Source organism: Nocardia jinanensis, from assembly GCF_014645735.1.
GTDB lineage: Bacteria > Actinomycetota > Actinomycetes > Mycobacteriales > Mycobacteriaceae > Nocardia > Nocardia jinanensis.
The window spans coordinates 807,403-863,778 of the sequence record NZ_BMMH01000002.1 but is presented as its reverse complement, the minus strand read 5'-3'; the positions used below and the strand labels follow the sequence as shown (position 1 = coordinate 863,778).

Here is a 56,376-nt window from a genome sequence, read left to right as displayed (position 1 = left end):
TCCATTACCGCGCGCAGCAGGGACTGACCGTCGGAGACGGTTTCGATCGTCTCGGCGCCCTGGTTCCCGCTCTGGTCGAACGCGGCCATGCGGCCGTGCCGAATACGCCTGACCCGGCGCGCGCCCCCCACCGGCGACCCGCACGTTCTGTAGAAACCGACCCCGAGGGCAGAGATACGTATCCCGGATCCCACATCGCGACCACTCCCGACAAACCGGCTGTGATCATGGGCGATACCGGGCTGACGAGCTCGCGGAAGTCGCCGCGACGCCCGGTGTCGCGCACCGATTCGGCTCCGGCAGCGACCTCGGACAGGCCGCCCACTCCTCGCGCAATGGCGGCATCGTGGGAATCCACGCAGCGGTCGAGCCGGCGTTGTCGCTGGTATTCCTCGATGACCACACCGTGCCGGTCGGCTGGTCCCGGAGGTTGTCACCACTCGCTCCGCGCGGTGTCGGTGGGTCTCGGTAGCGTCTGGTGTCGTGGAAGCTGGGGAACGTATCCAAGAGCTCGCGGACCGCATTGTGGCGCTACGCGATGCCTATTACCGGGGCTCGCCGCTGGTCGCCGACGCCGAATACGACGCGATCGAGGACGAGCTACGGGGTCTGACAGCGGCGCACCCGGACCTGACGCCCGACCCGAATCCGTTGGATCAGGTCGGTGCGCCCGCGGTATTGCACGCCCCGATCCGGCATTCGCGTCCGATGTTGTCGCTCGAGAAGGCGACCACCCCTGAACAGGTCGCGGCGTTCTTCGATCGTTTTCCCGGCCAGTCGGTGGTGGTGATGCCGAAACTCGACGGCCTGTCCCTGGCACTGGTCTTCGAGGACGGGCGGCTGATGCGCGCGGTGACCCGCGGTGACGGCACCACCGGCGACGATGTGACCGTACTGGTCCGGGCGTTGGTCGACGGTGTTCCCGACCGGATCGATGTCCCGGGGCGGGTGGAGGTGCGCGGTGAGGCGGTGATGCTGCGGTCGACCTTCCTCGTCTACAACACCGCGCATCCGGACAAGCCGCTGATCAACCCACGCAATGCCGCGGCGGGCACGCTGCGGGCGAAGGACCCGGCCACGGTCTCGGAGCGGCGCCTGCAGTTCTTCGGCTTCGACCTCGACACCTCCGCGGGCGGTGCCACGGCCGATCTGGAGGAGGCGCTGCGGGCCCTGGGGATCGCGGGAGCGCGGATGCGGGTCTGCGCCGGCGCCGAACAGGCGCAGGCGGCGATCACCGCGATCGAGCAGGGCCGCAACGAACTGGACTACGATATCGACGGCGCGGTGCTGCGGCTGGCCGACCGCGACGCCTACGCCGCCGCCGGGACCCGGTCCAACAGTCCCCGCGGTGCACTGGCGTTCAAGTTCGCCGCCGAGGAGAAGACCACGCTGCTCAACGATGTGGTCTGGGATGTCGGAAAGACGGGCAAGATCGTCCCCGTCGCCTGGCTGGAGCCGGTGTTCGTGGGCGGCACCACGGTGACGAAGGCGACGCTGGCCAACCAGCAGGTGATCCGCGCCCGCGATATCAAGGTCGGCGACACCGTGCTGGTGCGCCGCGCGGGCGATGTGATCCCCTTCGTGGCAGGCGTGCTAGACGCCTCGAAACGCACCGGCGAGGAGCGTGAGATCGTCCCGCCCACCACCTGCCCCTCGTGCGAGCAGCCGGTGACCGAGCAGGGCAACAGCCGGGAACTGTTCTGCACCAACGTCTCATGTCCCGCACAGACGGTGCGCAGGCTCATCCACTGGGCGTCGCGGGCGGCGGCCGATATCGATGCCTTCGGGCAGGTGTGGATCGAACGCCTGGCCGAGGCGGGCATTCTGGAGCACCCATCGGACTTCTACACGCTGACCACCGAGCGCCTGCTCGAATTCGACCGCATCGGTGAGGTCTCGGCCGCGCGCATGATCGACTCGATCGAGGCGGGCCGCCGAGTGGGCCTGCGCCGCGCGTTGATCGGACTGGCGATCCCGATGGCTTCCGACGGCACCGCCGCTCGCCTGGCCCGAGCGGGTTTCCGCTCTCTGGAGGAGGTGGCCGACGCGGGCGAAGAACGACTCGTGGCGGTGGAGGATATCGGCCCGAAGGTCGCTGCCTCCCTGGTCGAACACCTCACCCGCTTGCGTCCGGAACTCCAGCGATTGCGAGCCGCGGGCGTCTGCCTGGATGTGCGTGAAGAGGATTTACCGCCGGTCGTCGCCGCCGGTGCACCCTTGGCAGGCAAGACGGTCGTGATCACCGGCGCTATCAGCGACCCACGCTCCGGAGAGAAGGTCGCCCGTCCGACGTTCCAGCGCCTGTGCGAAAAGGCGGGAGCCACGGCGGCGTCCTCGGTCTCGGCGAACACCGACCTGCTCGTCACCGGTGCGGGGGTCGGTGACAGCAAGCTGGCCAAGGCGGAGAAACTCGGTGTCGAGGTCATCGATCAGGGGAAGATCTGGAAGCTGCTGATCGAGGCCGAGGTCATCTAGACACGAGTCCGGACGGAGCGGTTCTTCCGGCAGGAGTCCGGTCCGCCGGGCGGGCAGCGGATACGGAATCAGCCCGCGGTCTCGGTCATGGCGAGCAGCTGCGCGCGCGCCGATACGAGTTGTTCGGCGGTGAGGTACGGGCCGGTCACCGCGGTGGCCAGCCCCTCGGCCGCGAAGCGGATCACCAGCGTGGTCGCGGGCGCGAGACCGTCGGCCGCGAACGCTTCGTCCAGTCGGCTCGCGTCGCGCGTGAAGAGTTCTTCCAGTTCAGGGGTCGTACCGAGGGTCACGATCAGGTTGGTCGGGCTGAACGCGCGCAGGACCGACTCGTTGCCGCTGGTCAGGGCTCGTACATACCCCCGGGTGAACTTTCCGGGATGGTTCTCGGACAGGTCGATCTGCTCGTGCACCTCGGCCCACACTCTCGCGATCAAATGTTCGGTGACCCCGGTGAGCAGCGCGTCCCGGTTCGGGAAATGGTGCATGAGACCGCCTTTCGTCACTCCGGCGGCCGCGGCGATATCGGTCAGGCTCACGCGGCTGCCGCGTTCGGCGAACATCCGTTCCGCGGCTTCCAGCACGGCCAGCCGGGTACGTTCCTTGTCACGGGTGGGGCCCTTGTCGGACCGGTTCATGGTGCTCCTTGTCCGCGGTGGGTCGGTGCGACGGGATGACACGCCAGGCCAGCACGCCCGCGACCACGAGCAGGGCCGCCGCGAGATACGACGTGGACTGCAGGGCGGTGGTGAAGGCATGCGCCGCACCGGTGAAGATATCGGAATCGGCGGCCGCGCCCGCCGCACGTGCCAGCGAGTCCTCGACCGCGGCGGCCACCTCCGGATCGGTGCGGGGGCCGAGATCCAGGTTCGCGCGGTATTGCGCCAGTTGGATCGAGCCCAGCACCGCGATACCGAGTGCGCCGCCCATTTCGTAGGCGGTCTCGGCGATGGACGACGCCGCGCCCGCGCGCTCCTTCGGGACCGCGGTGACCACGGCATCGGTCGATACCGTCATGGCTACGCCGACGCCGAGACCGAGCACGGTCAGCGCGATACCGAGCCCCCAGTATCCGGACGAGTCGGTGGTCCACCCGATCCCGGCGAGTCCGACGGCGGCCACGAGCAAGGCGCCCCCGATCGTCCGCCCGGCCCCGAGCCGGGCCACGAGCACACCGACCACCGCGATGACTGCCATCGCGGCCAGTGTCGTCGGCAGTTCGGCCGCCCCGGCCTTCAGCGGACCGTACCCGCGCACGAGTTGCAGATACTGCGAGAAGAAGAACAGCAGACCCAGGAACGCGAAGATCGACAGGGTGGTGGCGGCGACGGCCCCGCTGAACGCGGGCATCCGGAACAGCGAGATGTCCACCAGCGGGAGCGCCAGGCGCGACTGTCTGCGCAGGAACAACCAGCCGCCGACCGCTGCGAGCAGTGCCGTCCCCGGAACCGTCCAGTCGAATCCTGTTCCGGCCCAGTGCTTCACGGCGTATACCAGCGGCACGATGGCGAGGATCGACAGCAGGGAGGACAGCCAGTCCACCGGATACGTACTACTGCCCCGGGATTCCGGCAGAAGCACGGCCCCCGCCACCAGTACGACGGCCATGACCGGCACGTTGATGAGGAATACCGAGCCCCACCAGAAGTGCTCCAGCAGTACACCGCCGACCAGCGGCCCGGCGGCCGCTCCCGCGGTGGCACCGGCCGACCATACGGCGATGGCCGTTGTGCGCTGCCGCGGATCAGCGAACATCGCGCGCACGATGGACAGCGTCGACGGCATCAACGTCGCGCCGGCCACACCGAGCAGCGCCCGCGCGGCGATGAGCGTTTCGGCGTTCGGCGCCAGCGCGGCGAGGACCGAGGCGGTACCGAACGCACCGGCACCGATCAGCAGCAGCCGTTTGCGCCCGATCCGGTCGGCGAGATTGCCCATCGTGATCAGCAGACCGGCCAGCACGAACCCGTAGATATCCCCGATCCACAGCAGCTGCGTCGCGCTCGGCCGGATATCGGCGGTCAGCGACGGTACCGCGAGATAGAGCACGGTCCCGTCGATGGCGAGCAACAACACGACGCTGACCAGCGCGGCCAGCGCCGCCCATTCCCGGCGCCCCGCCCGGCTCGGCGCGCTTTCCACAGTTTCGGTCATCACCCGACTTTAACAGTCCATATGGAATGTTGAAGAAACCGGTTGGAATGCAACTCGCCGTGCCGTCCGGGCGGATCGGATATTTGACTTGTAGGTACAGAATCTCTACCGTCGATCGCGTGGCGCGCGCGAAGAACTTCGACCCCGACGAAGCGGTCGGCAAGGCGATGGAAGTGTTCTGGCGCAAGGGGTACGCCCGGACCACTCCGCAGGATCTGGTGGACGCGATCGGTATCGGCCGCGGCAGTCTGTACAACGCCTTCGCGGGCAAGCGCGACCTCTTCGAGCGGTCGCTGCGCCGCTACCAGGCGCAGGAGACGGTGCGGTTGATCGATCTGCTCGACGGGCCCGGCTCACCGCGCGAGCGGGTGCGGGCCGCGTTGACCATGGTGCTCGACGCCGCCTGCTCCGATACCGAACGTCGCGGTTGCCTCGCCACGAACACTGCCGTCGAACTGGGTGCGGACGAAGCGGTCGGTCTTCTGGTCCGGCGCATCTTCGACCGGCAGCACGACGCTTTCCGCGGTGCCATCGAAGAAGGGCAGCGCGCCGGCGAGTTCGGCGACGATATCGATGCGGTGACCGCGGCGAACTTCCTGCTCACCACCATCAACGGCATGCGGGTGCTCGCCCGGGCGGACCCCCGGCCCGCCCGGCTCGCCGGGCTCGTCGACACCGCCATGCGCGCGCTGTAACCCACGTCCGGAGGCTACGAGCCGCCGATGGGCGAGAGTATGCCCTGCGTTTATTTTGTAACTACAGTTCAAGAAAAGAGTGCCTTATGGATCTGCAACTCACCGGCAAGACGGCGGTCGTCACCGGAGCGAGCAAAGGAATCGGCCTGGAAATCGTCCGGGCTCTCACCGCCGAAGGCGTGCGGGTCGTCGCCGGTGCGCGCACCGTCACCCGGGAACTCCGTGCGCTCGACGGCCTGTCCACCGCGGTGACCGCCGATCTGGCCACTCCGGCCGGAGCCGCCGTCCTGATCGAACGGGCCCGCGAGCAACTCGGCGAGATAGACATCCTGGTCAACAATGTCGGCGGCGTCGTCGCCGGCAGCGCCGATGCCGCCGGTTTCCTCGATATCGCCGACGATGCCTGGCAGCGCACCTTCGAACTCAACCTGTTCGGCACCGTCCGGGTCACCCGGCACGCCCTGCCCAGCCTGCTCCGGCAGCGCGGCGTGATCATCAATATCTCCTCGATCGGCGCTCGCGCCGCATATCACCCCGTCGACTACGGCACCGCGAAAGCCGCGCTGAACAATCTCACCAAAGCGCTTGCCGAAGAGTTCGGGGCACAGGGTCTGCGTGCTCTCACCGTCTCGCCCGGACCCACCCGCACGCGCAACTGGTCTGCCTCCGACGGCTACGCCGCCGATGTTGCCGCCCAGCACGGTACGACCCTCGCCGAATTCCTCGACCAGGTCCCCACCCGGATGGGAATCACCACCGGGCGGCTCACCGAACCGGGCGAAACCGCGGCGCTGGTCACCTTCCTGGCCTCCGCGCGATCCGGAAATCTGACCGGCGCCGACTATCTGGCCGACGGCGGCGTGATCAAGACGGTGTAGCGTCCGGTGGGGTGATCCCGATGGCTTCGAGGTTCCGCGTCTCCTGACTGTCCGGATCGAAGGGCTTCGCCGCGGTGAAAACGATCCGTGCGTTCTCGGGGGTGATCACCTCCACGTCGCGGGTGCTGCCGGTCGAACCGGCCCGCGCTACTGCTCGCGGACGAACAAGGGCGCGGCGACGAGAGCTATCTGGGCGACGGCGCGGTCGATGCTCCCGGCGGGCTGGAACAGATGGCTCAGTACGAGTCGGACCACTGCTTCGACCCGGGTGTCGAGTTCGGGCGCGCTGAACGATTCGAGACCGTACCGGGTGCGCAGAATGGCGGTGAACGCGGCCGTGGCCCGGCCCAGGACAGGTTCGGGTTCGGTCATCAAGGTGGGCAGCAGTGTGGTGTCGGCGCCGGAGCGGCCCGCCAGGACGGCTTTGAGAAGAGTGTTGTCGGCCGCAGTGCGCAGGGTGAACTCGGCGGCGGCGGTGATACCGGCGAGCAGGTCGCCGGGCTCGGCGGTGACGGTTTCGGTGACGCCCACGAGGAAGGTCTCTAGTTCGCTCGCGATGACGACCCCGGCCAGATCCTGTTTGGTGCCGATCTCCTTGTAGAGCACGGGACGGCTCACCCCGACTTCCTTGGCCACCCGCGACATATTGACCGCGCCCCAGCCCTCGGTGCAGACCAGTCGGCGTGCGGTGTCGATCACGCGCTCGCGCAGGAGGCGGCGCATCTCGTTCTGGAAGTTCGGCGCTTCAGCCACGACAACCACCATACAGCAGGTGCTCACATGCTCCATCATTGACAATCTCCGCATATGTGTCTGTAATGAATACACATATTGGAAAAGTGTAAACGGCCGCGTTCGGGGTGTGGACCGGGGTACCGGCTGACGCGATCGCCCGTACCGGCCGTCGCGGTGGGAAAGACGAGGAGGGCGACGATGACGACGTCCGAAATGGGTTCGCGCGATGCGGTGACGCCGCAGTGGCGTGACCGCAAGCGATACCTGTGGTTGTTCGGGCTGGTGGCGCCGACCGCGCTCGGTCTGGCCGCGGCACTGGTGTGGATCTGCCACCGGCTCGGCTGGCATCAGCTGGCGCCGGTGTGGTGGTGGATCGGCCCGCTACTGGTCTATGTGCTGCTTCCGCTCCTGGACCGATTCTTCGGCCCGGACGGGCAGAACCCGCCGGAGGAGGTGATGCGGCAGCTCGAACACGACCGGTACTACCGCTACTGCGTGTACGCCTTCATTCCGTTCCAGCTGGTCAGTCTGGGGTTTGCCGCCTATCTGTGGACCGCGACCGATCTGTCCTGGCTGGGGATCGACGGGGGGCTCGGCTTGTGGTCGAAGATCGGGGTCGCGCTGAGTATCGGCGTCATGGGCGGTGTCGGAATCAACACCGCCCACGAACTCGGCCACAAGAAGGACGAACTCGAGCGGTGGCTGTCGAAGATCACACTGGCCCAGACCGGTTACGGGCACTTCTACATCGAGCACAATCGCGGCCATCACGTGCGGGTCGCCACGCCGGAGGATCCGGCCAGCGCCCGGTTCGCGGAGTCCTTCTGGAGTTTTCTGCCGCGCAGCGTTTTCGGGAGCCTCCGTTCGGCCTGGACGCTCGAACGAACACGGCTGGGGCGGATGAACTCCGGTCCGTGGACTCCGCGCAACGATGTGCTCAACGCCTGGGCCATGACCGTGGTGCTGTGGAGTGCGCTGGCAGTGGTGTTCGGCCCGGGTGTACTGCCGTTCCTGCTGATCCAGGCGGTGTACGGATTCTCGCTGCTGGAAACGGTGAACTACCTCGAGCACTACGGCCTGCTGCGGCGGCGCACGGAATCGGGCCGGTACGAACGCTGCACTCCGGAGCACAGCTGGAATTCCGACCATATCGTCACCAATATCTTCCTGTACCACCTGCAGCGACACAGTGATCATCACGCCAATCCGACCCGGCGCTACCAGACCCTGCGCAGTATGGACGGCGCACCCGAACTACCCGGCGGCTACGCCTCCATGATCACCCTGGCCTACTTTCCGCCGCTGTGGCGCCGGGTGATGGATCATCGCGTGCTGGCCCACTACCGCGGCGATATCACCCGCGTGAACATCCAGCCCGGCAAGCGGGAACGTGTGCTGGCCCGATACGGGGTCGCGAGCTGATGGCCGCCTACCTCTGCCCGGTCTGCGACTACCGCTACGACGAAACCATCGGCGCGCCACGCGAAGGCTTTCCCGCCGGTACCGCGTGGTCGGCGATTCCCGACGACTGGTGCTGCCCCGACTGCGGGGTACGCGAAAAACTCGACTTCGAACCGATCACGGCGAGGAAAGGATAGTGATATGACCACCGATTACAAGCTGTTCCAGTGCGTGCAATGCGGTTTCGAATACGACGAAGAGCGGGGCTGGCCGGAGGACGGTATCGCGCCCGGCACCCGATGGGACGATATTCCCGACGACTGGTCGTGCCCGGATTGCGGTGCGGCGAAAGCGGATTTCTCTATGGTCGAGATCAGCCGTACCTGAGCGTCGAGGAGCCGACCGCGCCGGTGGGCCGCCCGCATGCCCGGCTGGCTCGCCGCCGGGCCGATTCACCGCGGTGGTCACGGTTCACCGCGGTGGTCACGCCGAATCCGCTGCGGCAGTGCGAAGCCGAGTCGGGAGTGCCAGCGCGCAGGCGTTCGTGTGATGGCCACTCGTGCCGACGCCGGGCCGACGCCGGGATATGCTGCCGTGGCCGCGAGTTCACCAGTTCTCTGGAACGAGCGGTAGATATCGCGGAGTCGCTACGAGCGGCCCCGCCATGCGATCAACCGAGAGGATGTGGCCGGTAGCGTGAGTAGCTATCTGGTGGTCCAGCTGTACTGCACACCCGCGCAAGCCGAATCCGTCCGTGCGGCCGCGGTCGGCGAACTGGCGAAATCTCCCGAGCTCGCCGAGGCGAGAACAGAACTGGCGCCCAAGGCCGGGGGCGATCACCGGATGCACCTGGACTGGGCCGAGGAGCACCCCGGACAGGCTCCGGGCGATCGCACCTATTTCTCCCTCGAGATGCTCTCCCCGGTCGATGTACCGGAGTCCGTGCTGCGGAAAGTGGAGGACGAGATCATCGAGTGGATCGATACGACCTTCAACGACGAGGCGAACGATATCGCCGAAGTCCAGTGGGCGAGCTTCGCGGAGATCAGACAGGACGCCTGACGGCTCCACAAGGGCTGCCACTCACTGGTGGCGGCCTTTCCTCTGTACCCGGGCCCGTCCGGCGCAGGTGTGGAGATCGTCCTCGCGTGACGAGGCCGGGCAGCGCGGAACCACACGAAGGTGTCCCTATCGACACCGCTCGATCGTACGCGGCTGTCACGATCTACCGCGGCGCGATGACAGGTGGGCCGGAAATCCCACTGTTCGACCAGGTCAGCCGACACAATATGCCGATGCGATCCTATGTCCGTGTACTGCTGGCGGTTGTCGCCGGAATACTCGTCATATTCGCTCCCACCGCCGCGGCCGCCCCGTTCCCGGGCGTCTCGCAGGCTCAGCTCCCATTTCCGCTGAGTCTCCAACCGGACGGAGTGCGGGCGCCGGCAGCGGCGCTGGCGGAGGCCAATACCGGGATCTTCGTATGGTCCCGGCAGCCGGATACCCGCCTCCCGATCGCCAGTATCACCAAGGTCATGACAGCAGTGGTCGTGCTCGAATCGGGTGATCTCGACCGCCCGATCACGGTGCCCCGGCGGGCTGTCGACTATGCCGCGGCCTACGGGGGAAGTACCGCCGGGCTGGCCCCCGGTGAGGTGCTCACCGCGCGTCAATTGCTGTACGCGATGATGCTTCCCTCGGGCTGTGATGCCGCCTACGCCCTCGCTGAGGCCTACGGCCCCGGCCAAGACGGTTTCCTCGCCCGGATGAACGCCACCGCGCGGCGACTGGGGATGCCGAACACCCATTTCAGCGACCCCAGCGGCCTCCCGGCCCCCGACGATTTCTCCACGTACTCCACACCCGCGGAACTGGTGCGGCTGGGCCGGCACGCGATGGCCGACCCGGTTTTCCGGGAGATCGCCGGGTCGCAGATCTATCACCAGCCGGCCGGCCCGGCGAACCGGGCACACGTCTGGGAAACCACCAACGGGCTACTGCGCGAGTATCCGGGCGCCACGGGAATCAAGACCGGATCCACGGACGCTGCCGGGACCTGCCTGCTGTTCGAGGCCTCCAGGGGTGGACAGCGGCTGATCGGCGTGGTCCTGAACAGCTCACCCGACGACTTGGCCGCAGCGGCAGGCGACGCCGAACGCATCATGGACTGGGGTTTCCTGCCGATCCTCAGCTCGCTGCCGATCGGCTGACCGGGCGCTCGATCCTCCGGTGGCCGCGCCGATCCGCGTGAGCCCTCGTTCGGGTTCGTTCGGTGAGGTCGTGCCGAATTGTTCTGCCGCGAGTACCGGTCGGCGGATCGCCGGCCGGTACTCGTGGCATGTTCATCGCCGAACTCGCCGAACCCGGATTCGGCGAGTATCGGCTGTCCACGCTGCGTACCGGGATCATGGCGGGGTCGCCGTGTCCGGTGGAAGTGATGAAGCAGGTCATCGAACGGATGGGGATGAGCGGGGTGACCATCTGCTACGGCATGACCGAGACGTCCCCCGTCTCGATCCAGACCAGAGCCGACGACAGCATCGTCGCGCGCACCGCGACGGTCGGAAGGGTCGGCCCACATCTGGAGATCAAGATCGTCGATCCGGAAACCGGCCGTACGAGCCCGGCGAGGTGTGTACGCGGGGATATTCGATCATGCTCGGTTACTGGGAAGACCCGGTGAAAACCGCGGAGGCGGTAGACGAGGCCCGCTGGATGCACACCGGCGATCTCGGGGTCATGGACGGGGACGGCTACATCGCCCTCACCGGACGGATCAAGGATATGGTGATCCGCGGCGGCGAGAACATCTACCCGAGGGAGATCGAGGAATTCCTCTACACCCACCCCGATATCGTCGATGCCCAGCTACGCCGGTGCCCGCTTCACCCGGTTCATCCGGACGGCGAGAGTGCCGCTGATGAAGCATCCCTCTGCACGACCGAAGGGCTCGATTCCGCCGGAACGTTCTCCGGGTCCTTCCGCCAGGCCTGGGCCAGCGTCATCAGGAGGTGTTTCTTCAACTGATACATCCTGGGGTCGTCGGTCCTCCGTGGACTCAGCGCCTCAGCTGTTATCCGCAGGAACTGATTGCGGGTGACCCCGAAATTCAAGAACACTTCCTCGGCGGACGCGCCGCCGAACGGGGCCCATCGGATCGCGAAGACGATCAGCGCCTTCGTCCCCGGGACCAACGACCTCGCGGTCTCCAGGACAGCGCACTGCTGCAACGCGGTACGAACCCAGGAGGTGGCGGGTGCATCGGCATTCGTCTGTTCAGGCGCGGGCATGTTCGTCCTTCGAGCGGCCGAGGATGTCACCGGCCGGGCTATCGGGATCGGCGGTGACCGCGAAAACCGGAAACCTCTCGTCACGGGGCTGTGGCTGGAAGTGCACACGCACCGGGCCACTCGCGAACAACGGGACCGTTCCCTCGATCGAGGTGTAGACCCACGGACCTTCGTCCAGTTCGACAACGGCGACGGTCAACGGCATCGTCTCGTCGTGACCACCGATCACGGCACGATCGGCCACCCGCCAGGAGCGGATCGAACCGGTGCCGCTGGACGGCACCTGCTCGAGGCTGTCGGATGCGCACGACGAGCAGACGATGGTGAGCGGTGCGAACAGTCTGTCGCAACGCGCGCATCTGTTGATCATCAATATGGCTTCGAGAGGCTGAGCGCTCGCCTCACCGCTGTTGCCGGTGCTGTCTGGGTCAAGGGGGTACATGGGGACCTCCGCGTATGGTGCCGTCGGGTTTCTCCAGCGTGCTCGGCGCGGGGACGTTCGGGCCACGGTCGAACAACCTGGGGCATACCTGTTTCGGACGGGAAACCCGTCACATCCGGCGCTGGAACGCAGCAGTTCGTCCGGCTGTCGTGGTGTGTCGCGCCTCCGGCCGCCTCCAGGTCCGCGCCGTCGAGCGCTCCCGGCGGGAGCGCCGTCCCCGGATGCGGAGCCGGTCGGCGCAGCGGGGCTCTGTCGTTCCGGCGGGCTGTGGCGTGGCGGACTAGGCTACGACGAGCCAGGCCGAGATCGCGTTGCCCAGGTTGAAGGCGCCGATATCGACGGCCGAGGCCAGCGTGGGCGCCCCGGCGGCGTGATCGAGAACTTCTGTAGTGGCGGTACGGTCGCGAAACCGAGCGCGCCGATCAGCACCACCGTGACCGCGGCGGCGATACGCTGGTGGTGCTGGGCCGTCAGCACGACGGGCCGGGCGGGCATCTACGGATGAATCAGGTCGCGGACGCGGTCGTGCTGAGTCAGAGCGCCACCACCCGCCTCGTCACCCGGTTGGAGGATCGCGGCTTGCTGGAGCGGTATCTGTGTCCGGATGATCGCCGGGGGATCTACACCGATGTCACACCCGCCGGTATGGACTTGCTGTCGAAGGCCCGGCCCACCCACGACGCGGCATTATCGGGCGCGCTGGGGCCGGCGGCCGCCGATCCGGAACTCGCGCCGCTCGTCGCGGCGGTCGAGGCTTTGAACACCTCGTTCGCGCGCGGTGCGGGGAGCCGGGCGTATCGCCTGGTGTGAGCATTGAGTCGGCCTCCCCGGCAGCTCTACTCCATTGCCCGGAGAGGGGTAGCGGGCCGCAGCCCGCTACCCCTCGTCTCATCCCGCGGCCGAGACCCGGTCCTTGCCGCTGTTGTCTTCGGGGCGGTCCAGCCGCGCGGTGAGCGCTTCGCCTTCGATATCGAGGGTCGGTACCAGCGGCGCAAGCCATTTGGGCATCCACCAGATCCGCTCGCCCACGATCAGCATGAACGCGGGGACGATGAGCATGCGGACCAGGAAGGCGTCGGCCAGTACACCGATCGCGAGGGCGAAGCCGATGGTTTTCAGGATGACGTCGTCGGTGAGCGCGAAACCGGCGAATACGCCGATCATGATGATCGCGGCGGCCACCACCACGCGGGCACTATGGGTGAACCCGTCGATCACGGCGCGGCGGGCAGGGGTGCCGTGGACGTAGGCCTCGCGCATCCGGCTGACGAGGAACACCTCGTAATCCATCGCGAGACCGAACAGGATGCCGGTCAACAGGATCGGCAGGATGAACAGCACCGGGCCGGTCGTGTCCACGCCGACGAGCTGGTTCAGCCAGCCCCATTGGAAGACCGCGACGGTGGCGCCCAGGGAGACACCGACCGAGAGCAGGAATCCGAGCGCCGCCTTGATCGGCACCCACACAGAGCGGAATACCGCGATCAGCAGGAAGATCGCCAGGCCCGCCACCACGGCGAGATAGATCGGGAACACCTCGGACAATTTGTCGGCGATATCGACGCCCACCGCGGTCTGGCCGGTGACCAGGGCGCGGGCGCCGGTCTCGGCGGGCAGATCGGCGACGGTGGCGCGGATCTCGGCGACCAGGTCCTTGGTGGCCTGATCCGAGGGGCCGGAGCCGGGGATCACGGTGACGGTGGCGAACCGGACCGTCTCGAGTTGCTGCGCGAAGATCTGCTGGGCCTGCGGGGCCGGGCTGGTGACCGCCGGAACGACCGCGGCGATATCCGAACCGGCCCGCCCGGCCAGCGCCTGGAGATGATCGGTGGCCGTGTGCACGGCCCCGGCCGGATCGGTGCGTTCGCGGTGTCGATGACCACGACGAGGGGGCCGTTCGCGCCCGGCCCGAAGTTGTCGGTGATCAGGTCGTAGGCGATGCGACCATCGCTACCGGCGGGTTTGCTGGAATCGTCGGGCAGGGCGAGTTGCATGGACATGATCGGGATGGCGGCCACGGCGGCGAGGACGATACCGCCGGCCAGGGCGCTCCACTTCCGCCGGGAAATGGCCTCCACCCAGCGGCGGCCGTGGGTGCGGAATCCCGCGCCACCGGTCTCCCCGGTCATATAGCGCGGGCGCCCCTTCATGACCTTGTCGCCGGCGAAGCCGAGGATGGCCGGGAGCAGGGTGAGCGAGATGAGTACGGCGACGCGACGGTGAACGCGCCGCCGAGGCCCATCTGGGTGAGGAACCCGATATTGCACACCGCCAAACCGACCAGGGCGATGATCACGGTCAATCCAGCGAAGACCACCGCGGAACCGGCGGTGCCGACCGCGCGCCCGGCTGCCTCTTCGAGCGAACGGCCGGCGCGGACCTCGTTCTGGTACCGGGACATGGTGAACAGCGCGTAGTCGATGCCGACCGCCAGCCCGAGCATGGTGCCCAGCGCCGGGGTCACCGAGCTGAGTTCGACGAAACCGGTGAGCGTGGTGATCGCCAGCATCCCGATCCCGACGCCGATGATCGCGGTCAGCAGCGGCATCCCGGCCGCCACCAGTGACCCGAACGTGATCGCCAATACCACCAGCGCGACGGCGATACCGATCACCTCGGCGAGGGGCATTTCCACCTCGCTCATCGCATCGCCACCGATGGCGACGTTCAGTCCCGCCTCCTCCGCGGTGTGTGCCGCGTTCTCGAGCGCGGAGCGGTCCGATTCGGCGAGTTCGGTCGATGTCTTGCTGTAGCTCACCGAGGTGTAGCCGACCCGGCCGTCCTCGGATACGGTTCCCCCGGTGAAGGGATCGCTCACCGATTGCACGTTCTCGGTCGCGAGTTCGCGCAGCGCCGCGGCGACCGCCGCGTTGTAGCCGGGTTCGGTCAGGGACCGGCCGGCGGGCGCCTCGAACACCACCCGCGCCGTCGCGCCGTCGGGCGCGGCCTGCGGGCTGCGCTCCTCGATCAGATCGAACTCACCCGGGACCCGGTATGAGACCTGCGTCGCAGACCGGACGGTTCTGCACCGATACCGCGGATACGGCACCATGACCCGCATGGCGGCAGCGAAGCCGGAGACGGCACGTACCGACCCCGGGGACTGGACGGGCCGTCGGGCCGACGCCCGGGAAAACCACGAAAGAGTGCTGGCCGCGGCGATCGAGGTGTTCACCGAGCACGGTATCGGCGCCACCATCCCGCAGGTCGCGGCCCGCGCCGGCGTCGGCAAGGCGACCGTCTACCGCAGTTACCCGACGAAGGCCGACCTGGTGCAGGCGCTGGCACGCCTGCACATCGATTGGTTCCATCGGCTCGCCGCCGCCGTCGAGGCCGCGCGGGCCGACGCCTACCGCGCGCTGGAGGCGCTGCTGGAGCAGGTCGCCGCTCGGCTGGCCGAGGATCGGCTGATGATCGAGGTCCTCAGCGGGGTGGAAGGACTCGGTGACGAACACCTCGAACAGCAACTGGAACGGGGTTCTGGCACTGGGGCGTGCGCAGGGCAGTCTGCGCGCGGACGCCACCGGGATGGATATCCAGGTCTTGGTCTCAGGTGCGGCGCGCGCCCTGATCGAACTCGATATCCGGGACCCCGCCGTCTGGCGCCGCTATGCCCAGCTCATATCGGCCGCGCTACGTGCCGAGCCCGCCTCGCGCGAACCCGGGCCGTGACCTCTCGGCTCCAGCCGGGCTGTTACAGCACTGCCTTGAAGATCAGAGTCGTCACCGCGGCCACGACGGCGAGGGCTACGGAGATCACACCCCAGGCAAGGCCGGTGCGCGCCCAGGGGCGGTCCGAATCCAGGGACAGCCGGCCGGGCCCGGTGAACGCGATCGCCGACGCGGCTACCGCGAAGAGCAGACCCATTTCGTAGCCGCCGAGAAGTCCTTTACCGAATCCGGTGTCGACGATGACGATCGCGGTACCCAGTACTATCGCCGCTCCCAGCGGAGTGAATGCGCCGAAAGCCAGAAGCAGTCCACCCACGAGTTCGCTGAGCCCGGCCGCGGTGCCGAACAAGCTGCCGGGTTCGAATCCCATCTTCTCGAACCCGGCGTTGTTGGCTTCGAGGCCTTCACCGCCGAACCAGCCGAACAGCTTCTGGGTGCCGTGGGCGGCGAACAGCAGCCCGAATGCCAGCCGCAGGATCAGCAAGCCGATATCGGTAGCGGAGGCCCGCTCCCGGATCGAAGTGCTGTCGGTGCGGGTGAGCGTCGAATCGATGGTCATCGGATCCCCTGGGTCTCGGCAGACGGCCGGCCGCGGCGCGCGGCGGACCAAGATCATTCCGTGATATAGGTTACCCTATCCTTATTCGACTGTGGGATCTTCCGTCGCGCGCATCAGCTCTCGACGGCCTCGAAGGGTTCGCCTTCCAATGCCACCGACTCCTGCCCGTCCGGGCCCCGCGGCACATCACCGACGAGAGTGACCCGGTAGAGCCGCCGGTCGTGGTCCAGAGTCAGATCCTGGGGCGCGAGGTGCACGGCGGAGCGGTTGTCCCAGAAAGCGATACTGCCGGGCTCCCATCTGAAGCGGACGGTGTATTCGGGGCGGGAGAGCTCGTCGTAGAACAGGGCGAGCAGGCGTCGGCTCTCGTGCGGCGACACACCGACGAGGTGGGTGGTGAAGCCGGGGTTCACATACAGCGCCTTCTCACCGGTTTCCGGATGCCCCCGCACCACGGGATGTTCGCTCACCAGGGGGCGCTTGCGCACGCGACGCAGATAGTCCTCGCTCGCGTCGGCGCCGGCCGGCGGGGTGAAACGGTGCACGGCGCGCAGCGTGTCCGCGAACTTCCGCAACGGTTCGGACAGTCCGTCGTAGGCGGCGACAGTGTTGGCCCACTGGGTGTCCCCGCCGTAGGGCGGAATGGTCTCGGCCCTGAGAATGGACGCGGCCGGTGGGTTCACCGCGGCGGTCACGTCGGCATGCCAGCCGGGTTTGTCGTAGCCGCGGGTCTCGGTGAACCGGGCTTTGAAGCGGTCCTTGAAGATCGGGTAGATGGTGGGATAGGCGGGGTCGGGAATCGAGTCGAAGAGTGGGTGCGCGGGGGTGGGTGAACCGAAATACCGCGCGAACCGCAGGTGCGCGTCGTGGTCGATGAACTGCTCGCGGAAGAAGACCACCTTCCACTTCAGCAGTGCCGCCCGGATCGCGGCCACCTCGGGCTCGTCGAGTGGTCCGGTCAGATCGACGCCGTGTATTTCGGCGCCCGTCCAACCCGACTGGGGTCGTACCTCGACAGCGCTGACCGTCTGTGTCATTGCCGTGTTCCCTTCACAATCGGTGATCAGTTCTCGATCTGTTTCGGGGTGACCCCGTCCAACGTGTTCTGTTTCGCGACGATGTCGTTGTAGCGGCCGTCGACGTAGCCGGAGATATCGACCGGTTTGCCGATGGTGCCGGTGTCGAGCAACCCGTCCGCGACCTGCTGGAAGAGGCGGGTCGACGCGGGGTCGATCGGGTAGAAGGCCCCCGTTCCGACAGTGTCGAGGAGTTCCTTACCGTCGTCGTACTCGAGACCCTGGGTATCGACGTAGTAGCCGTTGATCCACTCTTCGGGGTGGGCGTCGCACCAGTTGCCCGCGGCCACGGTCCGGCCGATGTAATCACCGATGGCCGCGACCTTGGCCGGATCGTCGAGAGTGTCGCGGCGCACGATCAGGCTCTCGATTCCGGTGTTGATACCGGTGCCGTCGCCGATGATCGGCGGTTTCCCCAGTTTGTAGTACTGATTGCCCAGCACAATGGCCGCGTCGACAGCACCGGCCGCGAAGGTGGGCACCACCTCGGCCCCGGCGAGTTCGACGGGCCGCGTGTCCTTCTGGAGGTCGAGCCCGGCGCGCTTCAGCAGCGCCGCGGTGATCATATGCCGTCCCGACCCCGGCGGATACGCGACCCGTTTGCCCCGCAGATCGTCGACGCCGTCGATACCGCTGCCCGGCTGCGCCACCAGGTAGTAGCCCCCGCTGCTGCCGGGATTGGCTTCGATGGCGACGGTGACGATATCGGTGACACCGCTGTTGACCGCGATCGGTACCGGTGCTTCGCCGATCGCGCCGATATCGGCCGCGCCGGAGCGCAATGCCTCGATCACCGCGGCACCGCCGCTGAAATCGGCGAACTCGACCTTGTAGGGCACGTTCTCGCCCGCACCGGACAGGTTCCACGGCAGCGATTCGCTCGCGTTCTGTTCGGCGATCACCAGATCAGTGCCTTCGGGAACGTCCACCTGGGTCGCGAGGGACACCTCACCGACGGACGCGCCCGATTCGCTGGCATCCCCGAGCCCGCAACTCGTGGCCGCAGCCGCGATCGCGACGAGTGAGAGCATACGTGTGGACAAGATCTTCATCGAAGGTTCTTTCGTGCATGCGGCGCTCACGGCGCCGCGGGGGACTCTTCGCTCACTCCCAGTTCCCGGAGCAGGCGTTTGCGGACGGTGACGAACTCGGTGGTGTCGCGCGATCGCGGCCGCGGCAGGTCCACCGCGGCATCGAGGGAAATGGTGCCGTCGGTCAGCACGATCACCCGGTCCGCCAGCAGAATCGCCTCGTCGACGTCATGGGTCACCAGCAGCACCGCCGGAAGGTGACGTCCGTGCAGCTCCTGCAGCAGACCGTGCATCTTGATGCGAGTGAGCGCGTCCAGGGCACCGAACGGCTCGTCCAGCAGCAGCAGTTCCGGTTCTCGTACAAGTGCCCGCGCCAGTGCGACCCGCTGCGCCTCACCGCCGGACAGCGTGCGCGGCCACACCTTCGCCTTGCTCGCCACATTCACTTCGCCGAGTGCCGCTATCGCTTTCGCCTTCGTTTCGGCATTGGCCGGCAAACCGATCGTGACATTGGTCAGGACCTTCTGCCAGGGCAGCAGCCGCGGGTCCTGGAATACGATGGCCTGCTTCGCCGGGACGCGGATATAACCGTCCACCTCGGAATCGAGGGCACCCAGCGCCCGCAGGAAGGTCGATTTGCCCGAGCCGCTGCGGCCGAGCAAGGCCACGAACTCGCCCGCCGCGATCTCCAGATTCACGCCCGACAGAACCTGATCGTCGCCGAACGATTTCCGGACGTCGTGGGCGATCACGGCCCGGGGCGCGGGGTCAGTTGCCATCGTAGGACCGCCGCCAGGTGAGCAGCCGCGCCTCGAGCCAGCGCACGATGAAGATGGAGAGCAGGCCGAGCACGGCGTAGACGGCGATCAGCACGAAGACCACGTCGATCTGGAAGTACTCACGGGCGTCGGTCATCATCCGGCCCAGGCCCTTCTTCGCGTTGATGGTCTCGGCGAAGATCAGCGACAGCCAGGACGCGGTGAGTGCCAGCCGGAGACCGACCAGGAATCCGGGTAGCGAACCCGGCAGGATCACCTTCCGGATCAGTTCACCCCGGCCCACCCCGAACGAGCGCGCCGCCTCGACCAGTCCCGCGTCGACGCTGCGGATCGCGCTGAAGGTGTTGATGTAGATGGAAACCGCCACAGCGAGGGTGATGAGCAGGATCTTCGGGACCTCGCTGATACCGAACCAGACGATCAACAGGGGCACCAGCGCGAAGTTGGGGACGGCTCGCAGCACCTCCATATTGGCGTCGACGAAATTTTCGCCGATCCGGGAGAGCCCGGAAACGACCGCCAGCGCCAGCCCGAGCGCGATACCGAAAACCAGTCCGTACCCGACCCGCAGCAGGCTGATGGTGAGGTGTTCCTGGAGTGATCCGGCGAGGACCAGCTCCCACGCCGCCCGCACCACCGAGAGCGGAGCCGGTACGGTGCGTTCGTCGAAAATGCCGGTGCCGGAGAGGATCTGCCAGAGTGCGACCAGCAGCACCGGACCGAGCATGCGCTGGACGGGGCGGGGTATCCACGGCTTGCGGGTGGACGCGCGACGTACCGTCGTCGGGTCTATCAGGACCGCCTCGGCCGGGACCACCCCCGGCCCCGGCCGGGCGAGTGTGCCCGTCATCTCAGGCCGCTCCGAAGCGCGCACCGGAGATCGACTCCGATTCGCGCCCGTCCACGCCCACCGGCACATCACCGGCAAGGGTGATGCGGTGCAGTACACGGTCGTGCCCGAGATGCTCGACATCGCGGGGCGCCAGATGCAGCACAGCCCGGTTGTCCCAGAACGCGACACTGCCCGGCTCCCATTTGAACCGGACCGTGTATTCCGGGCGTGCCAGTTCCTCGAACAGCAGATCGAGCAGATGACGGCTCTCCCGTGGGGAGAGGTCGACGATCTGGCGAGTGAACGACGGATTCACGTAGAGCACCCGCTCACCGCTCTCGGGGTGGACGCGCACCACCGGATGGATCGAGGCCAGCGGATTGGTGCGCACGTGTTCGCCGATTTTCTCCGAGCTGCGTTCGGCGGCGAAATTCGCACCGAAGCGGTGTTCGGCGCGCAGACCATCGATCAGCGCGCGCAGCGGTGCGGACAGGCCCTGGTAGGCGGCGGCGACATTGGAGAACTGGGTATCGCCACCGAACGGCGGAACCACCTCGGCCCGCAGGATCGAATGCGACGGCGGATTGATCAGCGGTGTGACATCCGCGTGCCAGCCCGGACCGTTGGCGCCCTGCTTCTTCCGATAGCCGGCACCGTAACGCTGGTCGTAGGCGGCGGGTGAGACGGTGTGGATCTCGGGGAAACCCGCGGGCGCGGTATCGCCCTCGTACGGATGACCGGGTGTGACCTCACCGAACTGCTCACCGAACGCGATCTGCTGGGCGTGATCGAGCGTCTGCCCCCGGAAGAACACCACTTTCCACTGCAGCAACGCCCGGCGGATCGCCTCGATCTCGTTGCCGGCCAGCGGCGCGGACAGATTCACCCCGCTGATCAGGGCGCCCGTCCATCCGGACAGTGGTTCGATATGCACTCCGGCGTCAACGGCGGCGGTCATCGGAATCGGTACTCCTCGGTAGCGAGTCGATCGGCGCCACGGTGTACCGGCGGCGAACTGACGCACCGACTGTAAGCGGGTGCGATACCGATTCCACGGGTTTGATTCAGCGTGATGGGATCGCCGTCACAGCGACGGAATGCGTTCGAATCACTACGTATTCCCGGCTCTTCGGCGCTGCTGGACGGATGCGAACCAGCCGGGTACCGCGCTGGCTGGGGCACTATGACCTCATGGTGCGATCACTACGGGACACCGAAATCGCCGAGTTGCTGGACTCCGCCGTCATCGCTCGGCTGGCGACAATCGACGCGGACGGCTATCCGCATATCACGCCGATCTGGTTCCTCTGGACCGGTGGCGCGTTTCACCTCACCAGCTACAGCGGCCGGCCTCACCTCGCACGGATCCGGGCCGAACCGCGCGTCGGGCTCGTCGTGGATGTGGAGCACGAGCTGCGTGCCGACGGAGAACGGCCGAACCGTCAAGTGCGTGTCATCGGCGATGCCGGCCTCAGTGTCGACGCGGACAGGGCCTGGACCGAACGCATCCGGGACAAATACATCGATCGCACCGTCGCACCCCGTGCTACCGAACGGCATCCTGTCCGTGAGCGAATTCTGATCACGGTGACCCCACGCGCCCTCACCGCTGTCGCGAGTATCTGAACCGCCCGTCCGGCGGCATGCCACCGCATTCGGTGCGGGATCGGCCGGCAGCGATCCGGTACGGCAGCGAACGAGTGTCCCGCGTGCCGTCGCTCGGGAAGCCTCGACCACTTCTGACGACTGCGGGAACTTCCCCGCACGAGAGGATTTCGCGATGATCGCCAGTCCGCTGCAGAGTCCCGGCCTCGACCGGCCGGTAGCCGAATTGCAGCACCGCAGCGCCGACCAGATTTCGGCGATCACCACGTATTTCGCCGACCGGGCGGAACGGGGCGACGCCGCGGACCTCACCGACCTCGACACCGCGGCGGATACCTTCCTGGCCGATAAGCTCGTGGCACTCGAACACGGCAAGGCGATGCTGTGCCACCGGCTGTGCCTGGCCCTGCGCGCTCGCCGGATCGTCGAGGTCGGAACCTCCTACGGTGTGTCGACGCTCTACCTCGCCCAAGCGGTCCGGCTGGTCGCCGAGGCGGACGGCGGTACCGGCACGGTGATCGCCACCGAACAGGAACCCGCCAAGATCGCGGCGGCCCGGGAGAATTTCCGTGCCGCCGGACTCGCATCCTGTATCGACCTTCGCGAAGGCGACCTCCGTACCACCCTGCGCGATCTGGAGGCGCCGGTCGACCTCGCGCTCATCGATATCTGACCGGCCGTGGCACGGTCGGCCCTGGAGCTGATCACACCGAAGCTCCGCCGCGGTGGTGTGCTCCTCATCGACAACACCGAGTATCGGCCGGATATCTATCGCGACGCATTCGAATACATCGATGATCCGGCCAACGGCCTGCTCACCCGGACCCTGCCTTTCCGCGGCGGACTGGAGATGATCGTCAAAGCATGACACCGGAGCTCCCGGCTGCGACGTTGTCTCAGCGCGCGGCCGGATCGCGGAGCTCGGTGACGATATCGACCACGAGGTTGCACAGGACGAATACCGCGGCCGCGAAGATCGTGGTGCCGATGACCACCGGGAAATCGCCTTCCAGGGCGGAATTGATCGTTAGGCGGCCCACTCCGTCGAGCCCGAAGATCGTTTCGGTGACGATCGCGCCTCCCATGATCACCGCGAGTTCGAGCCCGCCGAGCGTGATCACCGGATTCAACGCCGACTTCAGTGCGTGGCGGTAGTACACCGCGTTCTCGGACACTCCCTTCGCCCGGGCCGTGCGGATGTAGTCGGCACCCAGCGTTTCCAGCATCGAACCTCGTACGACACGTTGGAACAGCCCGATTTCGGCGATGGCAAGGGTGAGCCACGGCAGCAGAAGATGCCGGGCCCACTCGAAAGGGTTGTCGGCGAACGGAACGTAACCACTGCTGGGGAACCAGTACAGCCCATAGGTGGACAGCTTGAAGAACAGGAAGTAGGACAGCAGCATTCCGGTCAGGAACGTCGGCAGCGACAGGGCGATATAGGCGGCGGTGGAGATCCCGCGGTCTGCTGCCGTACCAGGGCGGCGAGCCGCCGCGACCCCGAACACTATGGAGAGACTCGTCCAGATCACCAGCGCGCCGAGCGCGAGTGACACGGTGACGGGCACCTTGGACAGGATCAGCTCGGTGACCGGGGTCTGGCGACGGAACGAGTACCCGAGCCCCGGCGGCCACTGCGCGAGGCCCATGGGCGCGCCTTGGATATCGGGTCCGCGATACAGGTAATTCCCCAGTTGGACATACCAGGGCTCGTCGAGGCGGAGCGCACGGGAGACGGCGTCGACACTCTCCTGGGTCGCGTTGCGCGGCGCGAGCATGTTCGCCGGATCGCGGTAGGCCACGCGGGTGATGAAGAACGCCGCGACGAGGACGAGGATCAGGGTGGTGGCGGCACGCGCGGTGGCCGCCCCGATATTGCGGATCATGCTCACCGCCGCTTCGGATCGAGGATATTACGCAATCCGTCGGCGAAAGCGTTGCAGCCGAGCACGGTGACGAGCAGAGCGATCGCGGGCCCCAGCAGGAACCAGGGCTGGACCTGGTACAGCGAGGTCCGCTGCGCGTCGGCGATCATATTGCCCCAGCTCGGCGTCGGTGCCGCCACCCCGACCCCGAGGAAGGACAGGGTGGCCTCGGCGATGATGTTGACGGGAAGCTGCACCGCCCAATAGACCGCGATGACGGGGAACACGTTGGGCAGGATCTCCTTGAACACGATGTAACCGCGTGTGGCGCCCGCGGTGACCGCCGCGTCCACGAACGGACTGGACCGCAGTGTCAGTGTCATCCCGCGCACCAGCCGCGCGAAATAGGTCCACGAGAACGCGGAGATGATCAGGACGACGACGATGACGGGACTCACCACCGGCCGGCCGGACGCGTCTCGATTCAATACGAGCAGGCTCAGCGCGGTGACGACGAACGGGAAGGACAGCACCACGTTGACGATCTGACCGACGATCCGGTCGATAGTGCCGCCCGCGAATCCCGCGACGAGCCCGACAGCGGTACCGACGATCATCGACAGCGTCGTCGCGGGAATCCCGACGAAAAGCGAAGCCTGCGCGCCGTACAGCGTGCGAACCAGCACATCGCGTCCTTCGCCGTCGGCGCCGAGCCAGAACGTGGTGGAGGGGCCGATCGGGATACCGGCCTCGTCCAGTCCTTCGGCGCGGAACTGTGCGGTCGGGCCGTGCCCGACGAGGACAGCCACGAGGGGCGCCAGCACTGCGGTGAGGACCACCAGCGCTATCAGGGCGCCGCCGAACCGGACGGCGGGTTCACCTGACAGTGTGCGGAGCAGGGCATCCCGGGTCGGCCGGCCGGCGGGCGCCGTCCCCGCTCGGTCGGGAAACACTTCAGACATCGACGGCCTCCCGGCGCCGGCGGCCGGGTACCGATTCGAGCAGCAGGCGTGTGTAGTCGTGTCGCGGTGCGGCGAAGACCGTGCCGGTGGGGCCCTGCTCCACGATCACACCCTCCCGCAGGACCAGCACCCGATCGCATATCGCCGCGACCACACCGAGATCGTGGGATATGAACAGCAGCGAGGTGCCCGACTCGTCCCGCAGATTCCGTAGCAGCGCGAGGATATGGTCCTGGGTGGTGACATCGAGGGCGGAGGCAGGCTCGTCCGCGACCACCAACGCGGGCCCGAGCGCGACCGCTCTGGCTATAGCGACACGCTGCCGTTGCCCGCCCGACAGCTGCCCCGGATATCGGTGCAGGAAGTCCGCGGGCAGGCCCACCCGCGTGATCAGCGCCTCGGCTTCGTGCCGGGACTGCTCGCGCGGGTGACCGGCGAGTCGATAGGGCGCAGCCAGTATCTCGCTGATCCGCCGGCGCGGGTTGAGGCTGCCGTAGGGGTCCTGGAACACCACCTGGACCGAACGGCGCACCTCGGCATCGAGCTCGGCCCGGCCGGAGCCGGGCGTGATATAGGTCTTCGCGCCCAGCGATACCGTTCCGGCATCGGGTCTGTCGAGCCCCGCGACGATCCGGCCGATGGTGGATTTACCGGAGCCCGATTCGCCCACCAGCCCGACTATCTCCCCGGCGCCGATTTCGAAGTCGATACCGTTCAGGACCGGTGCGATGCCCAGTGATGCGCTGCGACGGAAAACTCCGCCGAGTAGCGGTGCCGCACGTGTGCGAAAGGACTTCGTGACTCCGGTGACGCGCAACAGCGCGGACCGCTCCTGGTTCGATCGTTCGGCGGACGGGCGCCCGAGGGTGCGGTGCGCGGCGAGAAGTGAGCGGGTGTAGGCGGACTTCGGTGCGGTGTAGACCGAACGCGCGGAATCTGCTTCGACGATCGCGCCGTCCCGCATGACGAGCACATCGTCGGCGATATCCGACACCACCGCGAGATCGTGGCTGACGAAGACGAGGGCGGTGCCGTGATCTCGTCGCAGACGCTCGAGTAGCGACAGGATCGAAGCCTGCACAGTCACGTCCAGGGCGGTCGTCGGTTCGTCGGCGATGACCAGACCCGGGTTGCACGCGATGGCGATCGCGATCATCACCCGCTGGCGCATACCGCCCGACAGGTGGACCGGATGATCATCGATACGGTCCGCGGCCCGGGGAATCTCGACTTCGTCCAGGAGTTCGAGGACGCGGGCCCGAAGCTGCGCTCGCTGGACGCGGCCGTGCGCGGTGATCGCTTCGCCGATCTGTCGTCCGATGGGTATCAGGGGGTGCAGATTGCTCTGCGGATCCTGGAAGACGAACCCGATCTCCTTCCCGCGGATCGACCGCAGATAAGCGCGATCGGCAGCGATCAGGTCGATACCCTGGTGCACGGCTCGCCCCCGGACCAGGGCATCCGGTCCGAGCAGACCGGTGGCGGCGAGCAGCGAGACGCTCTTACCGGAGCCCGATTCGCCGACGATCCCCAGCGTCCGGCCCGGCTCGACCGAGAACGACACCCCGCGTACCGCTTCGGCCTGTTCTCCTCGCTGCGAAAAGGAGACGGCCAGGTTCTCGACTGTCAGGACGGCCACCGCTATCGCCCGTCCCGCAGGGCGATATTGGTGTAGTCGGCCTGCGCGGGCAGCGACGCCCAGGTCCAGTTCGTGACGCGATCCGACGACAGTAGATTCTTACGCTTCTCGAAAAGCGGTATCCACGGCAGATCGCTCGATACGATCCGGTCGGCCGCGGCCCAGAGGGGGCCCGGGTCGTCGGACGGGAAAGCCCGCCGGGCCAGGTCGTTGAGTTGAGTGTTGCTGTAGCAGATCGCGTTGACGTTGCCCTTTCCGCACGGCGCCGCCTCGGAATTCAGCCAGCCGCCCAGCAGCATCCGCGTCGATCTGCCCTGCCAGTCCGGGGTGAACGAGCCGCTGAGCGAGACGTCGTAACGGCCGGTGGGATCTTGCAGGTACGACTGATATTCGGTACCCGGCAGCGAGATGAGGTTGAGCGTGATCCCGGCCGCGGCAAGGTCTTCCTTCAGGGTCACCGCGATACTCTCGAACTGTGCGGTGGATCGATACACCGCGTCGAGCGTGATGCCGTTCGGATATCCGGCTTCGGCCAGCAGCCGCCGCGCTCGGTCCGGATCCCCGGCGCCGTCCGGCGTCGAATACGGGTCGAACGGTTCGTGCCCGAGCAGAGTCGAGGTGACGATCTGCCCGTTCGGCTTCGCCGCGATCGGCCCACCCTGGCCCTGAACGAGATTCTTCTTGTTCACACCGTAGGCGAGGGCCTGGCGCACCCTGGGATCACGCAGGGCGGTCGCACCCGGCGATATCGCCTCCGGTTTGGCGTTGAGCACGATGAAGTTCGCCGCACCGCTGTCGGAGGTGTGCAGGTGGGGATTGTTCGTCGAACTGTACTGCTGCAGTGTCGCGCGCGGCGGTACGTCCAGGTAGAGGGTGAGGTCGGCCTCCCCGGCCTGCACCTTCTGCACGACGGCATTTTCGCTGTTGGCGGTGAAGTCGATCGCGATCTCGTCGACGTAGGCCTTCCGGGCGGGGTCGAGATCGTGGTTGTATCCGTCGACCTTCTTCAGCACCAACTGCCGACCCGGCTGGTAGGTACCGACCCGATACGGACCGGAGGAGGCGAAATTCTGCCGGAACTCGAGCGAGTCACCGTAGTAGCGGGAGGCGACTTCCTCGGGGAGCGGTGTCACGAAGTTCATCGCGAGGATATCGAGGAAGTCGTAGGTCTTCGCGGGCGTGCGGATGACGAGGGTTTTGTCGTCCGGCGCGGTGATACCGGAGATCTCGTGGTTGTCGATGAAGGCTTTGGACGCGGCGAGGTCCCCGGGTGGCACCTTCGCGAATTCGTCGCAGTATTCGGTGAATCCCACGAACACCGAATGGAAATAGTTGACCGCGGCCACCTGCTTGTTCGGATCGCAGAAGCGTTCTATCGCGTAGACGAAATCCCGGGCGACGATTTCACGGGTGGCGGCGCCGGAGTAGGTGATGCCGTCCCGCAGATGAAAGGTGTAGGTGGTGCCGTCGGCACTCACATCCCAGGATTCGGCCAGGTCGGGAGTCAGCTGGGTATCGTCGCGGAGCTCGCCGGTGGAGCCGGGGAAGGTGACGAGCTGCCGGGTGATGGCACGCTGGACCGCCCAGGCGTTCGTGTCGTATCCGGTGAGGGGGTCCAGCGAATCCATATCGGCGGCCAGCGAAGCCACCCGCAGGGTCCCGCCCGCGGTGATGTCGCCGGTATCGGATGCCCGGTTCACCGGCGCGCCGCCGGAGCAACCGGCGACGAGGGTAGTGGCCGCGACCAGGGCGGCCGCCACGAGACCGTATCGCCCGGCGCGGGACGTTTGAGCAGTCGTCACTGTTTTCCCCTGTTGCTCTCGGGTGCGGTGGATGAGCCGTCGACGCCGTAGTCGAATCGGCGTATCGGCTCATCGCCCGCCGCCCCGCCCGCGTAGCTCACGGGCCAACTCTGATCCCCATTCGGCCGCGGCTGAAGGATTACTTTGTCGCAGAATTTAAAGAGGGCGTTCGTGACTCGTCCGGGTTGTTTCGTCAGCGGCCTCCGGCAAGTATCGGGACCAGGCGAGCGAGTCCGTCGGCCCCGTAGCCCGCCTCCAGTGCCCGTCGGAAGACATCGCCCGAGGCATCGAGCACGCCGGTGTCTATTCCGTGGCGCGCGATCACCGCACGGAGGGTGGTGAACGCTTCGTAGGCCGACGAGATGGAGGTGTCGTCGGCGGGGTAGTGGCCGGCTTCGACCTGTGCGGCGGTTTGCGCCATCATCGCGGGCAGCAGCGCGAGCACAGCGGGTGTGAACGGGACGAGTTCGCTGCCCTGGATCCCCTCGGCCCCGGCGAGTGCGAGGCCGAGGGACACACCGAAGAGCGACAGCCAGAACACCGATACCAGCGCGGCGTCGAACGCGGCGGCCCGCCCGTAATCCGCGCCCAGGTGGATTCCCTGCGCGGAGAGCGCCTGCAAGGCCGGTTCGGCAGTGCGATAACCGGTTTCGGAGCCCGAGTACAGCAGGAGCGCGTCCGGTGTGCCGATACCCTGCGGAACGGCCATGACGGCGCCGTCCACGTATTCGGCGCCACGGCGCGTGGCCCATTCGGCGCGCATTCTCGACTGCTCCGGGCTCGAGGAGGTGAGGTTCACCAGCACCCGTCCGCGCAGCGCCGGGCCCGCGGCATCCAACGCCGCTTCCACCGCCGCGTCGTCGAGCAACGAGACGACGACCAGGGGAGCGGCCGCGATCGCCGCGGCCACCGAGGGCGCGTTTTCCGCGCCGAGTCCGACCAGCGCATCGGCCTTCGCCGCCGTGCGGTTCCACACCGTCGTCGGATGCCCCGCTGCCAGGAACGCTTTCGCGATCGCCGAACCCATGAGTCCCAGCCCCAGGACCGTAACGGGCGTATGTGATCGACCGGACATGCTGTGCCTCCTGATTGTTTGAAGCTTATCCAACAATGATTGTTGTATGATCATCAAACTGTCAAGGGTGAACAGGAGGTCCGATCGTGCCCGCCGAGTTGTCGCACCCGGATACCGCCGACCTCGAGCTGGCGGCGGTGATGCACGCGCTGTCCGATCCGATCCGTTTGCAGCTGGTGGCCTGCCTGGCTTGCGACGCGGAGGAGAACTGCGGCGATCTCAGCCAGAACATCGACCTGCACAAGTCCACGCTCTCCCATCACTACCGGGTGCTGCGCGACGCGGGGATCACCCGGACGACGGTCGTCGGCCGCACCCGGGTGATGAGCCTGCGTTACGCGGATCTACAGGCCCGGTTCCCGGGGCTGTTGGACGTGGTTTTCCGCGCCCTGGCCGAGATGGTCGAGGACGACGCGAAGTGGAGGGGTTCGCCCGGCGACCGGGCGAAATTGCTCGTGGCGCTGAAGCGGTCCGTGGGCTCGCGCTGACCGGGCGGAACGCGGTCACGAGCTATCGATATCGGCATAGATCGCGGTATGGTCCGAGGCCGGGCCGTCGTCCACACGCGAGCGGATATCGCGTATCTCGGCTGCCGCATATTTCGGGTTTTCGACCGCCTTCTTCGGGTTCGGGGCACAGTCGGACCGCGTGATCGTCGGCCGGAGGGTCGCAGCGCGATACTCCTCGGGCGAGCGTCCGGTGACCTCCGGACCAGTCGAAAGGAATGTTCGTGTCGATCACCCTTCCCGCTTTCCCCGCTGTCAACGAGAATCCACTCGATACGTGCGTCCGGCTGCGTGATATCGCACCCGTGGTCGAGGTGGAATTTCCCGGCGGAGTGCCCGGTTACCTCGCCCTGACCTATGAGGCCGTTCGCGAGATCCTCGCCGGTGACAACACCACATTCGCCCGGGACCCCCGGCACTGGCCCGCCCTGCACAACGGAGCCATCCCCCAGGACTGGCCGTTGCGCGCCGTGGTCCAGGGTGACCACCTGTCGACCAAGGACGGTAGCGACCACCGGCGGCTGCGCGGTCTGATCGGGAAGGCGTTCACGCCGGGCCGGGTGCTGGCGCTGGAGTCGCGTATCCAGGCGATCATCGATGAACTGCTCGACGAGGTGGTGGCCGCCGGTGACGGGGTCGATCTCGTGCCCACGTTCACCGAAGCCTTGCCGATGGCGGTGATCTGTGAACTGTTCGGTATACCCGATCAGGACCGGAGCCGATTGCGCGGTTGGACGGCAACCCTGCTGGCGCACAACACGTCTCCGGAGCAGGCGTTCGCGACACAGAACGGACTCCAGACCTATCTGTACGAACTGGTCGAGCGGAAGGGACGTACGCCGGGTGACGACCTCACCTCCGGTCTGGTGCAGGCGCGGGACGTGGATGACAAGCTCACCACCGAGGAATTGGTGGCGGTTCTGTGGATCATGCTCGTCGCCGGTCACGAGACCACCGTCCATATGCTGGGTTACGCGATACTCGCGCTGGCCCAACATCCCGACCAGCTGCGCTCGGCGAAAGCGGACGACCTCTGGGCCGGTGTCGTCGAGGAGACCGTGCGCTACCGCCATTCGGTGATGATGACCAGTTGGCGGTTCACGCTGACAGATGTGAACATTGCGGGTGTGGCGATTCCGAAGGGCAACGCGGTAGGCGTGGTCTACCAGGCATGCGGCATCGACCCGGCGGAATACGGTGATACCGCCGATCGGTTCGATATCACCCGCGAACAGCGGTCCGGGCATCTGGGTTTCGGGCACGGACCGCGATACTGCATCGGGGCCGGGCTCGCGCGGCTCGAAGGCCGGTTGGCGCTGGCGTCGCTGTATCGGCGGCTGCCGGATCTGCGACTCGCCATCGACCCGGATGCGGTCCCCTACACACCGTCGTTCTTCACGATCGGGCCGCTGTCCATTCCGATCTCGCTCGGCGAGGCCCGATAACAGCCGACCGGCCGGCCGGTACCGCCGGAGCCATCTTGTAGGACGGGCACTGTGGAGTTCTATAGCGTGACCGCGCGGAGTTCGGCGTCGTGGACCACGATCGCCGACGGTCTGATGCCGATGGATCACGACTACCACGAGTCCGACCGGTGGAGCGCGACGATGTCGGTGCAGGAGAGCGCCGACTACCGGCTGCTGCGCTGGGATCAACGAGGAGCACGGACCTCACGCCGGACCCGGCCGCATATCCGCCGGGTCGCGGGCGACGATTTCTACTGGGTGGTGGTCCCCGAACAGGGGACCTATACGGTCCGGTACCGCGACGGCGGTGTGACCAGCGCAGACCCCGGCCGAGGTGCCGTCACTGTGCTCGATACGGTGTGCCACCTTCACATTCCGCGTTCATCTGCCTACGCCTTCCAGGTCCCTCGCGATGAAATAGAGGGGCGGACGGGGTCTTTCGGTACCCATGCCGCGGAGCTGAATCTGTCGTCCGGCCTCGGCCGGATCACCCGGACGCTCATCCGCAGCACGCATGCGGAGCAGGCGGCATTGTCGGGGCGCGAGTTCGACGCGGTATGTCATCGCATCGGAGAGCTGCTGTGCATGCTTTCGGTCGGCGAGGTGAGTCCGCAGCTGGGCCAGCACGGCGAGGTGATCGAACAGGTCCGGCGATATCTGCGTACCCATATCGGCCACCGGGATATCCGGTTGCCCGCTGTCGCCGCCGCGCTGGGCTGGTCCCCCCGGCAGGTGCGTGCCATCTTGCACCGCGGTGGGACCACTTTCCGCGATCTGCGGCGTGCCGAAGCCCTGCGAGCCGCGTGCGCGTTCCTCGAGGATCCCGCCTACGCCGCCGTGCCGATCGGTGATCTGGCCGCCCGGTGCGGTTTGAACGCGGCGTGGTTCTCCACCGCGTTCAAGGAAGCCATGGGGGAGACGCCCCGGGAGTTCCGGCAGCGCCGGCGCGGCGAACTCGCCGCCCGGACGATCGGTGACGGGGCTCGACGATCGGCGATCGACCCGGCCGCTGTTTGCCTTCCGGTATCGGTTGCCGCCGGTGAAAACCGCGATCACCTCGCCGACCCGAACCGGCCCGACCTCGGCGTTTAGCGGTGCCCCGACCGGGGGTACACCGCGGGGATGACACGAACGCTCTCGTCGACCAAACTTGAAGGGTTTGGATCATGCGGGAGGAGAGTCGTCGTGGCTTCTCGATACACATCGGCGCTCGAGCGGAACATCGCGGATATGCGCGTACAACACGAGATCTGGGTACGTACGGAAAAACCCTGGTCGCTACGGGAACTGTTCAGTACGCCCGACTGCGATATCGCAGACTACAGCAAAGAGTTCAGACCGAGCGAATTCGGCGAGCAGGTCTGTGCGGACGTGGAGGAATATTGTCGCGCCCAGGGGATCTGGCTGGAGCCGGGCGGCGCGCACTACAACAGCATGACGCCGTATCTGCACCCGGGCCCGGTCAGCGTGGAACGGTTGACCGCAATCGGCTTGTTCAACGCGATCCTGTTCTGGCTCAACGACACTGTGGGCCGGGAGAAGTTCGGACACCTGCCGGAAGACGAACAGCGCCGGGCACGCACCGAACTCGACCGCCTCTGCGGCCTGCTCGAATCGCGCACCGCACCGGAGAATCCCTCTCCGATAGAAAAGGCGACGGTCGATTTCCTGTCCCGGCTGCACGCGCAGGACGCGGATCCGGAGTGGCTCGACCGGTTCCTGGAGTCGACCGTCGAGCATCTGCGCACCGCGATCCGGGATCAGAACGCCCGGTCTCGCCGTGACCTCCTGACCACGGCCGAATACATCGATCTCCGGGCGCAGGTGTCGGGTATGTACCCGGCTATCGCCCTGTGCGAATTCGGCCGGGACAGCTATCTCGGCCGGGAGTGGTCCGCCGCCGCGGGGCTCGTGGACGATCTGCGCCGATTACGGGTGGTCACCGCCGAGATCGGGGCGTTGATGAACGATATGTTCTCCTTCGAGAAGGAGTGCATCGCGGACCGCTCCGATTTCAACCTGATATCGGTGTGCTTTCTGAACAGCCCGGGCGCAACACTCGCCGACGCCGTGCGTGTCGCGGCCGGACTGATCCGTGACAGGCTCACCGAATTCCGCGGGCTGCACGCCGCGCTCGCCGCGCGCTGCGCCGAACCGGATATCCTGGACAGCGGCCCGGCGTCGCCGATCCTGACACATCTCGACGATCTCGAGGGCTGTGTCCAGGCCACCTGGGTGTGGCAACTGATGACTACCCGGTACAAGGGCGGCGGTATTTTCGCGGAGAACAACCACCATCCGAGTGGAGAAGGCCCGGTCCGATGAGGAAGGATGGTCATTCGTCGGGGTGGCGGCGCTCGGCATGGGGTGACGCAGAGCTGCGTCGGTGTCGGGGCAGCGGATGAACGAAGGGGCGTGATGGACGGGTCGGGGCACGACGAACTGGTCCGCTCGTGGTCTCGGGCACTACGGGCGACCGGCGAACCCGCACCGTCCGGATCGGATATCGATCAGCTCCTGCATTGGCTGGTGCACGATCTGGCCGGAGCTCTCACCGCGACACCGTTCGACCCCACCGCGGGTGCGCGGGCCGGTGCGGCTCTGGCCACTGTGGATGTGGACATGGACTACGCGCTGGAGGTCTCGGCGCCGATTCTGTGGAGTCTCGTCGGGCCGGAAGCCGATCCCGGCGCCGTGACGCGAATGTCGATTCTGCTCACCAAGCTGGGCGAGGGTTTCGGAGCGCACCGGCAGCTACGATTCGCCGCCCACAGTACGGGAGAGGCCCAGTCCACTCGGCAATCGGACCAGCGTTATCGGGTGGTGTTCGAGAACGCGGCGGTGGCCATCGCCGTTGGCGACACCAACGGTGTCCTACTTGATGTCAACCAGAAGCTCGCCGATATGATCGGCGTCCCGATCGACGAACTACGCGGTATCTCGGTCTACGAATTCGCCCACCCCGAGGATCGGGAGCGGATCCGCAAACTGGTCTACGAAAAGCTGGTGCCCAACCGCCGGGGGACGGTGAAACTGGAACAGCAGATCGGACGTGCCGACGGCAGCTACGGGTGGGCTAGCTTCTCCATCACCTTCGTCGTGGGTGGAGAGGGTCATCCGAACTATCTCTTGGCGGTAGGGGAGGACGTCACCGAACAGCACCGGATGCGCCAGGAACTCCACCGGCAGGCCCGGCACGACCCGCTCACCGGCCTGCCCAACCGCCGCCAGTTACTGGAGCGGCTCGATACCGTGATGGCCGAGGCGAACGGTCACGAACAAATCGGATTGTGCTTCGTGGATCTGGACCGGTTCAAACATATCAACGATCGTTACGGCCACGGCACGGGCGATCGGGTGCTCACCGCCGTCGCCGGACGTCTGCTCGAGAGTGTGCAGGATCTGGACTGCCTGGTGGCCCGGATCGGTGGCGACGAATTCGTCGCGCTGGTACCGCCGCCGGTCGACGCCTGGAAGATAAGCCGAGTGGCGGACAACCTACTGGGCGCACTGACCGATCCGGTGACGACCAACAGTCACCGGGTGCAGGTTTCGGCCAGCATCGGGGCCGTGCTGACCACTGTGCAGAGCGGGCAGGCCGAAACTCTGATCGATGCCGCCGACACTGGTCTGTATCGCGCCAAGAAGAACGGCAAATCGCAGTGGGTGCTGCATATGCTCGCCGACGACGCGGATTCCGATCCCGATCGACTGAACCGCTATATCTCCACCGAGGCTCCGCCGGATTCGTGATTTCCCCACCCGGCCGGCGCGGACGCGGCGACCGGCGGTCTTCGCCACTCGTTGGACAGCGAAGTACCCCGACCCCTCGGTCTCAGATGCGGCCGCGCGCGGGCCGCCGGGAAGAACCCGCGTACTCGGACGCACGACGGCTCTCCAGCCATACGCTCACCGCCACCGATACCCACGCGGCGGCGGCCGCCATCCCGGGTAGTACGAGCATGAGCGTGAGGAACGAAAGAAAAGAAGACACCGGCCCTCCCGAGGCACGCGATAACGAACTGTTGTGCCGGTGCGCCACACCGCGGCACCGTCGTATCGGGACTTACCCACCTTCGGGCGTTGAAACCGGTGGGTGTCCCCCGGCGCGCGTGACGGCCCGCACGTGGGGCCTTTCCGGTTTCGTCATCCGGGCCGGGGCACTCTCGGGCCGCGCCGTTCAGCCCATCCTCGGGTCCGAACGGCACCGGGTCTGCGAGTTCCGGGCGCACCGCGCGTTCTCCGATCGGCCCGAGATGATTCGATGACATATGCGGACTCGCTTCCACGAGGAACTCGAACAGCTGACCGGGATGCTCGAGCAGATGTGCCTACGGGACGAGACCGCGATCGCCACCGCCACCCGGGCCCTGCTCGAGACCGATATCGAGCAGGCCGAACACGCGATCGACCTGTGCGCCCACGTCGAGGCGATGGGACAGGATGCCGAGGACGCCGCGGTGATGTTGCTGGCTCTGCAGGCTCCGGTCGCCTCCGAACTGCGGCGAGTCGTGACCGCGTTGCAGCTGTCGGCCAACCTCGCACGTATGGGCGGGCTGTGTGCTCATATCGCCGGGCTGGTGCGCCGCCGCCACCCCCACCCGGTCATGCCCGATCCGCTGCGGGAAACGGTGTCCCGGATGGGCGCGGCCGCGGTATCGATGGCCGCCTCGGCCGCGCAGGTCCTGGCGACCGGCGATGCCGAAGCCGCGGCCGCGCTCGAAGGCCGTGACGACGTGATGGACCAGCTGCACCGCGATCTGCTCAATCACATCCTCGGCCCCGAATACACCGGCGGCACCACCACCGCGGTCGATCTCGCCCTACTGGGCCGCTACTACGAGCGCTTCGCCGACCACACGGTCGAAGTCGGTCGCCGCACGCTGTTCACGACCACCGGTAGCACCGAACCCGAGTGACCTTCCGGTGGGTCGGACACCAGGGCGGTTGGCATCCTCTCGCGGTCGCGGGCCGCGTGCCGGGGTAGGAACAACGCGGCGACGATGATCACCGCAGTGAGTGCGAAGGCGACCGCGACGCGGCTCCCTTCCCGAGGCTTTGCCGGCTGTACAGGGCCGGCCGTCGGTTCCGGGAGGGGCCGGAAACGCGGCAAACCACAGCGCACAGAACACGGTCACCAGCGCGACCAGCGGCAAGAAGAGGGTCCGGCCGGCGGGTGCTGCGGACCGCGTCGGTGAAGAACTGGTCGAACTCGGCGACCCGGATCGGCTGTTCCACGGTGGGCAGGGTGCACGAATCGGGCCCCCAGTAGCTCTGAGCTGGATATGTCCATCATGGCCCCCATTTCTGGACGCTGGGATGTGGGTGGGGTTCATCCTCGGCGGGTGAGGTGACCGGCGTCGGCTGAAGGTGATTGTTGTGGATCAGTCACTCGCGGAAAGGGCGGGATATGGCGACCTATGGGGCCGATGCGGGCGGTTCGTCGGTGAAGCGGGGTGTGGCCGCGGTGACGTCGATCGCGGCGGCGGTGTTGCTGCTGGCGGCGGGGGTGCTGTCGATTCTGGCCGGTATCTCCGCGGTGGCGGCCGATGAGATGTTCGTCGAGGGGCCGGATTACATCCTGCAGTTCTCGACGACGACCTGGGGTTGGGTCCATATCGTGTTGGGTGTGCTGCTGGCGGTCGCGGCGATCGCTTTGATGACCGGTGCGTTCTGGGCCCGGGTCACGGCGGTGTTGTTGGCGGGGTTGTCCATCGTCGCGAATTTTCTGTGGATCCCGTATTACCCGTGGTGGTCGATGGTGGTCATCGCTGTCGATGTGGTGGTGATCTGGGCGGTGTCGGCGTGGCGGCCGCAGCAGATGTGATCCGGGCACGGTGGGCTCACCCGCCGCGGGTGAGCCCACCGTGCCCGCCGCGGACCTAGCGTTCGTAGCGGCAGTTCGCCACCGACGAGGGGAGACCGATATGGCTGGGACGTTGACCGTGTGGAAGTTCCCCAGCGAGACCGGCGCCGATACTGCGGTGTCCACGTTGGAGGACCTGCAGCGCCGGGAGCTGATCACCGTGCAGGACGCCGCGGTGGTGAGCTGGCCTGCGAGCGCGAAGAAACCGAAGACCCGCCAGCTGCACAGCCTCGCCGGTATCGGTGCGCTGGGTGGGGCGTTCTGGGGGTTGTTGTTCGGTCTGCTGTTCTTCATCCCGTTGATCGGGGCCGCGGTCGGGGCGGGTCTGGGCGCGATGTCGGGGTCGATGGCCGATATCGGGATCGACGACGATTTCATCAAGGAGGTGCGCGACAAGCTCACCCCGGGTACCTCGGCGCTGTTCGCGCTGACCTCCGATGCCACCCTGGACCGGATCCACGACGCCTTCCAGGGGCAATCCGCCGAGCTGGTCTCGACCAATCTGTCTCATGAGCAGGAAGCCAAGCTGCGCGAGGTCTTCGCCGACTGACGGCGACAGCGCACGGCTCCTTTCCGACGGGAGTGGTTGTGAACGCATATCCACCGATCGCCGAGCACGGGATCGTCGGTGATCTGCAGACTGCGGCGCTGATCTCGTCGACGGGCACGATCGACTGGTGGTGCAGCCCGCGGTTCGATTCTCCGAGCGTGTTCGCTTCGCTGCTGGATGCCGCACCGAATCCAGCTCCCGCGCGCGGGCCTTCGGCGCGATCATGGCCATGGGCGGTATCGGCGCCGCCGCCGGACCCCTGATCGGCGGACTCATCACCTCCGCCATCAGCTGGCGCGCCGCCTTCGTGTTCCAAGCCGCCGTCCTCGTCGTGATCATCGTGTCCAGCCGCCGGATCCTCGACCCGATACCGCCAGACCCGTCCCGCCGGTTCGATATACGCGGCGCGGCACTGTCGGCGACCGGGTTGATCCTTCTCGTCACGGGCATACTCGCCGCCGACGACAACCTCTGGCTGATGATCGCGCTGCTGGTCGCCGGCGCGTTCGTGCTCGCGATCTTCTTCGCCACCGTACGGGCAGCCGAACACTCCGGCCGCGAACCTCTGCTGTCGACGCGCCTGTTCGGTGACCGGGTTGCCAACCTCGGGCTGGTCACCCAGAACATCCAGTGGCTGGTACTCATGGGCACCTCGTTCGTGGTGTCGACCTACCTCCAGGTCGTCCGCGGCTACAACGCCATCCAAACAGGTGTCGTCTTCACCGCGGCCACCGTCGGCCTGCTCATGACATCGTTATCGGCCGCGTGGCTGGCCCGGCGCCAGACCCGGCGCAGCTTGATCATGACCGGCTTCGCCGTCACCATCACCGGTATCGCGATCCTGCTCGCGCTGGCCGGCCGTTCGATCAACCCCTGGGGTTTCGCGCCCGGCCTCTTGCTCATCGGGCTCGGACTCGGAGCGATGCTCACCCCCTCGGTCGACATAGTCCAATCCGCTTTCGGGGAACACCTCCAAGGCGAGATTTCCGGACTCTCCCGCAGCGTCTCCAACCTCGGCTCCTCCCTGGGCACCGCCATCGCCGGAACCATCCTCGTCGCCGGACTGACCGGCCACGCCTACGCCGCTGCCATGATCACCCTGGCCGCGATCGCCGCTGCCGGCCTCGTCGCGGCCGCGTTCCTGCCCCACACCACCAACGCGGCCCGCTCCGGCACCGGCAGCGGCTGAACGCCGTACCGATACCCGATCCCTTGGGTCATATGGGCCCAGAGGCCGAAACTCGGATCGCATATCAGTCAGTCCAGGGGCGGCGGGGGCGGCGGGTGTGCCACCAGGGGGCGTCGGCGGGGGCGGCCCGGTCCTCCTCCGTGAGCTCCCGGAAGAGCGCGTCGACCTCGGCGGTGGCTGCCGCGAGCACGACCCGCTCCGCCTCCGGGGACGTGGCGAACTCGCGCTCGAGTCCGTCCCGCGCCCTCAGGTCCTCCCCGTACAGCTCCGGCAGATAGCGCCCGGCCGGCGGCCAGCCGGCCGCCATGCGCCGGACCAGCCGCTCCCAGATTGTCAGCGAGACCACGGCGGGGCCGTCGAGGTCGAGCGTCGCCGTGAGCGGGGTCGGGACCGGCGCCTCGCGGAGGACCTCCGCGAGCGGCGTCACCTTAGCGTGGGGGAAGGTCAGGGACGGGGCCTCGACGGCGTCGACCATGTACACCGGCGGCTCGTCTTCGGAGGCGAGCAGCCGGATCCGGGCCACCGTGCCGCCCGGGTCCGCCAGCCAATATGTCGACGGATCGACCCGGTCGTCCGGGTACAGCATCCCTGCCCCGATCCGCTCGGCGAGAGCCGCGGCCAGCCCCGGTTCGCCCGACGTGCAGTTGGCGCCCTCTTCGTCCCGCACGTACACATCGAGGCTCATCGCGACGTCCCCGCGCAGGTAGTGGTACGTGCACAAGACGTCCGCCTCCCAGTCACGGGCGTCCTGGTCGCCGTCCTCGCGGCATACGTCCACCCGCCCGACCGGCACCCCTGCCGCGTCAGCAAGCGCCGCGGCGAGGGCGACCGGATCGAGACGTCGGCTGATCAGGAGGTTCGCGATCACTCCGTGTACGTTCCTTCCCGGATCTTCCTGGCATTCTCGACGGCTGTGGGATTGTTCTCGAACTTCGGGTTCATCTCGAATGGTCTGTGGCCGGGGCGGAACATGGATGGGTATCGAGACATCTATCCCGTTGCACGGCGCGGCATTCTTATGCCCTGTGCTCATGGCGTTGCCCCGCTGCCGACGCTGTGACCTGGGTTGGGCCGTCCTCGATGACAGAACGAGCGCGTGACTTCACCGGTGCAGGTGGTCCGTGCGACCTTCCCGTTGTGCGAAGCGGCATTTTATGTCCTCTCCGGCGGGCCAATAGCGTCGGATTCATGAATTGGAATTTTCAGTCGATGGAAGAACTCGCGGCCGCTTTGCAGGCTGGTGAAGTGACATCGGTGGAACTGACCGATGAGGCGATCGCCGGTATCGAGCGGGACGACAAGGCGATCAACGCGATCTGTGTACCGGACTTCGACCGCGCGCGGGATGCCGCGCGTCGCGCCGATGAGGCGCGCGTCCGCGGCGCGGATCGGCCGCTGCTCGGTATTCCGGTGACGGTCAAGGAGTGCTACAACATGGCCGGGCTGCCCACCACCTGGGGCATGCCGCAGTACGTGAATCATGTGCCGACCGAGGACGCGGTACAGGTGTCGCGGTTGAAGGCCGCCGGCGCGGTGGTGCTCGGTAAGACGAATGTGCCGTTGGGGCTGCAAGATATCCAGAGCTTCAACGAGATCCACGGCACCACCAACAACCCGTGGGATCACACTCGCACGTCGGGTGGGTCCTCCGGCGGATCGGCCGCGGCCCTGGCGTCCGGGTTCGGCGCGCTGTCCATCGGCTCCGACCTCGCCGGTTCGTTGCGCACCCCCGCGCATTTTTGCGGCATATACGCACACAAGCCGACACTCGGGCTGGCGCCGGCCCGCGGTATGGTCGCGCCGGACGCGCCGGCATTGCCGGTCGACCTCGACCTCGCCGTCGTCGGTCCGATGGCGCGCACCGCCCGCGACCTCACGCTCCTGCTGGACGTGATGGCCGGACCGGACCCGCTCACGCACGGCGTGGCATACGACCTGACGCTGCCGCCCGCGCGCCACGAGCGGCCGGCCGACTTCCGGGTCCTGGTCATCGAGGACCATCCGCTCATTGCGACCGGGTCCGCGGTGCGGGCGGGTGTGAACCGGGTGGCCGACACGCTGGCCGACGGTGGCGCCCGCGTCGAACGACACAGTCCGCTGCTGCCCGATCCGACCGAAGCCGCGACGCTCTATATGCAGTTTTTGTTTTCGGGCTCCGTTGCACGTTTTCCCGTCGAAGCGTACGAGCAGCTGCGGACCCGCGCCGCCGGACTGAGCGCAGACGATCGAAGTCTCGACGCCGCGCGGCTGCGCGCCATGGTGTTCAGCCACCGCGACTGGATCGAGGCGAACAACCGTCGCGAGCTCCACCGCCACGGCTGGCGGCGGCTGTTCGCCGAGTTCGATGTCGTGGTGTGCCCGATCACGCCCACTCCCGCGTTCCCGCACGACCACAATCCTGATGTGCTGGCACGCCGGATCGATATCGACGGCGTCGAGTACCCGTACTTCGACCAGCTCGTCTGGGCCGGTGTGGCGACCATGCCCGGCCTGCCCGCCACCGCCATCCCGGCGGGGCGGTCCCCCGACGGGCTACCGGTGGGAGTGCAGCTGATCGGTCCGATGTTCGAGGACCGCACCCCGCTGCGGCTGGCCGAACTGCTCGAGCAGCAGCTCGGCGGCTTCCCGACACCGAAGTAGGGCGTACTACCCGGGTGCCGGGCGAGGACGGGGTGCGGATGACGAACGACGAGCTGGTCGCGCAGAGCACGGTCGATGACGTCGACCGGTGGACCCGTACCACCGACGGCGGCAAGGCCGTGACGATCCTGGCTGTCCGGACGGTCGGCCCGGTGCGGGGTTCGGCAGGTTGTCACGTTGTTCTCGGCCGGCCGCCGTCCGGTGCCCCGGGCTCGGAAGAATTCCGGCCCGGGCCCGGCGAACCCGCGGGATATTCGTCGAGGGGGACGACGTCGCGGGACCAGGCCGAGATGACCGGGTCGACGACGCGCCATGCTTCTTCCGCCTCGTCGGCGCGGATGGACAGTGCCGGGTTTCCGCTCAGGACATCCAGGACCAGCCTTCCGTAGGCCGGCAGATCGGGAGGTTGGATCTGTGCGGACATGGTGAGCGGTACCAGCTGCTCCGCGCTACCGCCGATCGCGTTCAGCGCGAGGGTGAGTGTCTCGGGATCGAGTCCGAAGCGCAGGATGTTGGGCTGAGCTGTCCCGAAGGGCAGATCGGGCACCGGCCGGAAGTGGACGGCGACTTCCTTGCGATCGGTTCCGAGTGCTTTACCGCTGCGGAGAACGAACTCCGTTCCCGACCATCGCCAATTGTCCAGCGTCAGCTCGATTTCGGCGAACGTCTCGGTGCGATGTCGCGGGTTCACTCCGTCCTCGTCGGTGTAGGACCGTACGCGGCGATCCCCGATCGTGCCTGCCGAGTAGCGGGCACGGCGGGTGCGGCGTGGTATCTCCGCATCGGTCAGCGGGCGCAGCGATCGCAGTACGTCGACTTTTCGGTCGCGCAGGTCACGCTCGGATAGTGTGATCGGCGGTTCCATGGCGATCAGGCAGAGCAACTGCAACAGGTGGTTCTGCACCATGTCCTCGAGCGCGCCCACGTGGTCGTAGTAACCGGCTCGGCCTTCGAGAGTGAGGGTTTCCTCCCAGATTATTTCGATTCTGGCGATATGCGCGCTGTTCCAGATCGGTTCGAGTACGCGGTTGGACAATCGGCTCCCGAGCAGGTTCTGCACAGTGGTCATGGCAAGGAAATGGTCCACTCGGAAGACGGCCTCTTCGGGGACCAGGTCGGCGAGTAGCCGGTTCAGTTCCACTGCGCTCACCAGATCCACGCCGAACGGTTTCTCGAGGACGATCTTGCTGCCCGGCGGCAAACCCACCTGGTCGAGAGTCTGTACCGCGGTGGGAAACAGCGCCGGGGGGAGAGCGAGATAGACCGCGACGGGGCTGTCGCCGGAGACGACGGCGGCTACCGAATCCGGATCGGAGATATCCGCTCGCCGGAAGCGTGTCGCGGTTGTGACCGCCGCTCTGGCGTCGACCGGTATATCACCGGCGTGGCGATCGAGTTGTGTCTCGACCCAGCTCTCGAATTCCGTATCGTCGCGATTCTTGCGATCCGCGCACACAATGCGGAAATCGTCGCTGAGCCGACCGGCTGCCCGCAGGGCGGCCAACCCGGGTAGGAGGTAGCGTCCGGACAAGTCACCGGTGCCACCGAAGATCACGAGCCGAGTGATCATGCTGTCACTCCTGCCGAGGTGACGCCGCTCCGGCGGCGGTGCCCATCGAGTCGTCGTTCGCCGAATGGAGGTGAGCGTTTTCTTCGTGTGTGGGCCGGAAGGGTGAATCGGTATCGCGCATGCCGCCTCGCTTCCACAGATCGGTACCGCGGTCGATGGACACCGGCGAGTCGTTCTACACCTGATCAGCGCTGTGGTGGTTCGTACGACAGTATCGTTCGGACCGGGTTCCGGAAGCGGCTGCCGGCGAGACCCGCCGATCCGATTTCCGCTGGTGCGGGCTCTGATCTCGGCCGGACAGGGGGCGCATCGGCACGAGCTGATCGCCACCGGAGCCCGGTGCCGGTACAGGCCCGGTCCGGTCCGGCTGCGGCTGTCGCGGCGCCGTACGCCGAGGACTTTGTGCCCCCGCTCCACGAACTGGACACCGGCGCTCACCGAGTATGCTGGTCGGCACTGTGCTCCGCTGACAAAAGGAGTGCGTGACGATGGAGTGGCTACTGATCGCCGCGGCGGTCGTGCTGGTCGCGATCATCCTGGTATGGCGATCCCGGCAGACCAGGGAACGCGCCGCGCTCGAATTGGCCGATGCGCTGGCCGAGGCCCGCCGGGTCAACGAGCGCCTCGGCGGCCAGATCTACAGCCTGACCGGTAGTAACACTGCCGCCCAGCAGGCGCTCGCCGATGCCGCGGAACGGCATATAGCTGCAGGTTCCCAGGTCGACCAGGCCGGAACCCCGGTCCAGGCCCGGCTGGCGAAAGAGACCGCGATCGAGGGGCTGTACTACATTCGCGCCGCACGTACTGCCATGGATATGGATCCGGGCCCTGTCGTCCCCGAACTCGAGGGCCGGGCAACCGCGGGCGAAGTCAGCGAAGACCGCGTGGTCGACTTCGAGAATCGCCGGATCGCCGCGTCTGCCCGCCCTTCCTCCGATACCCCGAACTACTATCCGGGCGGGCGCGTCGCCGGCCGGCCCGTGCCGGCGGGCTGGTACTCCGAACCCTGGTGGAAACCCGCCATGATCGCGGGCGCCTGGGGATTGGGTTCGGCGCTACTGTTCACCTCGCTGTTCTCCGGTATGTCCGGTGTCGGCTACGGCGCGGAAGGCTTCGAGAGCGGCTACGGCGAAGGGTACGAGGACGGGCTCACCGCCGGGGACCAGGGATACGGCGGACAGGCGGATGACTCCGGCGGTCAGGACTATCAGGGCGGCGACGGGGGTGGGATCGACGGCGGCGGCTTCGACTTCTGAGGGATGGAACAGGCTCGGGGTCGACGGGTATATCGATCCGGCTCCGCGCGCTTCGCCCATGTACCGCGTACGTGAAGCCACTACGGCCACCGAAGTAACCGGTGGGGGCGCGCGGATCTACCCCGATCGGGAGACCGGCGCCGTCACGGACCGCGCGGATCCGGTGCCGCGGCGGCGGAATCTGCGAACCACACGCCACGCGATGAACAGCAGCGCGCCCAGCGCGATCGGAATGAGAAGCGGGAGGACCATCGCCAGCGCGACCAGGACGAACGCCAGCACGTCCTCGACGACCGATACCACCGGGTTCGCGATACCGGCTGTCGTGGCAGTGCTGGCCGCGCGTACCCCGGTCTGGGTCGCGCTGAAGGCGAGCGCGGTGGGGCCGCCGACGATGATTCCCGCGATCGCCGCTGTGGCCGGATCAGCCGCCTCGAATACGGATCCGGCCGCTATCGCACCCGCTATCGGACCGGTGACATTGCCGATGATCGACAATGCGTTGTCGATGAACGGAATCAGATCGCCGAGCATCTCGACCGCGGCGGCCATCGACAACGCGATCAGCGCCCCTGTCGAGCCGATCCACGCGTAGGACTCGTTGAGGTTCAGGCCGAGTACACCGAAATGTACGGCAGCGCTGAGCAGCAGCAGCGGCAGGAATGCCCGGAACCCGCACGCGGCCGCGAGCCCCAGTCCCAGAAAGGCGGGAAGTACCCAGCTACTCATGGTTGCGAGTGTAAGTGCCCATACCGGTACTCAGAATGCCACCGCGACCTGCGTGAGACGGTCGAACACCGCGGCATCGGGCCATCGGCCGGTGCGGTAGCGCGGCGGGTGCACGCCGGGAATAGGCGCGATTCCGGTGATATCGACGGCGGTTGCGAACGGCACCTGAATGGTCCGGTCGTCGTCCTCGGTGGCGAAGGCGATGAAATCCGCGACCGGTAGGGCGGCGTCGACGTTCTCACCCCAGACCGCGACGGTATGGATGCCGTCTTCGCGTTCGGCCACCATCAGGCTGCTCACGTAGATCACCTCGAGGTCCGCTTGTAGGCGTTCCTCCAGCCATTGCTGCTGGACGCCGTATTCAGCACTGGCCAGCACGGTACGGGCGCGGGCCACTTCGGCGTCGTTTCCGGTGCTCACGCAGTCCATAGGGATCACCAGGCCGGATTCGTCGACGGTGTAGCCCTGGGGCGAGAGCGGCCGCGCTGCCTCCCGGTACTCCTGTTCCACCATTTCGAAAGCCTGGGACAGCAGTTCCGGATCGCCGGGAACGATCAGCAGGGTCTGCTGATCCGGTATGAACGCGACCGGCGGATGCTCGAAATTCGCGGTGGAGACGAGCAGCCAATCCGGGACCAGAATCCATGACGACAGGTAGTCGGTCTCGTCGACCGCGATTCTCACGATGCTGTCGTCCGGCAGCTCCGCCACCGGCACCACCGCGGCCAGATTCTCCCGGGCGACCGTCAACGCCTCCTCTGCCGTCACCCCCCATTCCATCAGCTTGGATTCGTCGGGGAAACTGATGACATCCGGGTAGTCGACGGCCAGCAGCTCGTCCAGGAACGGGAAGAGGGGGCGCCGGATCCGCGATCCGCCATCGTCCAGCGCGTAGGTGGAAGGCCGTAGTACGGGCCGCAGCAGCGGGCGGACGTCTTCCCAGTCGTCGGGTGTCGCCGGGGGAGTCACCAGCGAGGGCACGATCCGGGCCAACCACTCCCGCGCTTCCGCCGGCGACCGGTCACGCGTCTCCGTGAAGAGGTTCGTGAGGTGGAGAACGGCGTCGCCTCCGTCGTAGCGCACGGCGAACTCATCGGCATCGTAGGAGACATCGGTCACGCCTGCCGTCCGCATCTGCGCGAATACCTGCAATGCGAAATCTCGCCGTTGCCGATCGTCGTCGATACTCGTCATCTGGTAGAGCGACCTCACAGTTCGTACAGTGGCGGACCAACGGCAGGAAGCGCGGACACTACCCGGACCAACCTTCCGGAGCGGCGGCCGATATTCCCATTGCCGGTGTCCCGGTGGCGGTGAACCCGACCGGCCGCCGCCACCGGCCCGGCGACGTCCGGTACGCTGGCCGGTTCGAAGCCGGTCTGCTGGGAAGATGCGCCGATCCGACGTGCGGTTGTGGGCGTGTTTCCGGTTCGGCAGGCCCTACCTCAACCGGTGGTCGGAGCCGGCGTGACACGCCGGGAGATTTTCGCGGCGGGGTAGACGGAGGTCGCGTACGGTTGCCGTACCGGGGCCGCTCAGGTCCCCGAACCGAAGGACAGCTATGTCCGATAAATCTCCCCGCAGCACCTCCTCGAAGAAGTCCGGTAAATCGCTGAAGGAAAAGCGAGCGGAAAAGAAGGCCAAGGTGGGCGGAAAATACGAGGTCGAGCCCACCGTGGACCCCAAGCGTCGCTGAGGACCGCGCCGACTGCGGCGGCCCGTCCGGACACCGTCGGGCTGTAGAAGCATCCGTGGCTCGATCGGTGCGCCCGGGCGACCGGGTGCGAGCCGGCCCGCGTGACCCGCCCGCGCCGGTATCCGCACCCCCTGCGTAGTAATTTCCGCAGGTATGGCATAGTGGTTGTCGAGAACGGGCTAATCGAAGTGATCTGCACGGCTCACCTACAGAAATGAAGTATTACAGCATGGCGCAAGGCAGTGTGAAGTGGTTCAACGGCGAGAAGGGCTTCGGCTTCATCGCCCAAGACGGAGGCGGCCCTGACGTCTTCGTGCATTACTCGGCCATCAGTGGTTCGGGCTTCAAATCCCTCGAAGAGGGTCAGCGTGTGGAGTTCGAGATCGGCCAGGGCCAGAAGGGCCCGCAGGCTCAGGACGTCCGCGCGATCTGATCCGCGTGAGCTTCGGGCTCCGCACCGTAGAGGTGCGGAGCCTTTCTCATGTCACGAACCGCTCAGCTCGGTTCCACGAGACGCGCGTAGAGATGGCGGTCGGTACGTGGCCCGCCCGGCGTGTGTGCACCGTAACGGGCGATTTCTGCGTCGAGATCGAGCGGACGAGTGGGTGGGACGCCCGGGCCGAGCTCCTCCGATACGAGATGATCGGGAACCAGCCAGGTGACCTCGAACTCGATACCGTCCGGATCACGTCCGTACAGGGCTTTGGTCGCCGCATGGTTCGCGGCACCGGTCAGCGCTCGGGCCTCCAGTAAACGAGCCCGGGTATCGGCCAGAACGGCCAGCGTCTCCACCTCCCATGCCAGATGGTAGAGGCCGACCGAGCCGTCGGGCGCCCGTTCCCCCTGTGCTCGGAACAGTCCGAGATCGTGGTCGTTCGCGGAGGATGTTCCGCGCAGGAACGCGGCATCCGGGAAGTTCGCGGGGATACGCTCGAACCCCAGTACCCGGGTATAGAAGGCGACACTGATCTCGACGTCGGCGACGAACAGCACGGCATGGTTCAGACTGCGGATGGACATCGGCACTCCCACTGGTCGAGCCCGATAACGGGTAACTCCGACCTTACGTACCCGGCCGGGCCCACGACCGGAATCGTCTGTCCAGCGGATCGGCAGATGACGCGGCGAGGCGGAATTCATCGGTCGCGTGTGCCGGCGAGGTGGCGCGCGTCGCGAAGCACGCTCGTGGCGTCGGCGTAGCTCGGGCGACCGGTACGTGGCGCGCCGTCGCGTAGCCCCTGCGGACACGGAAAGACCGGACCGGCGCCTTTTGCGGTCGATTCGCGCACCGCCGTGAGTCGGCGTGATTTGCGGGTATGTGCCACACAGGAACGCGATGGACCTGCTCAGGTGTTATCGGTTCCGATGGAACCCCAGGAGGTACTCATGCTCGCCATCGCCGCCGCCGTAGCGTTCGGTCTCGCGCTCATTCTCGATCTGACGGATGCCATTCTCGGTGAGGAAATCACCGGCGGTACCTTGATCATCGTCGGTCTATTGTTGATCGCCCTGCACCTCGCGGGATTCGGTACCGGCACGCGCGCGGGTTCCGGGGGCCGGTCCTGGAACTGGCGCCGCGTCCGCCGCTGAGCCGTTGCTCACCGGTTCGACCTGCGGCTGGGCCGTCGGAGGCCCAGCGGAACTCGAGGGTTTACCGGGCCGAGAACGGCTGCGGCCGTTGGGGACACGCACGAGGGCCGGGCTGCCGACCCGGCAGTCCGGCTGTGGAGTCCGCTCGGCCGGTTCCGCCGCCGGATTGTTCGTTCCGGCGCGGCGAATTCTCCCAGCTCCTGTACCCGACCGTCGCAGGGCACCGCTAGCGTTTCGGTATGACCGGGACATGGGAAGAGCTGGGTTGGGAGCGGCTTGCCGAGGGAGTGGGGCGGCGCCGGTTGCCGGTGTGGGACTGCACAGTCGGATTGATTGCCGGGCCGGGCTTCGCGCTCGTGGTCGATGCCGGGTCGAGTCTCGGTGAGGGGGCCCAGGTACGGAAGCAGGCACAAAGGCTGGCGGGCCGGCGGATCACCGGTGTTGCGCTGACCCATCATCACTTCGACCATGTCTTCGGCGCGGCGGCGTTCGCGCCGGTGCCGGTCTTCGCGGCCGACGGTTCGCAGGCGATGTATCGGGACGGCCGCGATGAATTGCGCATCGACGCGATATCCAACGGGCTGGATCCGGCTACGGCACAGGAGGCCGCAGACGCCCTGGTGCAGCCTCGGGAGTACGTCCGGAGCGTGCTCACGCTGGAGCGCGACGCCGGTCGAGAGGTTCTGCTGGTCGACGCCGGACCGGGGCATACCGCACACGATCTCGTGGTCGTCGTACCCGGCGATCCCACTGTGGTGTTCTGCGGCGACCTGGTCGAGGAGTCGGGGGAGCCGCAGGCCGGGCCCGACGCCGTACCGTCGGATTGGCCCGCCGCGCTCGATCGGCTGGTGGATCTGGGTGGGGCGGGCGCGCTGTATGTGCCCGGTCACGGCGCGGTGGTGGACGCGGATTTCGTGCGGCGGCAGCGGGACGCGCTGGCGGTCCGGTTCGGTGTATGAGTGAACCGGCTCGCCTTCACGCTGGACACGACCGATCCCGCGTGCAAGAGATTCTCGGAGAACTCGATTCAGCGAGGCTTGCGGCTGTGGTCCCAGGAGGCCGCTCGCTCGGGGAACTGGCGGGTCGTCGGCGAGAGGAGGTGCGGACCCCGGGAAAGACGGTCCGAACCCCCGATGCGGGCGAGCCCGAATCGCGGCTTACGGCCGAGACCGCCGAGGATGAGCTGCTCTTCGCATGCCTTTGCCCGGATGGGAGGGCCTTGCGGCCACCACTCGTCCAGCGGAGTCAGCCCGGGATCCACCAGGTCGAGTGAGCCGAAGAGTCCGCGGATATCGTCTCGGCTCCGGTACCGGCCCGACCCGAATTCCTCTTCTACATGCGCCCGTTCGAGTTGCCGGGCCAGCTCGTGGAGTTCCGGATGACCGGGGCCGGGATCGCAGTAGTGAGTGATCGCCACGTACGAACCGGCGGGAAGCAGATCGATGTACCGGGATACGACGCCCGCCGGATCCTCGTCGTCGCCGAGATGGTGCAGGACCGCGCCCAACAGCACTGCGACCGGCTGCTGCAGGTTCAGGTAGCGGCCGGCGTTGTCCAAGGTCGCCGCGGCATCGGTGAGATCGCCGGGGAGGTAATGGGTGTTCTCGTTCCGCTCCAGCATCGCCCGGCCGTGCGCGACGCAGAGTGGGTCGTTGTCCACGTACACGACCTTCACTTCGCGGCGCCCGCATTCCTGCGCGACGATATGGAGGGGATCGCGGGTGGGCAGTCCGGCGCCCAGGTCCAGGAACTGCTGGACCTCGGCGCCCTCGGCCAGCGAGCGCACGGCGCGGGTGAGCCAGCGCCGGTTCATGAGGTGAACATCGCCCTGCCGTGGGGCAATTCGCCGAATACGGTCGAATGCCGAACGGTCTACCCCGTAGTTGTCCTTGCCGCCCAGGCTGTAGTCGTAGACGCGGGGGATGCTCGGTCGGTCGGTGTCGGCACCGACGGGCCGGGCACCGAGCGATGGGGCGGTATCGATCGTCATCGCGCCTCCGTTACATACCGGCCGGTCACCTTTCGGTGGGCCACTTTCGAATGTAACACGGCAACATAATCTATGGTGATGTTGCGCTGGCGTGCCCGCGCCGTGGGCGGCGAGGAGAACGACGTTACCTACGGCACAGCGGTGGACCGTGCCGCCGCCGTGCTCGACGTGGTCGAACTGGGCGTCGGACCGTCGGGTCCTGGAACGGCCCGCCTCGGCGCCCACCGGGCCTGCTGCCGGCCGAACAACGTCTGACCGTCGTGCGGCGGCGTGCGGCTGTTGTTCCCATGATGTCCGAAGCAGAGGACACACCCTGGCCACTTCTCTTGCGACAGTTGCTCTTGTCGACAATCGACCCGCCCCTACGACCTACTCAGAAAGGTAGGGCGACTGTGACCGTCACAACCACCATCGCGGCGCTGCGCCGTTGTCCGGCCGCCGAGCGGGCGGCGGTAGGACCCCGATGACCGTGCTGTCGACCCGTGCGCTCAACCGGGCGACGCTCGCCCGGCAGTTACTGCTCGACCGTGCCGATCTCCCGGTGCTCGGCGCGATCGAGCACCTGTGCGGATTACAGGCACAGGAACCGCAGGAACCATTCGTCGGGCTCTGGTCGCGGGTACGTGCCTTCGATCCGGCGGCTCTCGACGATCTGCTGACCACTCGGCGTGTCGTACGGACCCATCTCATGCGCCGCACAGTCCACCTCGTCACCGCCGCCGACGCCCTGGCCTGGCGGGCCCGCCACGGCGATATGCTGCGCCAACGGGTACTCGGGGTCTATCGCCGCGAGTTGGACGGAGTGGATCTCGACGAACTCGCGACGGCGGCCCGGGGCATACTGGCGGACGGACGGCCCCATACGATGCCCGAGCTCGGCCGGGCGCTCGCCGGGCGCTGGCCGACCGTCGGACCGCGGGCGTTGGGCGAGACCGTTATCGCCGCGCTCGTCCCGACCGTGCAGCTGCCGCCGCGGGGCCTGTGGCGCCGTAAGTCGGGAGCGCGCACCGTACCACTCGGCTGGTGGCTGGGCCGCGAGATCGACCCGCCCGCTCCGGACGGTTCCGATCCGGTCGGCGAAACGCTGGTGCGGCGCTATCTCGCCGCGTTCGGGCCGGCGGCGGTAGCCGATCTGCGAGCCTGGTGCGGTCTCGCCGGGCTTCCCGGCGCGGTGGCCGCCAGCCGGGGGAAACTGATCGCATTCCGCGACGAGCAGGGCCGGGAGCTGCTGGACCTTCCGGACGCGCCGCGGCCCGATCCCGCAACACCCGCTCCGGTGCGGTTTCTGCCCGCGTTCGACAATGCGATCCTCGGCTACCACGATCGCAGCCGGATCATCGATGACGCCCATCGCGGACTATCGGTCGCCGGCGCGCGCGTCGTACTCGTCGACGGCCGGGTCGCCGCCACCTGGACCCTCGATGCCGCCGCGCTGACCGTTACCCCGCTGCGTCGTTTCGCCCGCGCCGAGCGCAGCGCCGTCGTCGACCATGGACGGGAGCTCGCCTCGTTTCTCACAGATCAGGGCAGCTGTCCGGTGCGGGTGGCTGTAGGTGTTGATGCCTGAGCACCGATTCGGTGCGCGGCCGGCCTGTGTAAGGGCCGGCGCCGCGTCCGCGTCCACGGCGACCGGGAACATCCCACACCGGCCGCCCCGGATTCCGCGATGCCCGGGACGCACCGTGACCCGGGCGGCCGGCAGTGGCGTCTAATGGGACGAAGTGCGCCGGAGTCTGGTATTGACGAACTCGCCCAGTCCCCAACGGCCCAGCTCCCGGCCGTAGCCGGACCGGTTGACGCCGCCGAACGGCAGGCCGGGCAGCGTGGTCCCGTGCTCGTTGATATAGGTCATGCCGACATCGAGACGATCGGCGACCTCCGCGGCCCGTGCGGTATCGGCGCTCCACACCGACCCGCTGAGGCCGAAGTCGACATCGTTGGCGAGTCGTACTGCCTCCTCGGCCGAGGAGACCTTGTAGACCATCGCGGCCGGACCGAAGATCTCCTCGGAGTAGGCATCCATCTCCGGAGTGATCCCGGTGAGAACGGCGGGTCGTAGGAACGCCCCGTCTCCTTCCAGCGGCGCGCCTCCGGTGTGCAGTGTCGCTCCCTGCCGCACGGCGTCGGCTATCTGGTCGGCGACGGTATCGCGCGCGGAGACCGACGACAACGGCCCCACCTCGGTACCGGGGTCCGCCGGATCCCCGACCACAGCGCGATCGAACTCGCCGACCAGCCCGCGGACGAAATCGTCGTAGAGGTCGTCCAGGACGATGAAGCGTTTCGGCGAGTTGCACGCCTGACCGGCATTGGACAGTCGCGCCCGCGCGGCGATCTGGACCGTTTTCGCCAGATCGTCGGTATCGAGCAGGATGAATGGATCGGACCCGCCGAGTTCGAGGACGGACTTCTTCAGGTTCTTCGCGGCCTCTTCCGCGACCGCGGCCCCGGCCCGTTCGCTACCGGTCAACGAGACCCCGCGAATCTCCGGACGCGCGAGGAGTTCGGCGATCTGATCGGAACTCGCGTAGACGTTGATGTACGCGTTCTCGGGGACCGACGCGTCGTGGAGGACATCGGCCATGAGTTTCGACGAGGCGGCGCAGATGGACGCGTGCTTGAGAATTATCGTATTGCCCAGCAGCAGGTTCGGCGCGGCGAAACGAGCGACCTGATAGTAGGGATAATTCCACGGCATCACTCCGATGAGCGGCCCTATCGGTAATTTCTGAACCACTGATTCGTCGGCGCCCTGGGGGTCGAGTCGCTCGGTTTTCAGCAGATCGGGCCCGTGCTCGGCGTACCAGCGATATATATCGGCGGCCAGCTGCACTTCCCCGGCTGCCTCTTTCGCGGGTTTACCCATTTCCCGCGTGATGGCGGCGGCCAGTTCCGTCGCCCGTTCCTCGTACAGATCCGCGGTCCGTGCCAGCGCCTCGGCACGTTCTGTCACCGAGGTGAGTCGCCATGCCTCGAATCCTTCGGCGGCGCGCTCGGCGAGGCCGGGTATCTGGTCGTCGGCCAGTCCCGGGAATTCGTGTTCAGTAGTACCTGTGGTCGGGTTCGTCGTCACATAAGTACTCATGACACGATGCTACGGACCGGCGGACCGCCGGGCAGGTCTGTCTCGGCCGGCCCGTCTGTTCAGGTGTTCTCCCCGGGCCGCGCAGTCGTGGTCGTATCCGTCGGCGGCCTCGATCTTCGGTGATATCCGATGGTCGCGGAACCCTTTGGTTGATGCTTCAACTCGGCAGCGGTCCGCGGTGTGGAACAATCGATCGGTTTCGCACCGCGGAGCGAGTGTAGGAATCCTCATGATTTCGTCCATTGATTTCCCGTTCGCCGCTTCTCGGTGCAGGTGACGAGGCCGGCGCGGATGTGCGACGGCGATATGTAAGTTCTCGTTCATCAATCCTGTAGTGAAACTGTGTTGGTTTCGGACCTCCGGCCGGGCAGGCTGATGTCCGTGACCGGAAATTTCCCCATGAGTGCCGGCGTATCGCTGCGCGAGTGTCGCCACCCGCGCTGTCCGCGCCGCGCCTGAACCTGCCGATTCTCCTTCGGTTCAGAGCAATTCGTCCGTCACATTCTCGAATAGTTGTCGGTAGCCCGTTTTCGCCGATGGCTGTTCTCCAGGAAAGGCCGGTAGGTTCCACATGTCACACGAGCTCGCGCGGCGACGATTCCTGAGCCTCGGGGCCGCACTGGTGGGCACTGGGGTCCTGGCAGCGTGTGGTGATTCCACCGCGTCTTCCACGCGCACGAATTCTGTACCACACAGCACGACTCCATTGCCCGGTGGCGAGATCACCTACCTCAACGAGAAACTGATCGACGGATATCAGCAGCAGAGCACCGGATCGTGGCATGTGGCGCAGGTATGGAACCAGATAGTCGAGCGGTTGTTCTATTACGACGCCGACGGAAAGTTCCGCCCGCATCTGGCCACCGGATTCACACAGAACGATGCGCGCACCGAATTCGGTGTGACGATTCGGCACGAGGTGACGTTCTCCAACGGCGAGAAGCTGGATGCCGCGGCGGTGGCCGCCAACCTGAACCTCCTCGGCAGAGGCGACAAGTCGCGCGGTATTCCCCGGGCCGCGTACTTCCCGACGAGTTACGGCGAGGCGGTGGCGGTCGGCGAATACGAAGTGCTGATCCGGCTCGCCCAGCCGTTCGGCGATTTCATCCAGAAACTGGGTGCCTGGACGACCGTCGGCATCCTCGCCCCGGCGACCATCGAGGCGGGTCTCGACGCGCAGTCCGATCTGAGCAGGATCTTCGGTACCGGCCCCTTCGTCGTCGAATCCTGGTTGCCCAGTAGAGAAGTAGTACTTCGCCGGCGCGAGGACTACGCCTGGCCACGCGGGGACGCGCTGCACGACGGCCCCGCCTACCTGGAGCGGGTGACCGTTCAGCAGGTCGTCGAGCCGTCGCTGCGCACCGGGTCGCTACAGGCCGGGCAGGTCGACATCATCCACTATGTACAACCCACCGAGGAACCCTTCGTCGCCGACGGGTTCGAGCTGATCGCACCGACCTTCTTCGGCAGCGTCTGGGGCTTGCAGCTGCGCCTGACGGCACCGCACCTGGACGATATCCGGGTCCGCCGGGCGCTCACGCACGGGATCGACCGGCAGGAGATCCTGCGGACCAATTTCCCCGGCGGTGCCTGGACCGAAGCGAAGTCCACGTTCAACGAGGTCGTGCCCGGGACGCTGGATCTACGCGAGAAATTCGCCTACGACCCGGAACTGGCCGCCCGCCTGCTCGACGATGCCGGATGGACCGGCCGCGACGAAGACGGGTACCGCACCAGGGACGGACATCAGCTGAGCTTTCTGATCTACCCCTCGGTCTTCATCACGACCTCCGAGGCGGATCTTCAACTGATCGCTCAGCAATGGCGCAGGATCGGGGTGCGTCTCCGGATCGAGGGCACCGATTTCTCGAACTACAACACGGTGACCGCTCAGCCGGATGTGCCCCTGTACGAGAACCACTGGCTGGCGGGCAGCCAGACCGAGATGTGGCGGTGGTGGCACAGCTCGCAGGCGAATCAGTTCAAGGCCCCCGGTGCGGAACTGGACGCGTTGCTGGATGTCCTGGTGCAGGCGAAATCCGATAACGCCCGGATCGACGCGTCGAAAGCGGTGCAGGAATACGTGATCGACAACGCCTACTACATCCCGGTGCACGAATTCCGTCAGACGTGGGGCGCGGCCGAGGGGCTGCGCGGCCTCGATGTCGACGGGCTGGGGCTGATCAGTTTCTACGACGCGTGGCTCGACAGATGACCGAACCGGCGCACCGGTCGAATCCCGCCCCGAGATCGAAGCAGTGAGGAATGAAGTAGGTGTCGCACTACACGAAGTATGTGTTGTCTCGGATCGGCCAGGCCGTCGTCACGGTCGTCCTCGTCTACGTCGTCGTCTTCGTCATCGTGACCCTGTTACCGGGTGACCCGGTTTCCGGCCGGCTGAACAATCCGGAGTACGGATACAGCGAGGACGAGATCAGGGAGATGCTCGTCTACTTCAAGCTGGACCGGCCGGCGTGGGAGCAGCTCTGGGTGGCACTCGAGCGCCTGGCGCACGGTGACCTGGGGTTGTCGTACGCCTCGAATCTGCCGGTGTCGACGCTGCTGTGGTCGGGAATTCCCTCCACCCTCCAACTTGCGGGGACGGCATTCGTCTTCGCGGTCGTACTCGCCTTCGCGATCGCGGTCGGCGCGTACTTCCTGCCGAACAGGTTCGGTGGTGGGCTGCTGCGTGCCTTCCCGTCGCTGTTCCTGTCGGTGCCCAATTTCTTCATCGGGCTGGTCGTCATCAATGTGTTCTCCTTTCAGCTCGGACTGTTCGTGCTGAGCGATTTCCGGAGTGCGGACGCACTGATCTATCCCGCGGTCACGCTGGCTGTTCCGGCCTCGGCTCCGATCGCCCAGGTGCTCATCACCGCTCTCGACAGCGCCCGCGCGGAGCAGTACGCGACAGTGGCGATCTCGAAAGGCCTCGGCCGATTCGAGTTGCTCACCGAGCATCTGCTGCCCAACGCCGCGCTACCGACGTCGACGATCGCGGCGATCATCGTCGGCGATCTGCTCGGCGGTTCGATCATCACCGAGGCGATCTTCGGGCGTACCGGTGTCGGCACCATCGTCGAGAAGGCGGTCGGCGAGCAGGATGTTCCGGTCCTGCAGGCGGTGGTAGTACTCGCCGCCGCGCTCTTCCTCGCCATCAATCTCGTGGTGGACCTGGTCTATCCCGTACTGGATCCGCGGCTGCGCCCGGCGGTGGTCGCGAAATGACGACAGCAGCCGGCCCACGGAGAAGTATCGAGGAAAGGCCGAAGGATATGGTGG

58 protein-coding genes and 3 pseudogenes (1 of these 61 only partly in view) are annotated in these 56,376 nt (G+C 66.8%); 36 read left to right on the top strand and 25 right to left on the bottom strand.

The window, feature by feature from the left end; all coding sequences use genetic code 11:
- Positions 1-483 precede the first annotated feature (483 nt).
- Positions 484-2,475 (top strand): NAD-dependent DNA ligase LigA, encoded by a 1,992-nt coding sequence (gene ligA, locus IEY68_RS08485; RefSeq protein ID WP_062996389.1) that lies wholly within the window; start codon positions 484-486, stop codon positions 2,473-2,475.
- Between the two features lie 68 nt (positions 2,476-2,543).
- On the opposite strand, the gene IEY68_RS08480 is transcribed toward ligA, so the two are convergent.
- Both IEY68_RS08480 and IEY68_RS08475 read right to left on the bottom strand, forming a co-directional pair.
- A complete protein-coding gene (locus IEY68_RS08480) occupies positions 2,544-3,110 on the bottom strand; it encodes a TetR/AcrR family transcriptional regulator (RefSeq protein WP_062996391.1) in 567 nt (188 codons plus the stop codon).
- Positions 3,079-4,626: an MFS transporter gene (locus tag IEY68_RS08475; protein WP_062996776.1), complete on the bottom strand. Its 1,548-nt coding sequence runs from the start codon at positions 4,624-4,626 to the stop codon at positions 3,079-3,081. Before IEY68_RS08475 ends, IEY68_RS08480 begins: the two co-directional genes overlap by 32 nt.
- Before the next feature lie 119 nt (positions 4,627-4,745).
- Here IEY68_RS08475 and IEY68_RS08470 point away from each other — a divergent pair, with 119 nt between their 5' ends.
- Positions 4,746-5,321 (top strand): TetR/AcrR family transcriptional regulator, encoded by a 576-nt coding sequence (locus IEY68_RS08470; protein ID WP_062996394.1) that lies wholly within the window; start codon positions 4,746-4,748, stop codon positions 5,319-5,321.
- Positions 5,322-5,407: 86 nt separating this feature from the next.
- Positions 5,408-6,199 carry an SDR family oxidoreductase gene (locus tag IEY68_RS08465; RefSeq protein ID WP_062996396.1) on the top strand — a complete coding sequence of 264 codons (792 nt, stop codon included), beginning with the start codon at positions 5,408-5,410 and terminating at the stop codon, positions 6,197-6,199.
- Positions 6,200-6,346: 147 nt separating this feature from the next.
- Here the strand turns inward: IEY68_RS08465 and IEY68_RS08460 are convergent, their stop codons facing one another.
- Positions 6,347-6,952 (bottom strand): TetR/AcrR family transcriptional regulator, encoded by a 606-nt coding sequence (locus IEY68_RS08460; RefSeq protein WP_063916208.1) that lies wholly within the window; start codon positions 6,950-6,952, stop codon positions 6,347-6,349.
- Positions 6,953-7,132: 180 nt separating this feature from the next.
- Here IEY68_RS08460 and IEY68_RS08455 point away from each other — a divergent pair, with 180 nt between their 5' ends.
- From IEY68_RS08455 to IEY68_RS08430, 6 genes and pseudogenes are all read left to right on the top strand, one after another.
- Positions 7,133-8,356 (top strand): alkane 1-monooxygenase, encoded by a 1,224-nt coding sequence (locus IEY68_RS08455; RefSeq protein WP_062996398.1) that lies wholly within the window; start codon positions 7,133-7,135, stop codon positions 8,354-8,356.
- A complete protein-coding gene (locus IEY68_RS08450) occupies positions 8,356-8,532 on the top strand; it encodes a rubredoxin (RefSeq protein ID WP_062996400.1) in 177 nt (58 codons plus the stop codon). The genes IEY68_RS08455 and IEY68_RS08450 overlap by 1 nt, the downstream gene beginning before the upstream one ends.
- 4 nt (positions 8,533-8,536) lie before the next feature.
- A complete protein-coding gene (locus tag IEY68_RS08445; RefSeq protein WP_062996402.1) occupies positions 8,537-8,722 on the top strand; it encodes a rubredoxin in 186 nt (61 codons plus the stop codon).
- Between the two features lie 309 nt (positions 8,723-9,031).
- Entirely contained in the window at positions 9,032-9,397 is a 366-nt protein-coding gene (locus IEY68_RS08440; protein WP_062996404.1) for a hypothetical protein, read from the top strand.
- 233 nt (positions 9,398-9,630) lie between these two features.
- Positions 9,631-10,545 carry a D-alanyl-D-alanine carboxypeptidase family protein gene (locus IEY68_RS08435; RefSeq protein ID WP_062996780.1) on the top strand — a complete coding sequence of 305 codons (915 nt, stop codon included), beginning with the start codon at positions 9,631-9,633 and terminating at the stop codon, positions 10,543-10,545.
- A 116-nt stretch (positions 10,546-10,661) separates the two neighbouring features.
- Positions 10,662-11,218 (top strand): annotated as a pseudogene (locus IEY68_RS08430) (AMP-binding protein); the annotation flags it as partial.
- 393 nt (positions 11,219-11,611) lie between these two features.
- Here the strand turns inward: IEY68_RS08430 and IEY68_RS08425 are convergent.
- The gene (locus IEY68_RS08425) at positions 11,612-12,067 is read right to left on the bottom strand and encodes a Zn-ribbon domain-containing OB-fold protein (RefSeq protein ID WP_189094132.1); all 456 of its coding nucleotides are present in this window, start codon (positions 12,065-12,067) and stop codon (positions 11,612-11,614) included.
- Between the two features lie 456 nt (positions 12,068-12,523).
- Here IEY68_RS08425 and IEY68_RS08415 point away from each other — a divergent pair, with 456 nt between their 5' ends.
- Positions 12,524-12,877 carry a MarR family winged helix-turn-helix transcriptional regulator gene (locus IEY68_RS08415; RefSeq protein ID WP_373292949.1) on the top strand — a complete coding sequence of 118 codons (354 nt, stop codon included), beginning with the start codon at positions 12,524-12,526 and terminating at the stop codon, positions 12,875-12,877.
- A gap of 78 nt (positions 12,878-12,955) precedes the next feature.
- Here the strand turns inward: IEY68_RS08415 and IEY68_RS36050 are convergent, their stop codons facing one another.
- The gene (locus tag IEY68_RS36050) at positions 12,956-13,909 is read right to left on the bottom strand and encodes an MMPL family transporter (protein WP_062996406.1); all 954 of its coding nucleotides are present in this window, start codon (positions 13,907-13,909) and stop codon (positions 12,956-12,958) included.
- A gap of 304 nt (positions 13,910-14,213) precedes the next feature.
- Complete coding sequence (locus IEY68_RS36045) at positions 14,214-15,242, bottom strand: MMPL family transporter (protein ID WP_229718669.1); 1,029 nt, start codon at positions 15,240-15,242, stop codon at positions 14,214-14,216.
- Between IEY68_RS36045 and IEY68_RS36040 the strand changes: the two are divergent.
- Both IEY68_RS36040 and IEY68_RS36035 read left to right on the top strand, forming a co-directional pair.
- A pseudogene (locus IEY68_RS36040) lies at positions 15,214-15,291 on the top strand (TetR family transcriptional regulator); the annotation flags it as partial. The gene IEY68_RS36045 and the pseudogene IEY68_RS36040 overlap by 29 nt on opposite strands.
- A 220-nt stretch (positions 15,292-15,511) precedes the next feature.
- Positions 15,512-15,739 (top strand): hypothetical protein, encoded by a 228-nt coding sequence (locus IEY68_RS36035; RefSeq protein ID WP_229718684.1) that lies wholly within the window; start codon positions 15,512-15,514, stop codon positions 15,737-15,739.
- A 22-nt stretch (positions 15,740-15,761) separates the two neighbouring features.
- Here IEY68_RS36035 and IEY68_RS08400 read toward each other — a convergent pair whose 3' ends face one another.
- The 6 genes from IEY68_RS08400 to IEY68_RS08375 form a co-directional block, all read right to left on the bottom strand.
- The gene (locus IEY68_RS08400) at positions 15,762-16,298 is read right to left on the bottom strand and encodes a DoxX family protein (protein ID WP_062996782.1); all 537 of its coding nucleotides are present in this window, start codon (positions 16,296-16,298) and stop codon (positions 15,762-15,764) included.
- Positions 16,299-16,411: 113 nt separating this feature from the next.
- Positions 16,412-17,335 carry a TauD/TfdA dioxygenase family protein gene (locus tag IEY68_RS08395; RefSeq protein ID WP_062996410.1) on the bottom strand — a complete coding sequence of 308 codons (924 nt, stop codon included), beginning with the start codon at positions 17,333-17,335 and terminating at the stop codon, positions 16,412-16,414.
- Between the two features lie 26 nt (positions 17,336-17,361).
- Positions 17,362-18,426 carry a PhnD/SsuA/transferrin family substrate-binding protein gene (locus tag IEY68_RS08390; RefSeq protein ID WP_229718668.1) on the bottom strand — a complete coding sequence of 355 codons (1,065 nt, stop codon included), beginning with the start codon at positions 18,424-18,426 and terminating at the stop codon, positions 17,362-17,364.
- 26 nt (positions 18,427-18,452) lie between these two features.
- The gene (locus IEY68_RS08385; protein WP_062996414.1) at positions 18,453-19,184 is read right to left on the bottom strand and encodes an ABC transporter ATP-binding protein; all 732 of its coding nucleotides are present in this window, start codon (positions 19,182-19,184) and stop codon (positions 18,453-18,455) included.
- Complete coding sequence (locus tag IEY68_RS08380) at positions 19,174-20,034, bottom strand: ABC transporter permease (RefSeq protein ID WP_062996416.1); 861 nt, start codon at positions 20,032-20,034, stop codon at positions 19,174-19,176. Before IEY68_RS08380 ends, IEY68_RS08385 begins: the two co-directional genes overlap by 11 nt.
- Before the next feature lies 1 nt (position 20,035).
- Positions 20,036-20,974 (bottom strand): TauD/TfdA dioxygenase family protein, encoded by a 939-nt coding sequence (locus IEY68_RS08375; RefSeq protein WP_062996418.1) that lies wholly within the window; start codon positions 20,972-20,974, stop codon positions 20,036-20,038.
- Between the two features lie 188 nt (positions 20,975-21,162).
- Between IEY68_RS08375 and IEY68_RS08370 the strand changes: the two genes are divergently transcribed.
- The 3 genes from IEY68_RS08370 (at position 21,163) to IEY68_RS08360 (ending at position 22,489) form a co-directional block, all read left to right on the top strand.
- A complete protein-coding gene (locus tag IEY68_RS08370; protein ID WP_062996420.1) occupies positions 21,163-21,642 on the top strand; it encodes a pyridoxamine 5'-phosphate oxidase family protein in 480 nt (159 codons plus the stop codon).
- Between the two features lie 154 nt (positions 21,643-21,796).
- Positions 21,797-22,294: an O-methyltransferase gene (locus IEY68_RS08365; protein ID WP_062996422.1), complete on the top strand. Its 498-nt coding sequence runs from the start codon at positions 21,797-21,799 to the stop codon at positions 22,292-22,294.
- Positions 22,295-22,300: 6 nt separating this feature from the next.
- The gene (locus IEY68_RS08360) at positions 22,301-22,489 is read left to right on the top strand and encodes an O-methyltransferase (protein ID WP_062996424.1); all 189 of its coding nucleotides are present in this window, start codon (positions 22,301-22,303) and stop codon (positions 22,487-22,489) included.
- Positions 22,490-22,517: 28 nt separating this feature from the next.
- On the opposite strand, the gene IEY68_RS08355 is transcribed toward IEY68_RS08360, so the two are convergent.
- The 5 genes from IEY68_RS08355 to IEY68_RS08335 form a co-directional block, all read right to left on the bottom strand.
- Positions 22,518-23,507: an ABC transporter permease gene (locus tag IEY68_RS08355; protein ID WP_062996426.1), complete on the bottom strand. Its 990-nt coding sequence runs from the start codon at positions 23,505-23,507 to the stop codon at positions 22,518-22,520.
- 2 nt (positions 23,508-23,509) lie between these two features.
- Complete coding sequence (locus tag IEY68_RS08350) at positions 23,510-24,448, bottom strand: ABC transporter permease (RefSeq protein ID WP_062996428.1); 939 nt, start codon at positions 24,446-24,448, stop codon at positions 23,510-23,512.
- Positions 24,441-26,087 carry a dipeptide ABC transporter ATP-binding protein gene (locus IEY68_RS08345; RefSeq protein WP_062996430.1) on the bottom strand — a complete coding sequence of 549 codons (1,647 nt, stop codon included), beginning with the start codon at positions 26,085-26,087 and terminating at the stop codon, positions 24,441-24,443. The genes IEY68_RS08350 and IEY68_RS08345 overlap by 8 nt, the downstream gene beginning before the upstream one ends.
- A gap of 2 nt (positions 26,088-26,089) precedes the next feature.
- A complete protein-coding gene (locus IEY68_RS08340) occupies positions 26,090-27,889 on the bottom strand; it encodes an ABC transporter substrate-binding protein (protein ID WP_062996432.1) in 1,800 nt (599 codons plus the stop codon).
- Positions 27,890-28,082: 193 nt separating this feature from the next.
- On the bottom strand, positions 28,083-28,964 hold the full coding sequence (locus IEY68_RS08335) for an NAD(P)-dependent oxidoreductase (protein ID WP_062996434.1): 882 nt from the start codon (positions 28,962-28,964) through the stop codon (positions 28,083-28,085).
- An 86-nt stretch (positions 28,965-29,050) separates the two neighbouring features.
- Here IEY68_RS08335 and IEY68_RS08330 point away from each other — a divergent pair, with 86 nt between their 5' ends.
- From IEY68_RS08330 to IEY68_RS08310, 5 genes are all read left to right on the top strand, one after another.
- The gene (locus IEY68_RS08330) at positions 29,051-29,452 is read left to right on the top strand and encodes an ArsR/SmtB family transcription factor (RefSeq protein ID WP_063916200.1); all 402 of its coding nucleotides are present in this window, start codon (positions 29,051-29,053) and stop codon (positions 29,450-29,452) included.
- Between the two features lie 242 nt (positions 29,453-29,694).
- Positions 29,695-30,915 (top strand): cytochrome P450 family protein, encoded by a 1,221-nt coding sequence (locus tag IEY68_RS08325; protein ID WP_189094131.1) that lies wholly within the window; start codon positions 29,695-29,697, stop codon positions 30,913-30,915.
- Between the two features lie 51 nt (positions 30,916-30,966).
- The gene (locus tag IEY68_RS08320; RefSeq protein WP_062996438.1) at positions 30,967-32,028 is read left to right on the top strand and encodes an AraC family transcriptional regulator; all 1,062 of its coding nucleotides are present in this window, start codon (positions 30,967-30,969) and stop codon (positions 32,026-32,028) included.
- Positions 32,029-32,121: 93 nt separating this feature from the next.
- Entirely contained in the window at positions 32,122-33,261 is a 1,140-nt protein-coding gene (locus IEY68_RS08315; protein ID WP_229718667.1) for a terpene synthase family protein, read from the top strand.
- 93 nt (positions 33,262-33,354) lie between these two features.
- Entirely contained in the window at positions 33,355-34,689 is a 1,335-nt protein-coding gene (locus IEY68_RS08310; protein ID WP_062996442.1) for a diguanylate cyclase domain-containing protein, read from the top strand.
- 82 nt (positions 34,690-34,771) lie between these two features.
- Here IEY68_RS08310 and IEY68_RS08305 read toward each other — a convergent pair whose 3' ends face one another.
- Positions 34,772-34,930, bottom strand: coding sequence for a hypothetical protein (locus IEY68_RS08305; RefSeq protein WP_189094130.1), 159 nt, complete (start codon positions 34,928-34,930; stop codon positions 34,772-34,774).
- A 277-nt stretch (positions 34,931-35,207) separates the two neighbouring features.
- On the opposite strand from IEY68_RS08305, the gene phoU reads away from it, so the two are divergent.
- From phoU to IEY68_RS08285, 5 genes and pseudogenes are all read left to right on the top strand, one after another.
- A complete protein-coding gene (gene phoU / locus IEY68_RS08300; RefSeq protein ID WP_062996444.1) occupies positions 35,208-35,855 on the top strand; it encodes a phosphate signaling complex protein PhoU in 648 nt (215 codons plus the stop codon).
- Positions 35,856-36,346: 491 nt separating this feature from the next.
- Positions 36,347-36,763: a DUF7144 family membrane protein gene (locus IEY68_RS08295; protein WP_062996446.1), complete on the top strand. Its 417-nt coding sequence runs from the start codon at positions 36,347-36,349 to the stop codon at positions 36,761-36,763.
- A 100-nt stretch (positions 36,764-36,863) separates the two neighbouring features.
- Entirely contained in the window at positions 36,864-37,352 is a 489-nt protein-coding gene (locus IEY68_RS08290) for a DUF1269 domain-containing protein (RefSeq protein ID WP_062996448.1), read from the top strand.
- A 32-nt stretch (positions 37,353-37,384) separates the two neighbouring features.
- Positions 37,385-37,477: pseudogene (locus IEY68_RS37040) on the top strand (hypothetical protein); the annotation flags it as partial.
- A gap of 2 nt (positions 37,478-37,479) precedes the next feature.
- Positions 37,480-38,541: an MFS transporter gene (locus IEY68_RS08285; protein ID WP_308434953.1), complete on the top strand. Its 1,062-nt coding sequence runs from the start codon at positions 37,480-37,482 to the stop codon at positions 38,539-38,541.
- A gap of 64 nt (positions 38,542-38,605) precedes the next feature.
- On the opposite strand, the gene IEY68_RS08280 is transcribed toward IEY68_RS08285, so the two are convergent.
- A complete protein-coding gene (locus IEY68_RS08280) occupies positions 38,606-39,409 on the bottom strand; it encodes a hypothetical protein (protein ID WP_062996450.1) in 804 nt (267 codons plus the stop codon).
- 269 nt (positions 39,410-39,678) lie between these two features.
- Here IEY68_RS08280 and IEY68_RS08275 point away from each other — a divergent pair, with 269 nt between their 5' ends.
- The gene (locus IEY68_RS08275; protein WP_229718665.1) at positions 39,679-41,181 is read left to right on the top strand and encodes an amidase; all 1,503 of its coding nucleotides are present in this window, start codon (positions 39,679-39,681) and stop codon (positions 41,179-41,181) included.
- 172 nt (positions 41,182-41,353) lie between these two features.
- Here the strand turns inward: IEY68_RS08275 and IEY68_RS08270 are convergent, their stop codons facing one another.
- Entirely contained in the window at positions 41,354-42,751 is a 1,398-nt protein-coding gene (locus IEY68_RS08270; protein ID WP_062996454.1) for a glucose-6-phosphate dehydrogenase, read from the bottom strand.
- A 488-nt stretch (positions 42,752-43,239) separates the two neighbouring features.
- On the opposite strand from IEY68_RS08270, the gene IEY68_RS08265 reads away from it, so the two are divergent.
- A complete protein-coding gene (locus IEY68_RS08265; RefSeq protein ID WP_062996456.1) occupies positions 43,240-44,007 on the top strand; it encodes a hypothetical protein in 768 nt (255 codons plus the stop codon).
- 117 nt (positions 44,008-44,124) lie between these two features.
- Here IEY68_RS08265 and IEY68_RS08260 read toward each other — a convergent pair whose 3' ends face one another.
- Together IEY68_RS08260 and IEY68_RS08255 are read right to left on the bottom strand one after the other, a co-directional pair.
- A complete protein-coding gene (locus IEY68_RS08260; protein ID WP_062996458.1) occupies positions 44,125-44,736 on the bottom strand; it encodes a DUF4126 domain-containing protein in 612 nt (203 codons plus the stop codon).
- Positions 44,737-44,766: 30 nt separating this feature from the next.
- Entirely contained in the window at positions 44,767-45,948 is a 1,182-nt protein-coding gene (locus tag IEY68_RS08255) for a DUF1444 domain-containing protein (RefSeq protein ID WP_189094129.1), read from the bottom strand.
- A gap of 349 nt (positions 45,949-46,297) precedes the next feature.
- Between IEY68_RS08255 and IEY68_RS36725 the strand changes: the two genes are divergently transcribed.
- Positions 46,298-46,432 (top strand): hypothetical protein, encoded by a 135-nt coding sequence (locus tag IEY68_RS36725; RefSeq protein WP_268241622.1) that lies wholly within the window; start codon positions 46,298-46,300, stop codon positions 46,430-46,432.
- Positions 46,433-46,661: 229 nt separating this feature from the next.
- Complete coding sequence (locus IEY68_RS08250; RefSeq protein WP_062996784.1) at positions 46,662-46,865, top strand: cold-shock protein; 204 nt, start codon at positions 46,662-46,664, stop codon at positions 46,863-46,865.
- A 62-nt stretch (positions 46,866-46,927) separates the two neighbouring features.
- Here IEY68_RS08250 and IEY68_RS08245 read toward each other — a convergent pair whose 3' ends face one another.
- Positions 46,928-47,452: a VOC family protein gene (locus IEY68_RS08245; protein WP_062996463.1), complete on the bottom strand. Its 525-nt coding sequence runs from the start codon at positions 47,450-47,452 to the stop codon at positions 46,928-46,930.
- Between the two features lie 345 nt (positions 47,453-47,797).
- On the opposite strand from IEY68_RS08245, the gene IEY68_RS08240 reads away from it, so the two are divergent.
- Entirely contained in the window at positions 47,798-48,022 is a 225-nt protein-coding gene (locus tag IEY68_RS08240) for a hypothetical protein (protein WP_229718664.1), read from the top strand.
- Positions 48,023-48,261: 239 nt separating this feature from the next.
- Positions 48,262-48,981 (top strand): MBL fold metallo-hydrolase, encoded by a 720-nt coding sequence (locus IEY68_RS08235; protein ID WP_062996465.1) that lies wholly within the window; start codon positions 48,262-48,264, stop codon positions 48,979-48,981.
- A gap of 68 nt (positions 48,982-49,049) precedes the next feature.
- On the opposite strand, the gene IEY68_RS08230 is transcribed toward IEY68_RS08235, so the two are convergent.
- Entirely contained in the window at positions 49,050-50,012 is a 963-nt protein-coding gene (locus IEY68_RS08230; protein WP_063916201.1) for an SAM-dependent methyltransferase, read from the bottom strand.
- Positions 50,013-50,090: 78 nt separating this feature from the next.
- Between IEY68_RS08230 and IEY68_RS08225 the strand changes: the two genes are divergently transcribed.
- Entirely contained in the window at positions 50,091-50,267 is a 177-nt protein-coding gene (locus IEY68_RS08225; protein ID WP_189094128.1) for a hypothetical protein, read from the top strand.
- A gap of 208 nt (positions 50,268-50,475) precedes the next feature.
- The gene (locus IEY68_RS08220) at positions 50,476-51,579 is read left to right on the top strand and encodes a winged helix DNA-binding domain-containing protein (protein WP_062996469.1); all 1,104 of its coding nucleotides are present in this window, start codon (positions 50,476-50,478) and stop codon (positions 51,577-51,579) included.
- A gap of 141 nt (positions 51,580-51,720) precedes the next feature.
- Here IEY68_RS08220 and IEY68_RS08215 read toward each other — a convergent pair whose 3' ends face one another.
- Positions 51,721-53,097 (bottom strand): NAD-dependent succinate-semialdehyde dehydrogenase, encoded by a 1,377-nt coding sequence (locus IEY68_RS08215; RefSeq protein ID WP_062996472.1) that lies wholly within the window; start codon positions 53,095-53,097, stop codon positions 51,721-51,723.
- 571 nt (positions 53,098-53,668) lie between these two features.
- Between IEY68_RS08215 and IEY68_RS08210 the strand changes: the two genes are divergently transcribed.
- The 3 genes in view from IEY68_RS08210 to IEY68_RS08200 are tightly spaced (at most 59 nt apart) and all read left to right on the top strand, a layout consistent with a single transcriptional unit that may run on beyond the window.
- On the top strand, positions 53,669-55,312 hold the full coding sequence (locus IEY68_RS08210; RefSeq protein ID WP_062996474.1) for an ABC transporter substrate-binding protein: 1,644 nt from the start codon (positions 53,669-53,671) through the stop codon (positions 55,310-55,312).
- Between the two features lie 59 nt (positions 55,313-55,371).
- Positions 55,372-56,322 (top strand): ABC transporter permease, encoded by a 951-nt coding sequence (locus tag IEY68_RS08205; protein ID WP_062996476.1) that lies wholly within the window; start codon positions 55,372-55,374, stop codon positions 56,320-56,322.
- On the top strand, positions 56,319-56,376 hold the start of the coding sequence (locus IEY68_RS08200) for an ABC transporter permease (protein ID WP_229718663.1). 836 nt of this gene lie beyond the right edge of the window; 58 of the gene's 894 nt are visible here — the first part of the coding sequence; it begins with the start codon at positions 56,319-56,321; the stop codon falls past the right edge of the window. The genes IEY68_RS08205 and IEY68_RS08200 overlap by 4 nt, the downstream gene beginning before the upstream one ends.

Coding starts and splice junctions, on each gene's coding strand:
- IEY68_RS08480 (WP_062996391.1), bottom strand. CDS start 3,110: ATGAACCGGTCCGACAAGGGCCCCACCCGTGACAAGGAACGTACCCGG.
- IEY68_RS08475 (WP_062996776.1), bottom strand. CDS start 4,626: ATGACCGAAACTGTGGAAAGCGCGCCGAGCCGGGCGGGGCGCCGGGAA.
- IEY68_RS08465 (WP_062996396.1), top strand. CDS start 5,408: ATGGATCTGCAACTCACCGGCAAGACGGCGGTCGTCACCGGAGCGAGC.
- IEY68_RS08455 (WP_062996398.1), top strand. CDS start 7,133: ATGACGACGTCCGAAATGGGTTCGCGCGATGCGGTGACGCCGCAGTGG.
- IEY68_RS08450 (WP_062996400.1), top strand. CDS start 8,356: ATGGCCGCCTACCTCTGCCCGGTCTGCGACTACCGCTACGACGAAACC.
- IEY68_RS08445 (WP_062996402.1), top strand. CDS start 8,537: ATGACCACCGATTACAAGCTGTTCCAGTGCGTGCAATGCGGTTTCGAA.
- IEY68_RS08435 (WP_062996780.1), top strand. CDS start 9,631: ATGCGATCCTATGTCCGTGTACTGCTGGCGGTTGTCGCCGGAATACTC.
- IEY68_RS08425 (WP_189094132.1), bottom strand. CDS start 12,067: ATGTACCCCCTTGACCCAGACAGCACCGGCAACAGCGGTGAGGCGAGC.
- IEY68_RS08400 (WP_062996782.1), bottom strand. CDS start 16,298: ATGACCATCGATTCGACGCTCACCCGCACCGACAGCACTTCGATCCGG.
- IEY68_RS08395 (WP_062996410.1), bottom strand. CDS start 17,335: ATGACACAGACGGTCAGCGCTGTCGAGGTACGACCCCAGTCGGGTTGG.
- IEY68_RS08390 (WP_229718668.1), bottom strand. CDS start 18,426: ATGAAGATCTTGTCCACACGTATGCTCTCACTCGTCGCGATCGCGGCT.
- IEY68_RS08385 (WP_062996414.1), bottom strand. CDS start 19,184: ATGGCAACTGACCCCGCGCCCCGGGCCGTGATCGCCCACGACGTCCGG.
- IEY68_RS08380 (WP_062996416.1), bottom strand. CDS start 20,034: ATGACGGGCACACTCGCCCGGCCGGGGCCGGGGGTGGTCCCGGCCGAG.
- IEY68_RS08375 (WP_062996418.1), bottom strand. CDS start 20,974: ATGACCGCCGCCGTTGACGCCGGAGTGCATATCGAACCACTGTCCGGA.
- IEY68_RS08370 (WP_062996420.1), top strand. CDS start 21,163: ATGCGAACCAGCCGGGTACCGCGCTGGCTGGGGCACTATGACCTCATG.
- IEY68_RS08365 (WP_062996422.1), top strand. CDS start 21,797: ATGATCGCCAGTCCGCTGCAGAGTCCCGGCCTCGACCGGCCGGTAGCC.
- IEY68_RS08355 (WP_062996426.1), bottom strand. CDS start 23,507: ATGATCCGCAATATCGGGGCGGCCACCGCGCGTGCCGCCACCACCCTG.
- IEY68_RS08350 (WP_062996428.1), bottom strand. CDS start 24,448: ATGTCTGAAGTGTTTCCCGACCGAGCGGGGACGGCGCCCGCCGGCCGG.
- IEY68_RS08335 (WP_062996434.1), bottom strand. CDS start 28,964: ATGTCCGGTCGATCACATACGCCCGTTACGGTCCTGGGGCTGGGACTC.
- IEY68_RS08310 (WP_062996442.1), top strand. CDS start 33,355: ATGGACGGGTCGGGGCACGACGAACTGGTCCGCTCGTGGTCTCGGGCA.
- phoU (WP_062996444.1), top strand. CDS start 35,208: ATGCGGACTCGCTTCCACGAGGAACTCGAACAGCTGACCGGGATGCTC.
- IEY68_RS08295 (WP_062996446.1), top strand. CDS start 36,347: ATGGCGACCTATGGGGCCGATGCGGGCGGTTCGTCGGTGAAGCGGGGT.
- IEY68_RS08290 (WP_062996448.1), top strand. CDS start 36,864: ATGGCTGGGACGTTGACCGTGTGGAAGTTCCCCAGCGAGACCGGCGCC.
- IEY68_RS08270 (WP_062996454.1), bottom strand. CDS start 42,751: ATGATCACTCGGCTCGTGATCTTCGGTGGCACCGGTGACTTGTCCGGA.
- IEY68_RS08265 (WP_062996456.1), top strand. CDS start 43,240: ATGGAGTGGCTACTGATCGCCGCGGCGGTCGTGCTGGTCGCGATCATC.
- IEY68_RS08260 (WP_062996458.1), bottom strand. CDS start 44,736: ATGAGTAGCTGGGTACTTCCCGCCTTTCTGGGACTGGGGCTCGCGGCC.
- IEY68_RS36725 (WP_268241622.1), top strand. CDS start 46,298: ATGTCCGATAAATCTCCCCGCAGCACCTCCTCGAAGAAGTCCGGTAAA.
- IEY68_RS08250 (WP_062996784.1), top strand. CDS start 46,662: ATGGCGCAAGGCAGTGTGAAGTGGTTCAACGGCGAGAAGGGCTTCGGC.
- IEY68_RS08245 (WP_062996463.1), bottom strand. CDS start 47,452: ATGTCCATCCGCAGTCTGAACCATGCCGTGCTGTTCGTCGCCGACGTC.
- IEY68_RS08240 (WP_229718664.1), top strand. CDS start 47,798: ATGGAACCCCAGGAGGTACTCATGCTCGCCATCGCCGCCGCCGTAGCG.
- IEY68_RS08235 (WP_062996465.1), top strand. CDS start 48,262: ATGACCGGGACATGGGAAGAGCTGGGTTGGGAGCGGCTTGCCGAGGGA.
- IEY68_RS08230 (WP_063916201.1), bottom strand. CDS start 50,012: ATGACGATCGATACCGCCCCATCGCTCGGTGCCCGGCCCGTCGGTGCC.
- IEY68_RS08225 (WP_189094128.1), top strand. CDS start 50,091: ATGTTGCGCTGGCGTGCCCGCGCCGTGGGCGGCGAGGAGAACGACGTT.
- IEY68_RS08220 (WP_062996469.1), top strand. CDS start 50,476: ATGACCGTGCTGTCGACCCGTGCGCTCAACCGGGCGACGCTCGCCCGG.
- IEY68_RS08215 (WP_062996472.1), bottom strand. CDS start 53,097: ATGAGTACTTATGTGACGACGAACCCGACCACAGGTACTACTGAACAC.
- IEY68_RS08210 (WP_062996474.1), top strand. CDS start 53,669: ATGTCACACGAGCTCGCGCGGCGACGATTCCTGAGCCTCGGGGCCGCA.